Origin of the sequence: Inhella crocodyli, assembly GCF_004004565.1 — a bacterium.
In the GTDB taxonomy this organism is placed as follows: Bacteria; Pseudomonadota; Gammaproteobacteria; order Burkholderiales; family Burkholderiaceae_C; genus Inhella; species Inhella crocodyli.
On sequence record NZ_SACM01000002.1, the window covers coordinates 222,443 to 276,011 of the forward strand.

A 53,569-nucleotide genomic window follows, 5' to 3' on the forward strand; every position below is an offset into this window, starting at 1 on the left:
GTCCAGAGCTCGAGATTGAATTGAAGTACTACGCGGGTCGTCCGGTGATTGAGCGCATCGAGCGCGTCAGCCGCCCGGGCTTGCGTGTGTACAAGGGTCGCCACGACATCCCGAACGTCATGAACGGTTTGGGTGTGGCCATCATCACGACGCCGCAAGGCGTGATGACCGACCGCAAAGCGCGCCAAGCCGGTATCGGTGGCGAAGTGCTTTGCTACGTCGCCTAACCGCCGGAGGAATCGCAATGTCCCGCGTTGGAAAAATGCCGGTCGCGATCCCGCAAGGCGTGGATGTGACCCTGTCGAACGGCAACATCAGTGTCAAGGGCGCCCTGGGCACCTTGGTTCGCCCGCAGAGCGAGCTGGTGACCGTGGCCAACGATGCTGGCACGCTCAGCTTCGTTCCGACCAACGAGTCTGCCGAAGCCAATGCCATGAGCGGCACCATGCGTGCCCTGGTGGCGAACATGGTCCAGGGCGTTAGCAAGGGCTTTGAGCGCAAGCTCAACCTGGTGGGCGTGGGCTTCCGTGCCCAAGCCCAGGGCCAGAAGCTGAACCTGCAAATCGGTTTCTCCCACCCCGTGGTGAAGGACATGCCGGCCGGTATCAAGGTCGAGTGCCCGACGCAAACGGAAATCGTGATCAAGGGCGCTGACCGCCAGGTGGTGGGCCAGTTGGCCGCCGAAGTGCGCGCGATCCGTCCTCCCGAGCCTTACAAGGGCAAGGGCATCCGTTATTCGGATGAGAAGGTCACGATCAAAGAGACCAAGAAGAAGTAAGGAGCTGCGCCATGTTGAACAAGAAACAACAGCGACTGCGTCGTGCGCGTCAAACCCGCGTTCGCATCGCGCTGCAGCGCAAGGCCCGTCTGACGGTCTTCCGCTCCAACCTGCACATTTACGCCAGCCTGATCAGCGCCGACAACGCGAAGGTCTTGGCCACCGCCTCGACGGCCGAGAAGGCCGTGCGCGAAGCGGTGGGGGGCAAGGGCGGCAACGTCGCAGCGGCGCAAGCCGTTGGCAAGGCCATCGCCGAGAAGGCGAAGGCTGCTGGCGTCGAAGCCGTCGCCTTCGACCGTGCTGGTTACGCCTTCCACGGCCGCGTCAAGGCCTTGGCCGAAGCAGCCCGCGAAGCCGGTCTGAAGTTCTAAGCATTCGGAAGCAGAGCAAATGGCAAAGTTTCAACCCCGCGTGCAAGACGAAGGTCGTGACGACGGTCTGCGCGAGAAGATGATTGCGGTGAACCGCGTCACCAAAGTGGTGAAGGGCGGCCGCATCCTCGGCTTCGCTGCACTCACCGTGGTCGGTGATGGCGATGGCCGCATTGGCATGGGCAAGGGCAAGGCGCGTGAAGTGCCGGTCGCTGTTCAAAAGGCGATGGAAGCGGCCCGCCGCAACATGGTCAAGGTCAACCTCAAGAACGGCACCGTGCACCACAACGTGATCGGTGAGCACGGCGCTGCCCGCGTCATGCTGGCCCCGGCGCCGGTCGGTACCGGCGTGATCGCTGGCGGCCCGATGCGTGCTGTGTTCGAAGTCATGGGTGTCACCGACATCGTGAGCAAGAGCCACGGTTCGACCAACCCCTACAACATGGTCCGTGCCACGCTGGACGCGCTCAAGCGCACCAGCACGCCGGCGGCCGTTGCTGCCAAGCGCGGCAAGAGCGTCGAAGAGCTGTTCAGCTGATTCGCCGACGCAGGAGATTCTCATGTCTGACAAGAAAACCGTGACCGTGAAGCTGGTGCGCAGCATTGCTGGCACCCGTGAATCGCACCGTGCCACCGTGCGCGGCCTGGGTTTGCGCAAGCTGAACAGCACCAGCACCCTGGAAGACACCCCGGCGGTGCGCGGCATGATCACCAAGGTTCAGTACCTGGTGCAAGTGCTGTAACACCCGCCAAGGACAAGAACATGGAACTGAACACCATCAAGCCGGCCGACGGGGCCAAGAAAGCCAAGCGTCGCGTCGGTCGTGGCATTGGCTCGGGCCTGGGCAAGACCGCCGGTCGCGGCCACAAGGGTCAAAAGTCCCGCGCCGGTGGATTCCACAAGGTGGGCTTTGAAGGCGGTCAAATGCCGCTGCAGCGCCGCCTGCCCAAGCGCGGCTTCAAGTCGGCTTTGTTGAAGTTCAACGCCGAAATCAACCTGACCGACCTGCAGCGTTTGGGTGCTGACGAAGTGGATCTGGCCGTTCTCAAGGCGGCTGGCCTCGTGAGCGACCTGATCAAGAACGTCAAGGTCATCAAGTCGGGCGAGCTGACGCGCAAGGTGGTCCTGAAGGGCATCGGCGCGACGGCCGGCGCCAAGGCGGCTGTTGAGGCTGCCGGCGGCCAAGTTGCCTGATCGACTGAAGGCGATTCGTGGCTTCTAACGCGCAACAGCTGGTCCGCGGGGGGCGTTTCGGCGACCTCAAGCGCCGGCTTTGGTTCCTGTTGTTGGCCCTGGTGGTCTACCGGGTCGGCGCGCATATTCCTGTGCCGGGGATCGACCCGACTCAGTTGAAGCAGCTCTTCAGCAGCCAGCAAGGCGGCATCCTGAGCCTGTTCAACATGTTCTCGGGCGGCGCTTTGTCGCGCTTCACGGTCTTTGCATTGGGCATCATGCCGTACATCTCTGCGTCCATCGTGATGCAGTTGATGACCTACGTGGTTCCCAGTTTCGAAGCTTTGAAGAAGGAAGGCGAAGCCGGGCGGCGCAAGATCACGCAGTACACCCGTTATGGGACCCTGGGCTTGGCCTTGTTCCAGTCGTTCAGCATCGCTGTTGCGCTGGAAAGTTCGGCGGGCTTGGTGATTGCGCCGGGCTGGGGCTTCCGCATCACGGCCGTGGCCAGCTTGGTGGCCGGCACCATGTTCCTGATGTGGCTGGGTGAGCAGATCACCGAGCGCGGCTTGGGCAATGGCATCTCGATTTTGATCTTCGCCGGCATCGCTGCTGGACTGCCTGGCGCCATTGGTGGCTTGGGCAGCTTGGTGAGTTCCGGCGCCATGTCGATCATCGTCGCGCTATTCATCATTGCCCTGGTTGGCTTTGTGACGTGGGGCGTGGTGTTCGTCGAGCGTGGTCAGCGCAAGATCTTGGTGAATTACGCAAAGCGCCAAGTTGGCAACAAGGTGTATGGCGGCCAGTCGTCGCACTTGCCCTTCAAGCTGAACATGGCCGGGGTGATCCCTCCGATCTTCGCCTCGTCGATCATCCTGCTGCCTGCGACCTTGGCCAGTTGGTTCGGTGCTGGCGCTCAGGAAGGTCCGCTGCGTTGGTTGAAGAATGTGGGCGACGCATTGCATCCAGGTCAGCCGATCTACGTGATGCTGTATGCCGCTGCGATCGTGTTCTTCTGCTTCTTCTACACGGCGATGCAATACAACAGCCGTGAGACCGCAGACAACCTGAAAAAGGGCGGCGCATTCATTCCGGGCATTCGCCCGGGTGAGCAGACGGCCAAGTACTTGGACAAGATCTTGGGTCGCTTGACCTTGATCGGCTCCATCTACATCACGCTGGTGTGCTTGCTGCCCGAGTTCTTGACCCTGAAGTACAACGTCCCGTTCTACTTTGGTGGCACGTCGCTGTTGATCATCGTGGTCGTCACCATGGACTTCTGGGCCCAGGTTCAGAGCTATGTGATGAGCCAGCAATACGAATCGTTGTTGAAGAAGGCGAGCTTCAAGGCAAGCTGACGGAAGGCAAGACAATTTGATCTGAAGTGGCATGGCCAAGGACGACGTCATTCAGATGCAAGGTGAGATCCTTGAAAACCTGCCGAGCGCGACCTTTCGCGTAAAGCTGGACAACGGTCACACCGTCCTTGGCCACATCTCGGGGAAAATGCGGATGCACTACATCCGCATCTTGCCCGGGGACAAGGTCACCGTTGAGATGACCCCGTACGATTTGAGTCGTGCTCGCATCGTTTTCCGGGCGAAGTGAGCGAAACACAACCCCGGAAGACGACGCGTTCAGCGCAAAGCATTTAGGTCCAGGAGCAGAACATGAAAGTTTCGGCATCGGTCAAGAAGATGTGCCGCAATTGCAAGATCATCCGCCGCAAGGGTGTGGTGCGTGTGATCTGCACCGACCCGCGCCACAAGCAGCGCCAGGGCTGATCAGGCCGCCTGGACACGAGAGCAATAGAGGAAGACCATGGCACGTATCGCTGGTATCAACATCCCGCCGCAAAAGCACACCGAGATCGGGCTGACGTCCATCTACGGCATCGGCCGCACGACCGCGCAGAAGATCTGCGCTGCCTGTGGCGTTCCGTTCGACAAGAAGGTCAAGGACCTGTCTGACGCCGAACTGGAAAAGATCCGTGATGAGATCGGCAAGATGACCATCGAGGGCGACCTGCGCCGTGAGATGTCCATCAACATCAAGCGTTTGATGGACCTGGGTTGCTACCGTGGCTTCCGCCACCGCCGTGGCCTGCCGATGCGCGGCCAGCGCACCCGCACGAACGCCCGGACCCGCAAGGGCCCGCGTCGCTCGGCGGCGACCGGCAAGAAGTAATCAGCGGCTGGAACTGAAGAAAGATCAAGATGGCTAAGGCACCGAACAACTCCGCTGCTCAACGCGTCCGCAAGAAGGTTCGCAAGAACGTTGCCGATGGCGTTGCTCACGTTCACGCGTCGTTCAACAACACGATCATCACGATCACCGATCGCCAGGGCGGCGCCCTGAGCTGGGCTTCGTCGGGCGGTCAGGGCTTCAAGGGCTCGCGCAAGTCGACCCCGTTCGCGGCCCAGGTCGCGGCTGAAGTGGCCGGTCGTGCGGCGCAAGAACAGGGCATCAAGAACCTCGACGTCAAGATCAAGGGCCCGGGCCCGGGTCGCGAGTCGTCGGTCCGTGCGTTGGCTGCTCTGGGCATTCGCATCAACTCGATCGCTGACGTGACGCCGGTGCCGCACAACGGTTGCCGTCCGCAGAAGCGTCGTCGCATCTGACGCCCACGCATTCAGGATTTGGGAAGCTTGCGCGATAATCGCGGGCTTTCTAATGGCCGGCGGGCTCCTTGATGGGGCCGCCGGCGCTTTTCGTTGGTCGGGCCGCCTGTTGGCAGCTTGACCACTAAGACCACCGTCTGAGCGCATAAAAACACACCCGCCAGACTTGCGCCGAGCCATTCGCTGGGCGTCAGATTGAACCAGGACCAACAACGTGGCACGTTATCTCGGCCCCAAGGCCAAACTTTCCCGCCGTGAAGGCACCGACCTGTTCCTGAAGAGCGCCCGCCGCGCCATCAGCGACAAGGCCAAGTTCGACACCAAGCCCGGCCAGCATGGCCGCACCTCGGGTCAGCGCACGAGCGACTTCGGTCTGCAATTGCGCGAGAAGCAGAAGGTCAAGCGCATGTACGGCGTTTTGGAGCGTCAGTTCCGCCGCTACTTCGCAGAAGCCGAGCGCCGCAAGGGTTCGACCGGCGTCAACCTGCTGACGCTCTTGGAGTCCCGCCTGGACAACGTCGTGTACCGCATGGGCTTTGGCTCCACGCGTGCCGAAGCGCGCCAACTGGTGTCCCACAAGGGCATCCAAGTGAACGGTCAAACGGTCAACATCGCGTCTTACTCGGTCAAGGCCGGTGATGTGGTGGCCGTGCGCGAAGGCGCCAAGAAGCAGCTGCGCATCATCGACTCGCTCAAGTTGGCCGAGTCGCTGGGCTTCCCGGCCTGGGTGCAAGTGGACCTGACCAAAATGGAAGGCGTGTTCAAGAAGACGCCGGACCGCGACGAGTTCGGTGCCGAGATCAACGAATCGTTGATCGTCGAGTTGTACTCGCGCTGATCGATTGGCAAGGTGCGGCTGGCGCAGACGTGCGCCGATGGCCAAGCCTTGCCCCCAGTGCCGGAATCGTCGTTTGACGGTTCCGGTTGCTTCCTCAGCCTCCGGTGGTGCACCCGGGGGATTGATAGAAAGAGCCCATGCAAACGAATCTGCTCAAACCCAAGTCGATCAACGTCGAGCCGCTGGGCGGCCACCGTGCCAAGGTCACGTTGGAGCCTTTCGAGCGCGGCTACGGCCACACGCTGGGCAACGCCCTCCGCCGGGTCTTGTTGTCGTCGATGGTGGGTTATGCGCCGACCGAAGTCACGATCGCGGGCGTGCTCCATGAGTACTCGACGGTCGACGGTGTGCAGGAAGACGTGGTTGGCATCATGCTCAACCTCAAGGGCGTTACGTTCCGTCTGCACAACCGCGAAGAAGTCACCCTGATCCTGCGCAAGGAAGGCGAAGGCCCGGTGACCGCGGCTGACATCCAGACTCCGCATGACGTGGAAATCATCAACCCTGATCACGTGATTTGCCATCTGGCCCAAGGCGGCAAGATCGACATGCAGATCAAGGTGGAAAAGGGCCGCGGTTACGTGCCGGGCAACCTGCGTCGTTTCGGCGATGAGCCGACCAAAGCCATCGGTCGCATCGTGTTGGATGCGTCCTTCTCGCCCGTGCGTCGCGTCAGCTACGCCGTCGAGAACGCTCGCGTCGAGCAGCGCACGGACTTGGACAAGTTGGTCATGGAGATCGAAACCAACGGTGCCATTTCGCCCGAGGAAGCGATCCGTGCTTCGGCCAAGATCTTGGTCGAGCAACTGGCTGCCTTCGCCCAACTGCAAGGCACCGACCTGGTCGATGCCTTCGATGCGCCGGCCCAGCGTTCGGCCTCGTTCGATCCGATCTTGCTGCGTCCGGTCGACGAGTTGGAGTTGACCGTTCGCTCGGCCAACTGCCTCAAGGCCGAGAACATCTATTACATCGGCGACCTTATCCAGCGCACCGAGACCGAGCTGCTCAAGACCCCCAACCTGGGTCGCAAGTCGCTCAACGAAATCAAGGAAGTGCTCGCCTCGCGCGGCTTGACCTTGGGTTCTCGCCTGGAAAACTGGCCGCCCGTCGGCCTCGACAAGCGCTGATTTGTATTGAACAGGGCAAGGGGAGCCCCTGAAGACAAGCTCCTCATCGGTGCAACCGCCAGTACCTGATCCGGCTGGCGGCAAAACATAGGAAAGGAACAGCACCATGCGTCACCGTAACGGTCTCCGCAAACTCAATCGCACGAGCGAACACCGCGCAGCCATGTTGCGCAACATGGCGGTTTCGCTGCTGCAGCACGAAGCCATCAAGACGACCCTGCCCAAGGCCAAGGAACTCCGCCGCGTGGTCGAGCCCTTGATCACCCTGGCCAAGGAAGCCACCGTGGCGAACCGTCGCTTGGCGTTCAACCGCCTGCGCGATCGCGATGTGGTCACCAAGCTGTTCAACGAATTGGGCCCGCGTTTTGCGGCCCGTCCGGGCGGTTACACCCGCATCTTGAAGATGGGCTTCCGCGTTGGCGACAACGCGCCGATGGCTTATGTCGAATTGGTGGATCGTCCGGCGGCGCCGGCCGAAGCCGCTGCTGAGTAAGCCCATGCTGGCCGCCCGTTGAGGCGGTTTGCTCAAAAGGGTCGGCTTGCCGACCCTTTTTTCATGGCGTGGCTCAACGGGTGGGATGCGGCTGCCATGGGAATGCCATGCGCCCGCGCACTTCAGAAAACTTGAAAGAAGTCTTGCGTCACTGCCACCCTTCGTGCTAAAGTCTCAGGCTTCCCTGGCGCGGGGTGGAGCAGTCCGGTAGCTCGTTGGGCTCATAACCCAAAGGTCGTAGGTTCAAATCCTGCCCCCGCAACCATCGAAGATCGAGTCCCACAAAGACTCAGCCAAAGCCCGCATTAGCGGGCTTTTTGCTTTGCGGGCCCGTTCGAGGGTGAGCGGTCTCAGCCTCGGGTCACCAACTGGCGTGATGGCGCGCTGAGCGCAGTTCATTCAGTCCAGATGAACTCACCCAAGCGCTGCAGCCAACGACAACGCCACGCTGCGTCGCTTGAATGGCGATCCGTCGTTGTGGCAACGGTGGCGGCAAGCGTTCGCGACGCTGCAGGAACGCGTTCAGTCCCGCGCGTGGGCGACACAGCGCAGGGCACAGGCACCCTGCGGAAATGCCCCGCGCTCGGATGCCGGGGCGCTCAGTCTTCCAATTCGGCTTTGGCGAGCTCGATGTCGAAGCGCTCCATCGCGTCGAGGGGGCTCAATGCCGCGGCCTTGGCGTACAGGGCTTCCGCTTCGGCCATGCGCTTGTCGCCTTCGATCATCACGTAGCCGTTGGCGCATTCCATCAAGGTGATGGCGCTGGTCGGGTTGAGTTTGAGGGCGGCGTCGAACATCTGCAGTCCGGTGCGCGCATCGGCGCCTTGACCGCGGGCCAACAAACGGCCGACCTTGTCGATCACCTCGGCGTGGAACGCGCCCAGCGCCACGTGGGCGTCGGCATGGCGCGGCGCCAGGGCGATCGCACGCTCCAAGGCCGTCTTGATCTTCACGCCGAGGCCCTGCACCAGGGCCTCGGCGATGCTGATGCCTTGGCTGTAGCGCCCCAAGGCGTAGGCCTGCAGGTAGAAGGCGTTGGCGTTGTCGGGCTGGGCGTCTTGCTGCGCCTCCGCCCGGGCGGCCACGGCCAGGAAGGCGTCGAGTTTGGCCTGCTCGTTCTTCTCCACGTAGTTCGCATGGATGGCCTGCGCCTTGTTGGCCACGGTGATGCCGTCGCCGCCGGCCTTCAGCCCGGCCGCCAATGCCGCTTTGAAATCGCCCGCGTGAAACAGGCGCCAGGCCTCAACCACCGCGGCCGACTTGGGCCAAGGCTCGGCGTCCCCGCGGTGCAACTGCGGCCACAGCGACTTGAGGCTGGCGGCATCGTGATCGAAGCCTGCGGCGGCCTTGGGGGTCACCGACTTTGCTGAGGGCGCCTTGGACTTGCCGGGCGCCTTGGTGGCGACTTTGGTGGGCGCTTTGTCGACCACCTTGGCCGGGGCTTTGGCGGCCACCTTGCTGGGGGCCTTGGGCGTGACCTTGGCCGTGACCTTGGGCGCGGCTTTGGGCGCTGCAGTCGTCTTGCCAGCGGACTTGCCCGGGGCCTTGGCCGGCGCCTTGCTGGCAACTTTCGCCGAGGCTTTGGAGGCTGCTTTGGGCGTTGCCTTGGCGGCCGCCTTGGGCGCCGCCTTGGAGGCCGCCTTGACGGCAGCCTTGGGGGCACTGGCCTTGGCCGCCGGGCCCGGCGCTGGGGTCTTCTTGGCGGGCGTCTTCTTGGCGGTCGTGGCCATGGGCAGGTCTCCTCAGGATTGGTAATTGCCGGCGAGCTTGAACAGGTGCTCGCGAGACTGGGGTTCGAGGTAGGGCATCAACAAGCTCAGCACGTGGAAGGCGCCGCGTAGCAGCGCGGCGCCGGCCCGTTCGGGCTCGAGGGCATGGCGCGGGTCCTTCACGTACTCGAAGCTCAACCAGTAACTTTGCAGCACCACCATGGAGGCGGCCACGGGCGCGGCTTCCCGCGGGTCCATCTTCAAGGCGCCGCCAATCTTCAGCCCCGCCAGCACGCCCCGCATGGCTTCTTGCTTGCGGGCGAGCACGGTCTGGAAATGGGTTTCGAGCTTGCGGTTCTTGCTCAGCAGGTCGTTGAGGTCGCGGTACAGGAAACGGTGCTTCCAAATCAGCTCGTACAGGGTGTGGAAGAAAAACCAGGCGTCCTCCACGTTCCTGACGTTGTCGGCCGCGAGCAGCAGGTCGGCCAACTCGGCGTCGAAGCGCAAGAACAAGGCATTGATGAGCTCGTCCTTGGCGGGGTAGTGGTAGTACAGGTTGCCGGGGCTGATGTTCAGCTCGGCGCTGATCAGCGTGGTGCTGACGTTGGGCTCGCCGAAGCGGTTAAACAGGTCGAGCGTCACTTCCAGGATGCGCTCGGCGGTGCGTCGGGGCTTTTTGGGCGGGGCCATGTTCTTCTGTTCGTGGCGGGGCGTGGCAACGATACCCGCTGAAGAAGGGCGCCTCCTAGGGATTTGGTGCGGCCTTCCTACAATCTGGCGCATGACCGCGACACCCGCCATCCGCTTCGAGCGGGTGCACAAGACCTACCGCGGCGCCTCCACCCCTGCGTTGACCGATGTTTCCTTCGACATCGCCCCTGGGGACTTCTTTGGGCTGCTCGGGCCCAACGGCGCCGGCAAAACCAGCCTGATCAGCATCCTGGCCGGCCTGTCCCAGGCCAACCAGGGCCGCGTGGCCGTGATGGGCCACGACGTGGTCAGCGACTACGCCAGCGCCCGCCGCGCCCTGGGCGTGGTGCCGCAAGAGCTGGTGTTCGACCCGTTTTTCAGCGTGCGCGAAACCCTGCGCTTCCAAGCCGGCTACTTTGGCGTGACGGCCACCGACGCCTGGATCGACGAGCTGCTGGGCGAGCTGGGCCTGGCCGCCAAGGCCGACGCCAACATGCGGCAGCTCAGCGGTGGCATGAAGCGCCGCGTGCTGGTGGCGCAGGCCCTGGTCCACAAGCCGCCGGTCATCGTGCTGGACGAGCCGACCGCAGGCGTGGACGTGGAACTGCGCCAAACCCTGTGGCAGTTCATCGCCCGCCTGAACAAGGCGCAAGGCACCACCGTGCTGCTGACCACGCACTACCTGGAAGAGGCCGAGGCCCTGTGCGGCCGCATCGGCATGCTCAAGGCCGGCCAGCTGGTGGCCTTGGACCGCACCAGCGCGCTGCTGAGCCACCGCAGCCACCAGGTGCTGCGCTTCAAGACCGACGCCGCCCTGCCCGAAGGGCTCGATGCGCGTGTGACCGGGCGCATCGCGCAGATCAAGGCGCACGACGCCGCCGAGGTCGAGCAGATCTTGGGCCGCCTGCGCCAGGCCCAGGTGCCGGTGGAGGACTTGGAGATCGGGCGCGCCGACCTGGAGGACGTGTTCCTCGAAATCATGCAAGGAGAGGCGCGATGAAGCCCGGTGCGTCGACCCTGTTCAAGAAAGAGCTGCTGCGCTTCTGGAAGGTCAGCTTCCAGACCATCGCCGCGCCGGTGCTCACCTCGGTGCTGTACCTGATGATCTTTGGCCACGTGCTGGAAGACCACGTGCAGGTGCACGGTGTGCCTTACGGCGCCTTCCTCTTGCCGGGTCTGGTGATGATGAGCGTGCTGCAAAACAGCTTCGCCAACAGCAGCTCCAGCCTCATCCAAAGCAAGGTCACGGGCAACCTCGTGTTCTTGCTGCTCACGCCCCTGAGCCCGCGGGCGTGGTTCTTGGCCTACGTGGGCGCGGCCATGGTGCGCGGCCTGGCCGTGGGCCTGGGCGTGGCGCTGGCCACGCTGTGGTTCGTGCCCTGGCAGGGCTGGGCCCTGCAGCACCTGCCCTGGGCCTTGGCCTTCGGCCTGCTGGGCGCGGGCCTGATGGGCTCGCTGGGCCTGATCGCCGGCCTGTGGGCCGACAAGTTCGACCAACTGGCCGCGTTCCAAAACTTCATCGTCATGCCCATGACCTTCTTGGCGGGCGTGTTCTATTCCGTGGATTCGCTGCCGCCTTTTTGGCGCGCAGCCTCGCACCTCAACCCCTTCTTCTACATGGTGGACGGCTTCCGCCACGGCTTCTTTGGCGTCAGCGACACGAATCCCTGGATCAGCCTGGGCATCGTGGCGCTGGCCTTTGCCGTTGTTGCCACCCTGGCGCTGCAGTTGCTGCAGCGCGGCTACAAAGTGAGACATTGACATGGCCGACCCCACGCCCGACGAGGTGCGTTCCTACATCGCCGCCGGCTTGCCCTGCGCGCACCTCGAGGTGAACGGCGACGGCCGGCACTTCTTCGCCACCATCGTGAGCGCGGAGTTCGAGGGCCTGAGTCGCGTGCGCCGCCACCAGCGCGTGTACGCCGCGCTGGGCGAGCGCATGAAAGAGCAGATCCACGCCCTCTCGATGAAGACCCTGACCCCCACCGAACACGCTGAAGGCGCCTGAGCCATGGACAAACTCCTCATCCGCGGCGGCAAGCCCTTGCACGGCACCGTCACCATCTCCGGCGCCAAGAACGCCGCCCTGCCCGAGCTGTGCGCCGCGCTGCTGACGGCCGAGCCGGTGGTGCTGGACAACGTGCCGCGCCTGCAAGACGTCCACACCATGATCAAGCTGCTGCGCAACATGGGCGCCAGCGTGGAATGGGACAGCGACACCGGCCACCGCCTGACGCTGAACGCCGGCCCGGTCAGCAACCCCGAGGCACCCTACGAGCTGGTGAAGACCATGCGCGCCAGCATCTTGGCGCTGGGCCCGCTGCTGGCCCGCTTCGGCGAGGCCACGGTCAGCCTGCCCGGCGGCTGCGCCATCGGCTCGCGTCCGGTGGATCAGCACATCAAGGGCCTGCAGTTGATGGGCGCCGAGATCGTCGTCGAGCACGGCTACATCCTGGCCAAGTGCCCGGCGGGTGGGCGCTTGAAGGGCGCGCGCATCACCACCGACATGATCACGGTGACCGGCACCGAAAACTTCCTGATGGCCGCCGCGCTGGCCGAGGGCGAGACCGTGCTGGAAAACGCCGCGCAAGAGCCCGAGGTGGTGGACCTGGCCGAGCTGCTCATCAAGATGGGCGCGCAGATCGAAGGCCATGGCACCAGCCGCATCGTGATCCGCGGCGTCGACCAACTGCACGCCCCGCGCGAGCCGCACGCCATCGTGCCCGACCGCATCGAAGCCGGCACCTTCCTGTGCGCCGTGGCCGCCACCGGTGGCGACGTGGCCCTGGTGGGCTCGCGCGCCGACCATTTGGACGCCGTCATCGACAAGCTGCGCGAGGCCGGGGCCAGCGTCAACGCCATCAACGGCCAGCTGCGCGTCACCATGGGCACGCGGCCCATCGCGGTGGGCTTTCGCACCAGCGAGTACCCCGCCTTCCCGACCGACATGCAGGCCCAGCTGATGGCCGTGAACTGCGTGGCCCAGGGCTCGGCCAAGATCAGCGAGACCATCTTTGAAAACCGCTTCATGCACGTCAACGAGCTGGTGCGCCTGGGCGCCCGCATCGAGGTCGACGGCAAGACGGCGGTCGTCACCGGCGTGGAGCGCTTGAGCGGCGCCACCGTGATGGCCACTGACCTGCGCGCCAGCGCCAGCCTGGTCATCGCCGGCCTGGTGGCCGAGGGGCAGACCGTGGTGGACCGCATCTACCACCTGGACCGCGGCTACGAGCAAATGGAAGCCAAGCTGCGCGCCCTGGGTGCCGACATCGAGAGGGTGAAATGACCCACCCCCGAAGCGCTTCGCGCCTCCCCCTCAAGGGGGCGCCACTGGCGGCCCGGCCGAGCCGGTTCCGCGGTGGCCGCTTGGAGGCTGACTGCCTGGATTGCTGGTTCACCCCATGACTCAATTGACATTGGCCCTGAGCAAGGGCCGCATCTTTGACGACACGCTGCCGCTGCTGCGCGCGGCGGGCATCGAGGTCTTGGAAGACCCCGAGAAGACGCGCAAGCTCATCCTGCCCACCAACCAGCCCGACGTGCGCGTGGTGCTGGTCCGCGCCAGCGACGTGCCGACCTACGTGCAGTTCGGCGGCGCCGACGTGGGCGTGGCCGGCTTGGACGTGGTGCTGGAGCACGAACTGGGCCCTTACGGGGGCGGGGAGGGCGGCGCTTCGCTGCTGCGCCCCATCGACCTGGGCATCGCCCGCTGCCGCCTGAGCGTGGCCACCCGCGCCGACTTTGACTACGCCGCCGCCGTGCGCCAAGGCGCGCGCATCCGCGTGGCCACCAAGTACACCCAGCTGGCCCGCCAGCACTTCGCCGACAAGGGCGTGCACGTCGACCTCATCAAGCTCTACGGCTCGATGGAGCTCGCCCCGCTGACCGGCCTGGCCGACGCCATCGTCGACCTGGTCAGCACCGGCAGCACGCTCAAGGCCAACCACCTCGTCGAGGTCGAAGACATCCTCCCGGTGTCGGCCCACCTCGTCGTCAACCCCGGCGCCGCCAAGCTCAAGCGCGTGCGCCTGCAACCGCTGATGGACGCCTTCCGCCGCGCCCTCGCTGCCTCCACTGCCAACGCCTGAAGTCATGAAGATCCGCCGCCTCGCCACCACCGCCGCCACGTTCGACGCCGAGCTCGAGCAGCTGCTGCATTGGAGCGAGGAGACCGACGCCGGCATCGAGACCACGGTCGCGCAAATCATTGCCGACGTGCGCCGCGACGGTGACGCCACCGTGCTGGCGCTGACGCACAAGTTCGACGGCGTGCAGGCCGCCTCGGTGGCCGACTTGGCCATCCCTCCGGCCGAGCTGAAGGCCGCCTTCGACGGCCTGCCCGAGGTCCAGCGCCAGGCCCTGCAAGTGGCCGCCGAGCGCGTGCGCCGCTACCACCAGCGCCAGTTCGAGGTCACCTGCCAAGGCTTCGAGTTCGAGGACGAAGACGGTAACCGCCTGGGCCAGCAGGTCACCCCGCTGGACCGCGTGGGCCTGTACGTGCCCGGCGGCAAAGCGGCCTACCCCAGCTCGGTGCTGATGAACGCCATTCCCGCGCAGGTGGCCGGCGTGGGCCAGATCGTCATGGTCGTGCCCACGCCCCGCGGCGAGAAGAACGCCCTGGTGCTGGCCGCCGCCCACCTGGCCGGCGTGGCCCAGGTCTTCACGATTGGCGGCGCGCAGGCCGTGGCCGCCCTGGCCTACGGCACGGCCACCATCCCGCGCGTGGACAAGATCACCGGCCCCGGCAACGCCTACGTGGCCGCGGCCAAGCGCCGCGTGTTCGGGCAGGTGGGCATCGACATGATCGCCGGCCCCAGCGAAATCCTGGTGCTGGCCGACGGCAGCGCGCCGCCCGACTGGGTGGCCATGGACCTGTTCAGCCAGGCCGAACACGACGAGCTGGCGCAAAGCATCCTGCTGTGCCCCGACGCCGCCTACCTCGACGCCGTCGAGGCCGCGATGAACCGCCTGCTGCCCGACATGCCACGCGCCGCCGTCATCCGCGCCAGCCTGGAGGGCCGCGGCGGCCTGATCCACACGCGCAGCATGGAAGAGGCCTGCGCGGTGAGCAACCGCATCGCGCCCGAGCACCTGGAGGTGAGCAGCACGGCCCCGCGCCGATGGCTGCCGCACCTGAAGCACGCCGGCGCCATCTTCCTGGGCACCTACGCCAGCGAGAGCTTGGGCGACTACTGCGCCGGCCCCAACCATGTGCTGCCCACCAGTGGCACCGCCCGCTTCAGCTCGCCCCTGGGCGTGTACGACTTCGTCAAGCGCAGCAGCCTGATCGACATCAGCCACCGCGGCGCCCAGGTGCTGGGCCCGGTGGCCGACACGCTGGCGCAGGGCGAGGGCCTGCAGGCGCATGCGCGGTCGGCGGCGATGCGGGTGGACGCCAGCGGCGGATGAGTAGCCGCTGAGCGCAAGGCGACTCGCTTTGCTGGGGTGCTGATCGCAAGGGCTGAAGCCGTCCGGTCCGCACTCCATTCAAAGAGTCGGCTGTCGGCCAGGAGCTGACTTTGGGAAGCGATTGCCGATTGGCGCCAGTGATATGGCGGCCGTTAACGATCCGCCGATAAAGCTTTATGCAGCATTTGGACCGTGAGTACGAGGGCGTGCGCTACAGCACCCTGGTCGCCAGCGACGTAATGCGCGATGGAATTGCTCTTGAGCTGCATCGGCATTGGCAAAACCAAGACAACGTGGTCGCAGAGGTGTTCTTTTCAGACGAAGTCGGTAAATGGACCCTCAGCACCTTCGACTGCGATGTTCCGTTGGAGCTGATCGAACAGTTGATTTCCGAAGCAAAGGAAAGGCTGGGGCGTGGTGCTGAGTAGCCGTTCATTGCGGCTGACTCTGGCCGGCTGAATGCGTTTGCCGCCATGGGGAAAGTCTGTCGCAACTGGATTGAGCACGTGCGCGATTGGCGCGACGAGCCGATGGCCTATTGGGTTCACGTAGAGCGCGACGGCGCGCCATGGCGTTCGTCCAAGTCATACGATCCGCCTGCCCCGATGCCCGACGGACGCTGTGGTTTCCCGGTTCTTTGCATTGAGTCCCAGGGGTTTGTCTTTCGCTTCTCATCTGCTGCTCAGCTTGGTGAGTGCATCGAAGTACTTGGACGCAAACCTCTCCCTCCATCGCGGCGCCTTTGCGCAATTCGCGGTGGCCAAGTCGGGCCCAACGGTCATTGGCTTAGCAGGTTGCCTGCGCACATCAAGTCCCCGAAAACTAGGCTGCAAGCTGTCCAAGACCTTCGCTCAGTTGCATCTGCCATGCCAGTTCACAGTTCATTCAAGCCGACGCCGCTACTCGGCACGGCTTAGTTCAGGCGTTGAGTGACAACTTGCTGGTGCGGTGATTGGCTGGTTCGGATCGATAGCAGTCCTCAGAGGCCCGCGGCCTGTTGCAGGCAAATTGCCGCTTGTCTGGGGGCCTGCTGAAGAGTGTTCCTTGGATTGGGTTTCTCCCGCCCTTTGACGCGGCTTTGCCGCCGATCAGCGGATCAACCCGCCAGGGCATCGCGGCGCCTCCCCGCCGAGCCGAGCCCACGCTTCCCACAATCGCGGCATGGCCGCGTCCACCGCACTCGTTTGGCTGAAGCGCGACCTGCGCTTGCACGACCACGCCCCGTTGGCGCGGGCGGCGGCCTTCGAGCGCGCGGCGGCCGTGTTCTTCATCGAGCCCGACTGGTTGGCCTCGCCGGAGTTCGACCCCCAGCACCTGCGCTTCGTGCTGCAAAGCTTGCAGGGCCTGCGCTTGCGCCTGCATCGGCGCGCCCTGCCGTTGCACGTGCGCGTGGCGCCGGCGGTGGAGGGCCTGGCCGCGTTGCAGCGCGAGTTGGGGGTGACGCACCTGCTGAGCCACGAAGAGACCGGCCCGGGCTGGACCTACGCGCGCGACCTGGCCGTGGCGGCGTGGTGCCGGCAGGCCGGGGTCGCGTGGACTGAGCTGCCGCAGCACGGCGTGGTGCGCCGCCTGCGCAGCCGCAACGGCTGGGCCGGGCAGTGGCAGGCGCGCATGGACGCCGACGAGGCGCCGGTGCCTGTTGGTTGGTCGCCGGCCGGCGACTTCCCCACCGAGCCGCTGTCCACGCCCGAAGCCCTGGGCGTGGCACCGGACGCGCGAGCCGGCCAGGTGGGCGGCGAGCGCGCCGCGCTGGCCACGCTGGACGACTTCCTGATGCGCCGCGGCCACGACTACCGCCGCGCGATGAGCAGCCCGCTGAGCGCCGAAGCCGGCTGTAGCCGGCTGTCGCCCCATCTGGCCTGGGGCACCTTGAGCCTGCGCCGCGCGCACCAAGCCACCGAGGCGCGCATCGCCGAGGCGCAGCTTCTCGGCGAGCGCGGCTGGGCCTACGCGCTGCGCGGCTTTGCCGGGCGCCTGCGCTGGCACTGCCACTTCATGCAAAAGCTGGAGGACGAGCCGGCCATCGAGCACCGCGCCTTCGTGCCGGCCTTCGACGGCCTGCGCCCGGGCGACGCCGCGCCCTTCACCGAGTCCGACCAGGCCCGCTTTGAGGCCTGGGCCACCGGCCACACGGGTTGGCCGATGGTGGACGCCTGCATGCGCAGCCTCAACGCCACCGGCTGGCTGAACTTCCGCATGCGCGCCATGCTGGTCAGCGTGGCGAGCTACCCGCTGTGGCTGCACTGGCGGCCCACGGGCCTGCACCTGGCGCGGCAGTTCCTGGACTTCGAAGCCGGCATCCACTGGAGCCAGATGCAGATGCAATCGGGCACCACGGGCATCAACACCCTGCGCATTTACTCGCCCACCAAGCAGGCCTTGGACCAAGACCCCGACGGGGTGTTCATCCGCCGCTGGGTGCCCGAGCTGGCCGGCGTGCCGTTGCCTCACTTGGCCACGCCCTGGCGCATGGATGCGGCCACGCAGCGGGCCAGCGGCTGCGTCATCGGAACGCACTACCCGGCACCGCTGGTGGACGAGCGCAGCGCCATCCGCGCGGCCAAGGACGCGATGTGGACCGAGCGCCGCCGGCCCGAGGCCCGCGCGCAGGCCGATGGCGTGCAAGAGAAGCACGGCTCGCGCAAGAGCGGGCTGCCGAACACGACGAAGGCGCGGCGCGCCAAAGCGGCGCTGGCACCGGCGACCCCATCGACCCCTTCGCCCCAGGGAGAGTTGTTTTGAGCTTCAACCCAGAAACGGCAGTTGGACACGGCCGAGTGCGCCGTGATGCGGTGCGCTGGCAAGGCGCGAGGACGCCGCGGGCTCTTGCCCGCAAGGACGAGCAACGCCGCCAGCGTGCTGCAGCGCGGTGCAATCGGCTGTGTAGCGGTGTCGCCCAAGCGGTGAACAGCGCCGTGGGCTCAATCCGATGATGGAGCGAAAACTGGCAGGCGGAGGGAAGCGGTCAACTGCCGTTTCTGGGTTCCGGGGCAACAAGCAGGGGCTGCCCAGCAAGCCTTGCGCGCACTGCGGGCGTGAGATGACTTGGCGCAAGGCTTGGGCCAAGACCTGGAGCGAGGTGAAGTTCTGCAGCGAGCGCTGCCGCCGCGAAGCGAAGGCCGCCCGATGAGGAACTTGGTCATCGTGCTGGGCGACCAGCTCGACGAAGCCGCCAGCGCTTTCGACGGCTTCGACCCCGCGCAAGACGCCGTGTGGATGGCCGAGGTGGCCGAAGAGAGCACGCATGTCTGGAGCAGCCAGCCGCGCACGGCGCTGTTCCTGGCGGCCATGCGCGCCTTTGCGCAGGCCTTGCGCGAGCGCGGCTGGCCGCTGCACTACCAGCACCTGGACGACGCGCAGGCCGCGCCCAGCCTGGCCGAGGCCCTGGCGCGCGATGTGCGGGCGCTGCAGCCCCAAGCCTTGGTGATGACCGCCCCCGGCGACTGGCGTGTGCTGCAGGCCCTGCGCGGCCTGGCCAAGGCCTTGGGCCTGCCGCTGGACCTGCGCGACGACCGCCACTTCTTTGCCACCGTGCGCGAGTTCGCCGCCCACACGAAGGGCCGCAAGCAGCTGCGCATGGAGTACTTCTACCGGGAGCAACGCGCCAGGCACCGTGTGCTGCTGGACGACGCCGGACAGCCCCTCGGTGGGCAGTGGAATTTCGACGCCGAGAACCGCGAGGCCTTCGGGCCGCAAGGCCCGGGCCTGGTGCCCCCTGCGCCGCGCTTCGCGCCCGACGCGCGCACGGCCGGCGTGCTGGCCCTGGTCCGCAATCGCTTCGCCAGCCATCCCGGTCAGCTGGACGACTTCGCCTGGCCCGTCACCCGTGCGCAGGCCTTGCAGGCGTTGGACGACTTCATCGAGCACCGCCTGCCGCAGTTCGGCCTGTGGCAAGACGCGATGTGGCCGGGCGAGCCCTTCCTGTGGCACAGCCTGCTGGCCAGCAGCCTGAACCTCAAGCTCATCACGCCGCACGAGGTGGTGGCCAAGGCCGAAGCCGCGCACCGCGCCGGCCACGTGCCCCTGGCCGCGGCCGAAGGCTTCATCCGGCAGATCTTGGGCTGGCGCGAGTACGTGCGCGGCATCTACTGGACGCAGATGCCCGACTACGCCGAGCGCAACGCGCTCGACGCGCAGGCCGAGCTGCCGGCCTGGTACTGGACGGGCGAGGTGGGCATGGCCTGCCTGCGCGACGCCATCGGCCAGACCCTGCGCCACGGCTACGCCCATCACATCCAGCGCCTGATGGTGACCGGCCTGTACGCGCTGCTGCTGGGCGTGCGACCGCAACGGGTGCACGAGTGGTACCTGGCGGTGTACGTGGACGCCGTGGAGTGGGTGGAGCTGCCCAACACCCTGGGCATGAGCCAGTTCGCCGACGGCACGCTGCCCGACGGCCGGCCCGCGCCCTTCGGCGCCATGGCCAGCAAGCCCTACATCGCCAGCGGCCAGTACATCCAGCGCATGAGCGGCGGTGCGGCCTGCCAAGGCTGCCGATTCAAGCCCGCCCAGCGCACGGGGCCCGACGCCTGCCCGTACACCGCGCTGTACTGGGACTTCCTGCTGCGCCACGAGGCCCGCTTTGCCAAGCACCCGCGATTGGCGCTCCAGGTGAAGAACCTGGCTCGCGTGGATGAGGCGGAGCGCAAGGTCATTCGCCTGCAGGCCGAAGCCTGGAAGGCCGGGGGGAGTGGCCTGTGATGACGCTCGACCTGGACCTCGACCTGAGCCCCGCCACCGCCCGCGAACGCCTGGCCCGCGTGGACGCTGCCGCTTACGCCGCCACCCGCAACCACCTGCAAGGCGCGGTGTCGGGCCTGTCGCCCTGGATCGTGCACGGCGCCCTGAGCCTGCGCGAGGCCTTGGCCGCGGTGCACGCCCGCACGCCGCTGCCGCTGGACCACCGCTGGGTGCAGGAGCTGGCGTGGCGCGGCTTCTTCCAGCACCGCCTGATCCGCGAGCCCGACACGGTATGGCACAGCCGCCACGAAGGCCCGTCGCCCGAGGGCGAGTACGCAACCGAGTTGCCGGCCGACGTGCGCGAGGCCCGCACCGGCCTGGCCGTCGTCGACCAGGCCGTGCGCACCCTGGCCACCACCGGCTGGCTGCACAACCACGCCCGCCTGTGGCTGGCCAGCTACCTGGTGCACGGCCGCCGCGTGCATTGGCGCGCCGGGGCCGATTGGATGTTGAGCGGGCTGATGGACGGCGACGTGGGCCCCAACCATGGCTCTTGGCAGTGGGTGGCCGGCACGGGCAGCCACAAGCCCTACCTGTTCAACGCCGACAACGTGGCCCGCTTCGCGCCCAACGATTGGCAGGTGCCCGGGTCGGTGTTGGACGCCAGCTACGACGCGCACGAAGCCCGCGCTCGCGGGGCCTTGCCGGCGCTGCCGGCGGGGCAGGGCGGCGAACCCCTGGCCGGCCCCGAGTGGAGCCGCGTGCCACCCCTCGAACCCGCCTGGGGCCCGGACCTGCGGGGCCGCCGCGTGTGGTTGGCCCACCCCTGGAGCCTGGGCGGCCCGCCGCCCGGCTTTGACACCGTCGTCGCGTTGTGGCCGCTGGACGCGTGGACCAACATCACCTGGCGCCGCGAGCGCTGGGCGGCCGTGGCGCGGCGCCTGCAAGCCCTCACGCCCTGGCAGTGGGTGGGGCCGGCTGATGTCTTGGCGAGCAAGTTGGCGGGCGCTCACCCCTCGGGCATCGACCATCCTTGCATGCCTCCGCCCTTGCGCGCGCTGCTGGACCGCCCCGCCGACTCGCTGTTCCCGGTGCTGGATCGACCCGATGCGCCGGTGGCCAGCTCCTTCAGTGCCTATTGGCGCCTGGGCACCCGGCGCCTGCGCAGCGTGGACGAGTTGCTGGCTCAGTTTGATTGACACGAAGTTCGTGTTCCACGAAACTCGTGGTGCACGAACTTCGTGGAGCAGGGCATGCGCAACGTCACCGTCACCATGGAAGACGCCGTCGCCGACTGGGCGCGGATGGAAGCCGCGCGCCGCAACACCAGCGTGTCGCGCCTGATCGGCGAGATGCTGGCCGACAAGATGCGGCACGACGACGCCTACGAACGCGCCATGCGCGAGGCCTTGGAGTTCAAGAGCTTTGGCGAATCCAGCGGGCGCTACCTGAGCCGCGACGAGATCTACGACCGCAGCGCTCGCCGCGCCGAAGGATGAGCATGGCGCCCCTGGTGTTCGTCGACACGAACGTGCTGCTTTACGCCTTCGACGACCGCGAGCCGGTCAAGCGCGACGCCGCCCGCGCCTGGCTGCGCGCCTGCTGGGCCCGGCGCTGCGGCCGCGTCAGCAACCAGGTGCTGCACGAGTTCTACTGGAACGCGCGCAAGAAGTTTTCCAGCGCGCTGTCGGCCGGCGATGCGCGTGCCGAGGTGCGCCGCTACCAACTCTGGCAGCCCTGGCAGACGGACCACGCCACGGTCGAATCGGCCTGGGCCGTGGAAAGCCGCTGGGGCCTGAGCTATTGGGACGCCCTGATGGTGGCCGCCGCCCAGCAGCAGGCCTGCACCCACCTGCTGACCGAAGACCTCCAGCACGGCCAGACCATCGACAGCCTGCGCATCGTCAACCCCTTCCTGCAAGGCCCGGAGCTGCTCGATGAATTCGCCGCCTGAGTCGCCTACGTCCCCCTTGGCGGTCCTGCGCGACGACGTTCGCGCCCTCCACGCCTACGCCGTGCAGCCCGCCGCCGGCCTGGTGAAGCTGGACGTGATGGAGAACCCCTTCCCGCTGCCCGCGGCGCTGCAGGCCGAACTCGGCCAGCGCCTGGGTGCCGTGGCCCTGAACCGCTACCCGGCCGAGCGCACCGAGGGGCTGCGCACCGCGCTGGCCCGCCACGCCCGATTGCCGGCTGGGGGCGCGCTGATGCTGGGCAACGGCTCCGACGAGCTGATCAGCCTGCTCACGCAGGCCATCGCCAAGCCGGGCGCTTGCGTGATGAGCCCGCTGCCCAGCTTCGTCATGTACGCGATGAGCGCGCAGCTGCTGGGCGTGCGCTTCGTGGGCGTGCCCTGCCGGGCCGACGACTTCCAGCTCGACCGGGAGGCCATGCTCGCCGCCATCGCGGCCGAGAAGCCGGCGCTGCTGTGGCTGGCCTACCCCAACAACCCCACGGGCACGCTGTGGGACACGGCCACCCTCGACGCGCTGGTGGACGCCATGGCCCCGCATGGCCTGGTGGTGATGGACGAGGCCTACCAGCCCTTCGCCGCGAACGACTCGCTGCACCGCCTGCGCCAGCCCCACGTGCTGGTGATGCGCACGATGAGCAAGTTCGGCTTGGCCGGTGTGCGCATCGGCTACCTGATGGGCGACGCCGCCCTGGTGGCCGAGGTGGAGAAGCTGCGCCCGCCCTTCAACGTCAGCGTGCTCAACACCGAGGCCGCGCTGTTCGCGCTCGAGCACGAGGCCGAGTACGCCCGCCAAGCCGCCCAGATCCGCGCCCAGCGCGAGCGCTTGTTCACGGCGCTGCAAGCCCTGCCGGGGGTCACGCCCTTTCCCAGCCAAGCCAACATGGTGCTGGCCCGCTTCCCCGATGCCGCCGCCACCTTTGCCCTCCTGAAGGCCAAGGGCATCTTGGTGAAGAACGTGAGCGCGATGCACCCGATGCTGACAAACTGCCTGCGCCTGACCGTGGGCACGCCCGACGAAACTTCCCAGCTCATCCAGGCTTTGACATGACCCGCACCGCCACCGTCCAGCGCAACACCGCCGAGACGCAGATTCGCGTCGAACTGAACCTCGACGGCACCGGCCAGGCGCATTTCGCCACCGGCATCGGCTTCTTCGACCACATGCTCGACCAGATCGCCCGCCACGGCCTGATCGACCTGAGCATCGACGCCAAGGGCGACCTGCACATCGACGGCCACCACACGGTGGAAGACGTGGGCATCACGCTGGGCCAGGCCTTCGCGCAGGCCTTGGGCGACAAGCGCGGCATCACGCGCTACGGCCACGCCTACGTGCCGCTCGACGAAGCCCTGAGCCGCGTGGTGCTGGACTGCTCCGGCCGCCCGGGTCTGCACATGGACGTGACCTTCACGGCCGGCAGCATCGGCCAGCTCGACACGCAGCTGGTGTTCGAGTTCTTCCAAGGCTTCGTCAACCACGCCGGCGTGAGCCTGCACATCGACAACTTGAAGGGCCACAACGCGCACCACCAGTGCGAGACGATCTTCAAGGCCTTCGCCCGCGCGCTGCGCATGGCCGTCACGCCCGACCCGCGCGCGGCCGGCACCATTCCGAGTACCAAAGGCTCTCTATGACGAAGACCGTGCTCGTGCTCGACTACGGCATGGGCAACCTCCGCAGCGTGGCCCAAGCCGTTCAGGCGGCCTCGGCCGACACCGGCGTGAGCGTGGTCGTCGGGCACGACCCGCAGCAGGTGCGCGATGCCGATCGCATCGTGCTCCCCGGCCAAGGCGCCATGCGCGACTGCATGGCCCACTTTGCCGACAGCGGCGCCCAGCAGGCGGTGCTGGACGAAGTGGCGAACGGCAAGCCGCTGATGGGCGTGTGCGTGGGCATGCAGATGCTGCTGCAACACAGCGAGGAGCAAGACACCCCGGGCCTGGGCCTGTTCCCGGGCGAGGTGAAGCGCTTCCGGCTGGAGGGCCGTCTGCAGCCCGACGGCAGCCGCTTCAAGGTGCCCCAGATGGGCTGGAACCGCGTCGACATCGCCCGACCTCACCCCGTGTGGGCCGGGGTGGCCAGCGGCAGCCACTTCTACTTCGTGCACAGCTTCCACGCCGCGCCCGCCCACGAGGCGCACGTGGCGGCAACCACCGTCTATGGCGATGCGTTTGCGTGCGCCATCGCCCGCGATACCATTTTTGCCACGCAGTTCCACCCCGAGAAGAGCGCCGCCGACGGGCTGCGCCTGTACCGCAACTTCCTCACCTGGACTCCCTGAGCACCGCGCTCCCCACGATCATGCTGCTGATCCCTGCGATCGACCTCAAAGACGGCCACTGCGTGCGCCTGCAACAGGGCGATATGAACGCCTCCACCACCTTCGGGGAAGACCCGGCCGCCATGGCCCGCCGCTGGCTGGACGCCGGCGCGCGCCGCCTGCACCTGGTGGACCTGAATGGCGCCTTCGCGGGCAAGCCGGTCAACGAGGCCGCGGTGAAGGCCATCCTCAAGGAGGTGGGCGATGAGATCCCGGTTCAGTTGGGCGGCGGCATCCGCGACCTCGACACCATCGAGCGCTACCTCGACGACGGCATCAGCGCCGTCATCGTGGGCACGGCGGCGGTGAAGAACCCCGGCTTCATCCGCGACGCCTGCACCGCCTTCGGCGGTCACATCTGGGTGGGCCTGGACGCGAAAGACGGCAAGGTGGCCACCGACGGCTGGAGCAAGCTCTCCGGCCACGAGGTCGTGGACCTGGCCAAGAAGTTCGAGGATTACGGCATCGAGGGCGTGATCTACACCGACATCGGGCGCGACGGCATGCTCAGTGGCATCAACATCGAGGCCACGGTCAAGTTGGCCCAGGCCCTGACCATTCCCGTGGTCGCCAGCGGCGGCCTCAAAGGCTGGGCCGACATCGAGGCGCTTTGCAAGGTGGAAGACGAAGGCATCAGCGGCGTCATCTGCGGCAAGGCCATCTACACCGGCGCCTTGGACCTGGCCGACGCGCAAGCGCGGGCCGATGCCTTGCGCGCCTGAATTCACGCTCCGTTCTGCTTCTCTCCTGAAAGCCCCGCCATGATCCGCACCCTGCTCGCCAGCGTCGCCCTGACCCTGGGCCTGGCTGTCTTGGTCACCGCCCCTACCCCCGCGTTGGCCGCCAAGGCCGGTGCGCACGGCGCCAGCGCCGCCCATGCCGTGGGGGGCAAGAAGGCCCTGGGCGCCAGCAAGGCCAGCCCGACCAAGAAGAAGATGGGCAAGAAGGCCAAGGCGGCCAAGAAGAAGCTCAAGAAGGTCAAGAAGGCGCACTGAGCCCCCACCGTTGACCTGGAGCGGCGGTGAAGCGCTGGCTCAAGCCCTTCGTCACCCTCCTGGTGCTGCTGCTCCTCGCCGAGGAGTGGTTGTGGGACCACCTCAAGCGCTGCGTGGCCCGCCTGGGCGCGCTGCCCGGCGTGCGGGCGTTCGAGGCCCGGTTGCGCGCCCTGCCGCCTTGGGCCAGCCTAGCGGTGATGCTCTTGCCGGCCGCCGTGCTCTTGCCCTTCAAGCTGGCCGCCCTGTGGGCCTTGGGCCACGGGCATCGCGTGCTGGGCCTGTTGGTGTTTGTTGCCGCCAAGTTGGTGGGCACCGGCCTGGCGGCCTACCTGTTCGACCTCGTGCGCGACAGCGCGCGCCAAGTGAAGGCCTTCGATCGGTTCTATGGGGCTGTCATGCGCCTGCTGGCCCGGGCCCACGCCTGGTTGCACGCGCAGCCCCTGTACCGATCGATCCGCGCGCAAGCGCAGGCTTGGCGCCAAGCCTGGCGACAGCGGCGCGGCGCCGCGAGGTCGGTTTGGGCGCGCCGCAAGGTCGCTCTGAAGCGGCACAAACGGTAGTCGCGTAGGCCCTCGCGTCCCGCACTTTGGGGGGATGAATGCCGAGTTGGGCGTGCCCTGCATCGCCACAATCGGCCGCCGCACACGACCCCAGCCAGGCCTCGTGCCTGGCCCCCGCAGCCCATGCAATCCACATTGGACCTCGCCAAGCTTGCCCGCGCCGCCAGTGGAAAGTCCTGGTGGCGCCTAAGCCTGGAGGCACTGCGCGTGCGCCGGGCGCCACAGCAGGTGGGCCTTTCTGAGTACTTCGCCTATGGCCTGTGGTCGCCTGGCTTGGACGATGTGGCGCGGTCGCGATTCATCGGTTGGCGCAAGAGCGCTGCCCTTGACCAAGCCCTGAACGCGCCGTCGTCGCGCGTGCTCGCCAACGACAAGCTGGTTTCCTATTCCGTTTTGCAGCATCAAGGGCTGCCCATGCCCGAGCCGTTGGCGACGTACACGGCCAGCGGACGCACGGTGGGCCGGGAAAGGCCGCTGCGCACGCTGGACGAGGTGCGCGCCTACCTGCACGAGGCGGTGTACCCCTTCTACGTCAAGCCCATCTCGGCCGGGTACGGGCGCGGGGTGCTGGGCGTGTCGGATCGCGACGGTGCCGAACTGTGTCTGATGGACGGCAAGCGGCTGGCCATCGACGAGCTGCTGGCATCGTTCAGGTTCGCGCCCTTCGGCGGCATGCTGTTCCAGCGCCCGCTGCGAGCGCATCCCAGCATCCAGGCCTTGACCGGTACGGCCGCCGTCAGCTGTGTGCGCTTCATTTGCTTTGTTACCCCCAGCGGCACGCAGGTGCACACTGCCTTTTGGAAGGTGGCCACAGGCAAGAACATGCTCGACAACTTCTCGCACGGCGACTACGGCAATCTCCTGGCCGCGGTTGACTTGCACTCTGGTTGCATCGAGCGGGCCATCCGCCAGCTGGGTCCGGGGGGTGAGGTGCAGCGGCACCCCGACACGCGAGCCGAGGTCGTGGGCTTCCAGCTGCCCGACTGGGAAGCGGCCAAGGCCCTGGTGCTGCGCGCCAGCGCCCATTTCCCGGGCTTGCGATTGCAGAACTGGGACGTGGCCTTGTGTCCCGAAGGCCCGGTGCTGGTGGAAATCAACACCGAGTCGGAGCTCGCCGTGCCGCAGGCCATCTCGGGGCGCGGTCTGATGGACGAGCGCTTGAAGGCCATCTTGGGCGAGATCGAGGCGGAGGACCGCCGCCACCGAGAGGCGGTGGCCAGCCGAGGTTGAGCCGGCCACGCGACAATGGCACGATGCTTGCCAAACGCATCATTCCCTGCCTGGACGTCAAGGACGGCCGGGTCGTCAAAGGCGTCAACTTTGTCGGCCTGCGCGACGCGGGCGACCCCGTCGAAGCCGCCGCCCGCTACAACGAGCAGGGCGCCGACGAACTGACTTTTCTCGACATCACCGCCACGAGCGACGGCCGCGACCTGATCCTGCCCATCATCGAGGCCGTGGCCTCTCAGGTCTTCATCCCACTGACCGTGGGCGGTGGTGTGCGCGAGGTGGGCGACGTGCGCCGCCTGCTCAACGCGGGCGCCGACAAGGTCAGCTTCAACTCCGCGGCCGTGGCCCGCCCCGAGCTCATCCGCGAGTGCGCCGACAAGTACGGCTCGCAGTGCATCGTGGTGGCGATCGACGCCAAACAGAACCCGGATGGCGAAGGCTGGCACGTCTTCACCCACGGCGGCCGCAAAGACACGGGCCTGGACGCCGTCGAGTGGGCGCGCACCATGCAGGCCATGGGCGCGGGGGAGATCTTGCTGACCAGCATGGACCGCGACGGCACGCGCGCTGGCTTCAACTTGCCGCTGACCCGCGCCGTGAGCGATGCAGTGAGCGTGCCCGTCATCGCCAGCGGCGGCGTGGGCACCTTGCAGCACCTGGTGGACGGCATCCGCGAGGGTGGCGCCGACGCCGTGCTGGCGGCCAGCATCTTTCACGACGGCCAGCACACCGTGGGCGAGGCCAAGGCCTTCATGCGCGCGGCGGGCCTGGAAGTTCGGTTGTGAGCCCCCACGCTGCGCGGCTGCGCCTGCTCGCGACCCCCCACGGGGGCTGGATCGCCTTGGGGCGGCCCGGCGGCGATCCGTCATGACCAAGCCCGGCGAGGTGCGCATCATCGGCGGGGTGTGGCGCCGCTCCAAGCTGCCGGTGCTGGCCCTGCCTGGCCTGCGCCCGAGCGGCGACCGCCTGCGCGAGACCTTGTTCAACTGGCTGCCGCACGACTTGAGTGGCTGGCGCGTGCTGGACGCCTTTGCCGGCAGCGGCGCGCTGGGCCTGGAAGCCGCCTCGCGCGGAGCCACGGTGCAGCTCGTGGAGCGCGAACCGAAAGCCGCCGCCAGCCTGAAGCAGGTGGTGGCCAAGCTGCAGGGCGCGGCCGAGCGCGTGACCGTGAGCGCGGGCGACGGCTTTGCCGCGATGGCCGGCCGCTGGGACCTGGTGCTGCTCGATCCGCCTTTCGAGGCCCACTGGTTCGCCAAGGCTTTGGACGCCGCCGCGGGCGCGGGCTGGATCTACCTGGAGGCCCCCAGTGCCTTCGAGGCGCCGCCCGGCTACCGACTGCACCGCCACCTCAAGGCCGGCGCCGTGCACGCCCACCTGTTTGCCCGGGACAATTGAGGGCATGAAAGCCATCTACCCCGGCACCTTCGACCCGCTGACGCTCGGCCACGAGGACATCCTGCGTCGCGCGGCGCGCTTGTTCCCGCAGGTGGTGCTGGCCGTGGCCGTGGCGCACCACAAAAAGACCCTGTTCAACCTGGACGAACGCCTGGCCATGGCCCGCGAGGCCATGGCCGGTGTGCCCAACATCGAGGTCGTGGCCTTCGAGGGCCTGTTGAGCGAGTTCGTGCGGACTCAGCGGGCGGGCGTGGTGGTGCGCGGCATTCGTGCCGTGAGCGATTACGACTACGAGTTTCAGATGGCCGGCATGAACCGCCACCTGATGCCCGAGGTCGAGACGGTGTTCCTGACCCCGGGCAACGATTTCCAATTCGTCAGCGGCACCTTCGTGCGCGAGATCGCAATGCTGGGCGGTGACGTGAGCCAATTCGTCAGCGACGGCGTGCTGCAGCGCTTGGCGCAAAAACGGGGCGGGTGATGGCGCTGAAGATCACGGACACGGGAGCCGGAAACAGGGCGGGCCTGCCCGACCCCGGCGCGCGCGGCGCGCGCCTGCCAGCGCGTGCCGTGCTCGTCCGCTCCCAAGCAAGGAGCACGGTGTGGCGCTGAAGATCACGGACGAATGCATCAACTGCGACGTCTGCGAGCCGGCCTGCCCGAACCAGGCCATCTCGATGGGCCCGGAGTTCTACGTCATCGACCCAGCGCGTTGCACCGAGTGCGTGGGGCATTTCGACGAGCCGCAGTGCGCCATGCTGTGCCCCGTGGCCTGCATCCCCAAGGACCCGGCCCACGTCGAGGACCGCGAGACCCTGATGCAAAAGTACCTGCGGCTGTCGGCCGCCTGAGACTCAGAGGTCGGCCGGCGTGCTGAAGGTGCTGTCGGGGTAGGCGGTGTAGAGGTCGCGCACGGCGTCGATGCGGTTTTCCAGCAGGGTGACCAGGCGCGGGTCGAAGTGCAGGCCGCTTTGGCTGACGATGTAGTCGATGGCGGTGTCGAAGTCCCAGCGCTGCTTGTAGACGCGGTCGCTCACCAGGCTGTCCAGCACGTCGGCCAGGGCCACGATGCGACCGGCGAGCGAAATGGACTCGCCCTCCAGGCCTTGCGGGTAGCCTTGGCCGTCCCAGCGCTCGTGGTGCTCCAGCGCGATCTGCGCGCCCAGGCGCAGGATGGGGCGTTCGCTGCGCGACAGCAGTTCGTGCCCGATGGACGCGTGGCTTTGCATGCGCTCCCACTCGTCGGCGTCGAGCTTGCCGGGTTTGGCCAGGATGTGGTCGGGGATGCCGATCTTGCCCAGGTCGTGCAGGGGCGCGGCCTGGCGCAATTGCTCCACCGAGGCCGGGTCCAAGCCCCAAGCGTGGCCCAAGAGGGCGCTGAGCTCGGCGATGCGGCGCACGTGTGCCCCGCCTTCGCGGCTGCGGCGCTCGACGGCCTCGCTGAGCAGCAGCACGGTTTCGCGCTGCGTCTCCTGCAGCTCTTGGCGCAGCAGCAGGCTCTCGTAGGTGATGGCGACGTTGGCGCAGAAGATTTCCAGCAGCTCGCGGGCGTCGGCGTCCAGCGGGCTTTGCAAGGCCAGGTACAGCAGGCTCACGCTGCCGCGGCTGGTGCGGTAGAAGCCGACGAAGTTGTTGCCGTCGAACTGGCTGGTTTGCTCGCGCTCGGCGCGGTCGAAGGCGTACTGCACGGAGGGCGGCAGTTCGGCCAGGTGCTCGGCGTCCAGCAGGCCGACGTAGTCCTGCGTGGCGGCCAGCACGTGCAGGCGGCCCTCGACGTGCGCCGCGGCCCAGGCGTTGACGCGGTTGGCGTACAGGCCGCTGGCCTCCAGGCCGAGCAGGCGGCAGACCTGCTCCAGCACGGCCGAGGCGAAGGGCTGGATGCTGCCGGCGTCGTGGATGTTGTGGATGGCCTCGATGGAGCGGCGCAGCGCGGTCCGGCTTTGCTCGATGGCCAGGATGTCGCGGTAGCCGCGCAGGGCCGAGAAGAAGGTGGTGACCAGCTTGCGCTTGGTCAGCTCGGTCTTCTCCTTGTAGTCGTTGATGTCGTAGTCCTGGATCACGCGCTCTTCGGGCGCCTGGCCCGGCTGGCCCGTGCGCAGCACGATCCGCGAGCGGGTGTTGCGCATGTCCTCGCGGATCTCGCGGGCCAAGTCCAGGCCGGCGGTCTCGGTTTCCATGACCACGTCGAGCAGGATCAGGGCGATGTCGTCGTGGCCGCGCAGGATGGTGCGCGCCTCGGCCGCGCTGTAGGCGTGCAAGAAGCTCAGGCGCCGACCGGCGAAGCGGAAGTCGTTCATCACCAGGGCGGTGACTTCGTGCACCTGGGGCTCGTCGTCCACCACCAGGATGACCCAGGGCGCCAACTCGGCCGGCAGCTCGGCGGCGGTGGTCTCGGGGGCGAAATCGAAGTCGGCGTCGTCGGTCATGGGGTCGGCCCAAGGGCTTCACGGGACCGTTTCATGATGCCAGAGGGCCCCGGGGCGCCAGGGCCGGGATTCCCATCACGCGGGCAAGGCCAGCCACCCGTCTTCGTCCTGCACGAAGCGCAGGCGCTGGCCAAAGGCCGCCTGCAGCGCCTCGCGCGCGGCCGGCTGTTGCGCCGGGCCGTCGTAGCGCACCTGCCCGTCGTGCAGCACCCACAGGCGGTCGGCGCGCAGCGCGAGGTGCAGTTCGTGCAGCACGCTGCACACGGCCCGTCCCTGGTCGGCCTGGGCCCGCATCAGCCGCAGCCAGTCGGCTTGGTGCGGGCTGTCGAGGTGGGTCAGGGGCTCGTCCAGCAACAGCCGGGGGGCTTGCACGGCCAGCGCCCGGGCCAGCAGCACGCGTTGGCGTTCGCCGGCCGACAGGCTGTGCAGCGGTCGGTGCCGCCAGGGCAGGGCCTCGACCGCGGCCAGGGCCGCATCCACGGCCGCGCGGTCGGCGGCCGAAGCCAGGCCCATCCAGCCTTGGTGGGGCAGGCGGCCGAGCATCACGGCCTCTTCGGCGCGCAGCTCGGTGCCGGTGCCGTCGAGTTCGGCCGGCCCCAGCCAGGCCAGGGCTTGGGCCCGCTGGCGCCGCGGCAGCAGGGCCCAGGCCTGGTCGCCCACGCGCAGCGCACCCCCGGTGGGCAACAGGCCGGCCAGCGCCCGCAGCAGCGTGCTCTTGCCCGCGCCGTTGGGGCCCACCACCGCCACCCATTCGCCCGGGCGCAGGGTCAGGCGCAGGTCGCGCAGCACCTCGCGCTCGCCCAGGCGCAGCGAGGCCAGGTCCAGGTGCAAGGGCGCGACGGCGTTCAACGCAGGCCTCCCCGGGGCAGGCGGGTCAGCAGGTAGGTCCCACCCAGCAGGGCCGTGGGCAGGCCCACCGGCAACTCGATGGGCGCCCAGACCCAGCGGGCCACGATGTCGGCGGCCAGCAGCAGGCCGCCGCCGCTCAAGGCCGACAAGGGCAGCAGCCAGCGGTAGCGGCTCACGCCCAGGGCCCGCACCGTGTGCGGCGCCACCAGGCCGACGAAGGCCACCAGCCCACATTGCGCCACGGCCGCCCCGCTGCACAGGGCCAGCAGGGCCAGCAGCAAGGCGCGGCTGCCGTCCAGCGGCAGGCCCAGGCTGCGGGCCGTGGCCTCGCCCAGGCCCAGGGCATCCAACGTGCGGCTGCCCACCAGCGCCAGGGCCAGCGCCACCGCCAACAGCGGCAGGCTCAGGGCGACCTGGGACCAGCCCAGCAGGCTGGTGCTGCCCAGCATGAACTGCTGCATGGGGCGCAGGGTGCTCGGGTCGAGCAGGGTCAAGCCCTGCGTGGCCGCCGCCAGCACGACCCCAACGATCACCCCCGCCAGCAGCAGCCGTGGGGTGTGCGACACGCCGCGGCTGAGCAGCACCGTCAGCCCCAAGGCCCCCCAGGCGCCGACGAAGGCCGCCAGGTTCAGGCCCCAGCCGCTGCCGGCCAGCAGCGCCCCAGCGCCGCTGCCGGCCAGCACCAGGGCCAGGGCCACGCCCAGGCTGGCGCCGGCGCTGGCGCCCAGCAGGTAGGGGTCGGCCAGGGGGTTGCGGAACAGGCCCTGGGCGATGGCGCCCGCCAAACCCAGCAAGGCCCCACAGCCCCAGGCGGCAAGGCTGCGCGGCAGGCGCAGGTCGAGCACCAGCGACGGGTCGTGCCACAGCGCGGCGTCCAGCCCCGCCGCGCCCACCGAGGTGCCCAGGCCGAGCAAGGCGGCACTGACGGCGAGCAGCAGCAGGGTCAGGGCGAGGGGGCGCACGGACATGGCAGTGGGGGCGGGCCGGCGCTCAGGGCGCGGGCAGGGCGGCGATGCAGCGCACCAGGGCGCGGGCGGCCTCGCCAACGCGGGGTCCTGGGCGCCCAACCACCTCGCCGTCGGCGCGGGGCAGGGCGCACACGCGGGCGTGCTGCACGGCCGGCACGCGGGACCAGCCGGGCCGTTGCGCCAGCTGGGGGGATTCGCGCTCGCCGACGACGATCAAGGCCGGCTGCGCGCGCAGCACGAACTCGGGGTTGAGTTGGGGGAAGGTACCGAGCGCGGCCGGCACGATGTTGCGCAGTTGCAGGCGAGCGAGCACGGCGCCAATGTACGAGGCCTCGCCGGCGGCAAAGGGCGTCGGGTCGACTTCGAAGTACACCGAGCGGCCGTGCCAGGCGGCCGGCAGGCGCGCGGCCGCGTCGTCGATCTCGCGCTGCATCTGCGCCCACACCGCGTCGGCTCGCGCCGGCTCGCCGACCAAGGTGGCCATGTGGCGCAGCAGGCGCTGCACCTCGGGCAGGGACTGGGCGTCCAGCGCCAGCACCGGCACCCCCAGTTGGGCCAGGCGGTCGTGCAGGCGCGAGGCCGGCGTCAGCAGCACGAGGTCGGGCTTCAGGCGAAGCACCTGCTCCAGCGAGACCTCGCCCAGGCCGCCCAGCTTGGGCAAGGCTTGGACGCTGGCCGGGTGGTTGGAGAAGCGGTCCACGCCCACCAGCCGGTCGCAGCCGCCCACCGCACACAGGCTTTCGACCAGGGACGGGCCCAGCGCCACGATGCGCTGCGGGGCGCCCCGCAGCGTCACCTGCCGGCCCAGGTCGTCGGTGTGGGTCAGGGCCCCGGCGCTGCCGCTCAGCAGCACCAGGGCCAGGGCCAGCAGGCGGGCGATCACGGCGTCACCACGTGGCGCGCAGGCCCAGCAGCAGGCTGCGCGGCATCACGGCGTAGCCGCGGGCCAGGGCGTAGTGGCGGTTCCCGGCGTTGGCCACCTGGGCCTCCAGCGCCCAGCCCTTCGTCCACTGCCAGCGCGCGTCCAGGTCCAGCTGCGCGTAGCCGCCCAAGCGCTGGGCGTTGCCGGCATCGTCGTAGCGCTCGCCGCTGGCCACCACGTGGGCGCCCCAAGTCCAAGCCTCGTTCGGCGTCCAATTCAGGCCCAGGCGGGCCTGCTGCGCCGCGCGGCGCGCCAGGCGCTTGCCGGTGGCGGCGTTGACGGGGTCGCTGCGGTCCAGGCTGCCTTGCCAGCTCAGGCCCTGGGTCACGGTGCCCTCGGCCTTCAGGCTGATGCCGCGCAACAGCGCACGGCTGACGTTCTCGTAGCAGCCATACGGGCTGGCGCAAGGCCCCGCCGCACCGAAGCCGATCAAGTCCTTCACGGCGTTGCGGTACACGGTGATGGACGCCCGGCCGGCCTCGCCAGCCCACCGCAGCGCCAGCTCGGCATTGCGGCTGCGTTCTGGGCGCAGGGTGCGAACGCCGTAGGCGCTGGCCAGTTGGTAGACCGTGGGGGCGCGGAAGCCGGTGCCCAGGCTGCCGGCCAAGCGCCAGCCCTCGGGCAGCACCAGGGAGCCGCCCAACAAGCCGGTGCCGACGCTGCCGTACTCGCTGTCGCGGTCCTGGCGCAGGTTCAGCTGAAGGGTGTGCGCGGCGGTGGTGTGCGTCCAGCCCAAGCCTAGGCTGCTGAGGTGGCGCGCCGACTGGCCGTCGGTGCCCACGTCGGCGTTGGTCAGCCGGTCGTTGCGGCGCTCCAGCACGCCCTGCACCTGGTGCCCATTGAGGGGCGTCCAAAAGGCCAGCAGGCTGGCCTGGCGCACGCGGGTGTCGGTGTCGTAGCCGAAGTTCGGGATGGCGTAGCGGTCGCGGCTGTCGCCCAGCTGCGCCTCGGTGCGCAGGCTCGGGGCCCACTGGGCGCGCCACTGCACTTGGGCGCTGCCCTGGCGCTGGGTGTCGCGGTCGTCGGCGGCAGGGTCCCAACCGTCGAACTGCGATGCGGTGCGCGCCGCGGTGATGGAGGCGTCGAGCCGGTGGGCGTCGTTCAGGTCGGCGCTGAGGCGCGCATGCGCGCTGCGGCGCTGCCAGCCGTCTCGGTCGGGGCTCCAGGCGAAGCCGGTGGGGTCGGTGCTGGCGTTGAAGCCGTCGGCGCGCTCGTGCGCCGCACTCAGGCTGTAGCGCAGGGCCGGGCTGCCGCCGCGCAGCGAGGCCTCGGCCTTGCGCTGGCCCAGGTTGCCGGCGGCCACGAGGGCGTCACCGTGCAGGCCGGCTTCGCCCTGGCGGGTGAAGAGCTGCACCACGCCGCCGATGGCGTCGCTGCCGTAGAGCGCGCTGGCCGGGCCCGAGAGGATCTCGATGCGCTCGATGCTGGCCAGGGGCAGGCCTTGCCAGCTGGCCCCGCCGGTGGCCTGCGAGTCGATGCGAACCCCGTCCAGCAGCACGACGGTGTGGCGCGAGTCGGCGCCGCGCAGGAAGAGCGAGGTGCTGGCCGCCGGGCCGCCGTTGCGGCTGAGTTCCAGGCCGGCGTCGCGGCGCAGCAGGTCGGCCACGCCGCCCGGCCCCGGGCGTTCGATGGCCTCGCGTTCGATGACGCGGACTTCGGCCACGGTTTGGCTCAGGCGCTGGGGGGTCCGCGTGGCGGTGACGACCACGGGGTCCAGCGAGGCGCTCGAGGAGGTTTGGGCGAAGGACGGGCAGGCCGCGGCCACCGCCAGGGACAGGAGGGACAGACGCGCAGGGCGTCGCAGGGAGATCGACATGGAATGAATGGACACAAGGGCCACGCGCGAACATCCCCGTTCGCTGTGACGACACGGGCCCCACGCTGACGCGCTAGGCCCCCGTTGTTGGCCGGTCTCCGGGCTGGCGGCGCGAACCCGGTCGCCTTCCCAGCGCGAACGCCAGTGGCAGTGACCGGGCCGAAGGGCGCTTGCGAAGCACCCCTGGCCGCTTACCGTTGCGGGGACAGCTCAGGTTGGGCCGCCGGCGTGCTGCCGACCGGCCTCCCTGATTCCCGTTGAACTGCGACCCCCGGGCGGGCGTCGCGAGCACCAACGGGGTGCATTGTGCCTTTCAGCGGCTGGCGGCTGGGCTGGGGGCGCCGGCGGCGCGGGGCTTGGGGCCGCGTGCGTGGCGCACCCGAGGGTCCGGCGCGGGGCGCGAGGCCGCGGGGCCTGGTGCAGGGGGCGCGGGGGGAGGGCGGTTGGCGCGCAGCGCCGCCCGCTCGGCCGCTTCGCGCTCGCGCGCCTGTTGCGCCCCGCGTTGCTGCTCGGCGCGGGCGCGGGCCCGGGCGGCGCGCCGGTCGGCGTCGCTGGGTTCGTCGTAGGCGACGTCCGAGCCCGCCGCCTCGGGGCCACAGGGGCGGTCGCTCAGGGTGTTGCCGCAGCGGTACAGCGTGCGCTGCTCGCGCCGCGTTTGGGCCAGGGCGGGGGCGGCCAAGGCCGCCAGCGGCAGCAGCGACAGCCTCAGCACGCCCCGGCGTCTCATGGGGCGGGCTCGCCGGACGGGGGCGCCGGTGGTGAGGGCGCCGGTTTCGGCGGTTTGGGCCGTGGGGGCTTGGCGTGCAGGCGCTGCAGGGCCTTGTCCAGGTCGCCGGCCAGCAGCAGGGGCAGCACGGGCAGGGACTTGTGGATGCAGTCTTGCAGCAACTCGCGCTCGGGGGCGGGGGCGCGGCGCAGCACGTAACCGGCCACGGCGTCCTTCTGGCCCGGGTGGCCAATGCCCAAGCGCAGGCGCCAGAACTCGGCCGAGCCGAGTTGGGCCTGCATGTCCTTGAGGCCGTTGTGGCCGCCGGTGCCGCCGCCCTTTTTCAGCTTCATCTCGCCGGGCGGCAGGTCCAGCTCGTCGTGGGCGACCAAGATCTCTTCGGGTTGGATCTTGAAAAAGCGCGCCAGCGCGGCCACCGACTTGCCGCTCAGGTTCATGTAGGTTTGCGGCTCCAGCAGCCACACCGGCCCGTGCGCCGTGTTGGCCCGGGCCGCCAGGCCGAAATAGGTCCGTTCGGGCACCAGGGACACCTTGAGTTCGCGCGCCACGGCGTCCACCCACGCGAAGCCGGCGTTGTGCCGCGTGTCCTCGTACTCCGCCCCCGGATTGCCCAGGCCCACCAAAAGTCTCAGCATGCGCGGGATTATCCGGGGGGAGCCTCAGAAGGACGGGCTGGAATACTCGGCGCCCATCGCCTCGTTGGGAACTGTGTTGCTGTCTCTGTTTCGATCGTCGTCGCCGCTGGGCTGGACCGCGTTGGTGCCCCAGGGGCAACGCCTGCGCGCCGCCCAGGTGCTGCCGCAGGTCGGCCAGCGGCCGCGGGTGAGCTGGACCTGGGAGGGGGCTTGGCCCGACGCATGGTCGGCCAGGCGGGAGGCCTTGGCAGCGCTGCAGCGCGAACACGGCGCTGCCACGCGCCGCGTCTGGGTGCTCGAGCGCGAGCAGTACCGGGTGCTCACCAGCGAAGCGCCGGCCGAGTTGCCGCCCGAGGCCTGGCGCGATGCTTTGCGCTGGCAGCTCAAGGGGCAGGTCGACTTCGACGTCGCCGACGCGGCCTTGGATTTGTTGCGCGTGCCCAGCGACCGCAGCGTGCAGCGTCGCGAGCAACTGCTGGCCGTGCTCAGCCCGCGCGCCGGGCTGCGTCCGCTGGTGGCGGCCGCCGAGGCCGTGCGCAGCCCCTTGCAGGCCATGGACATTGCCGAAACGGCCCTGCGCAACCTGTGCGCCCGCGTGGCCCCCGAAGGCCGCGCGCAGGCCCTGCTGAGCTTTGGTGCGGGGCAGGGCAGTTTGGTCATCACGCACGGCGACGAGCTGGTCATGTTCCGGCAAATCGACGTGGCCGCCGAGGCCTTGAGCGCGGACGACGACACCCGGCGCGAGGCCGCACTCGACCGCACGGGCTTGGAGGTGCAGCGCACGCTGGACAGCTTCGACCGCGTGCACAGCCACCTGAGCTTGGCGCGCCTGCTGGTCGCGCCGGGGGCGGGCATGGCCGCGCTGACCGAGCACCTTCGCACCCTGACCTTCGTGCCGGTGGTGCCCTTCGACCTCGCGGAGGCCTTGGACTGCAGCGCCGTGCCCGCCTTGGCCGGCGCCCAGGCCTCGGCCTGGCTGCTGCCGCTGGGTGCGGCCCTGCGGGAGGGCTGACATGGCGCAACAACTGAACCTGTACGACCCGAGCCTGCGGCCGCCGCGCGTGTGGGTGACCCCTGGCCGGGTGCTGTTGGCCGCGCTGCTGGTGGCCGCCGCGGTGGCCGGCGCCGCCTGGCAGGTGCGCGGCCAGGCCCAGGCGGCCCTGGCGCGCAGCGCCGCCCTGCAAACCCAACTGCAGCAGCTGGGCGGCGCACCGAGCGCCAACGCCGAAGAAGAAACCGCACAACGGAAGGAGATCGAGGCCCTGCGTTGGCGCGTGCAAGCCCTGCAGGCCCTGGCGCAGGCCCAGGCCAAAGAGCCCGATGGCCGCGCGGCCGCGGCCGCCTGGCTGGAGGCCTTGGCCCAGGCCGCACCGGGCGACGTGTGGCTCACCGCCATGCAATGGCAGGCCCCGCATGGGGGTGAAGCGGCCACGATGGCACTGGAAGGCGAAATGCTCGACCCGCGGCGACTGCCTGCCTACTTGCGCCGCCTGGAGGCGCAGCCGGCCCTGCAGGGGCAGCGCCTGGCGCAAGTGCAGGTGGAGCCAGCGCCTGTGGTCGTCGGTCGCGAAGCCCAGCCGGCCAAGCCCGCGCAGTTCGTGCTGCGCAGCCAACCCAAGGCGAACGTGCGATGAGTGCACTGACCGCTGCCTGGGCCGCGCAACGCGCCCGTTGGAACGACGCCTGGGGGCGGTTTGCCGCCCGCTCCCTGCGCGAGCAGTTGTTGCTCGTGGGGGTGGTCTTGGTGTTGGTGTTTTGGGTCAGCGACGCGCTGTGGCTGACCCCGGCGCTGCAAGCCCGCAAGCAGGCGCTGGCGCGCGAGGCCAGCGAGCGCCAGGCCCTGCAGCAAGCCCAGTCGGCCCTGCTGGCCAGCGCCCAAGACATCGCCGCGCGCCGCAGCCAGCGCCAAGCCGAGTTGGAGGGACTGCGCCAGCAGCGCACGGCGCTCGAACAAAGCCAGCCCATGGCCGCCAAGGCCGATGCCGCCCACACGCTCGCCCTGATCGAATCCCTGGTGCAGCGCCAAGCCCAAGCAGCGCCGGGTGGGGGCTTGCAGTTGGTGGCCTTGCGCTCGCTGCCCGACCTGGGGCCGCCGGCCGCCCCGACGGCCGAGGCCAGCGCCCCCGGCGGCGCCGGCGTGCCGCACCTCTACCGCCACGGCGTGCAGGTGGTGCTGTCGGGGCGCTACGAGGCCTTGCAGGCCTACGTGCAAGCCCTGGCGCGCGTCCAAGACACGCCCTTGCGGCTGCGCAGCCTGTCTCTGGTGGTGCAGTCGCACCCCACCCTGGAGCTGACCGTGGACCTCGAAACCCTCAGCCCCGATCCCGCGTGGTTGGCCCTATGACGCGCCGGCACTGCGTTCAGTGGGCGGCGATCGCGGCCCTGACGGCTGCCGGGCTGGGGTCCCCGGCCTGGGGCCTTGACCCCACCCAGCCGCCACCGGCCTGGCGGGCCGCGGCGCCGGCGGCCAGCGCCGCCTCGGCCGCGCCCTTGGTCCGACCCCGTTTGCAAGGGGTTCGGCTCGGTGCCGAGCCCAGCGCCCTCATCAATGGGCGCGTGCTGCGCCCGGGTCAAACGTGGCAGGGGCACACCCTGCTGCGCATCGAGGTCGACGGCGCCGTGTTGCGCGACCCCGAAGGCCGCAGCCTGCGCCTGCACCTGTTGACGCCCCCATCACCTGCCATGCTCCCTGCGAGCGGGGTACGCCCATGACGACGTTGCGACTTTCCTTCCTGGCCCTGGCCTTGGCGCCCTGGCTCACCTCTGTGGCCTTGGCGCAAAGCCCGCGCGTGCCGCGGGCCAGCACGCCCCCGCCGCCGCAAGCGGCCGCGGCGCGCAGCGATCGCTTCGACATCGCCCTGGTCGACGCTCCCGCCAGCCAGGTGTTCCTGCAGATCGTGCAAGGCAGCCCCTACCAGGTGCTGGTGGCGCCCGACGTGCAGGGCAACATCAGCTTGAACCTGCGCAACACCACGGTGATGGAAGCGCTCGACGCGGTCAAGGAGCTGTACGGCTACGACTACCGCGTGCAGGGCGACAAGGTGTTCGTGTACTCCAACGCCGTGCAAACGCGCATCTTCCGCATCAACTACCTGCCGGGCCGCCGCCAAGGCGAGAGCGACCTGCGCGTCAGCTCGGGCGCGTTTTCTGGTGGCGGCAACGGCAGCGGGGGCAACGCCAGCAACGCGAGCAATGCCGCCAACAACAACGGCAATGGCGGCGGTGGCAGCACGCAGCTGCGCGTGATCGACAGCGCCAAGGTGCGCACCACCTCTGACGCCGACTTCTGGGCCGAGGTCAGCGCCTCCTTGCAACTGCTGGTGGGGGCTGACAAAGGGCGTTCGGTGGTGCTCAACCCGGCCGCTGGCGTCATCGTCGTGCGGGCTCCCGGCCCCGAGCTGCGCCAGGTCGAGGAGTACCTGCAGGCCATCCAAGTCAGCATCGAGCGACAGGTCATGCTGGAGGCCAAGATCCTCGAGGTGAGCCTGACCGACGATGCCAAGACGGGCATCAACTGGGGTGCCTTCGGGCAACTGCTGGGCGGGGCCCGCGGCGGCCAGCTGAGCATCGGCATCGGCCAGCCCGGCGCGGTCATCGGCCGCACCGGCGCGATCACCGACGGCACCAACATCAGCGTGCCCGGTGCCAGCATCGACAGCGGCAGCCTCGGGCGCGGCTTTTACGGGCTGGCGTTCCAGGCCACGAACTTCGCCGCGATGCTGAACTTCCTGGAGACGCAGGGCGACGTGCACGTGCTGTCCAGCCCGCGCATCGCCACCTTGAACAACCAGAAGGCGCTGCTCAAGGTGGGCTCGGACGACCTGTACGTGACCGGCGTCACCACCAACCAATCCACCAACACCACCGGGGGCGGCACCACCAACTCGCCCACGCTGACGGTGACGCCCTTCTTCAGTGGCATCGTGTTGGACGTGACGCCACAGATTGACGCCGAGGGCCAGGTCATGCTGCACGTGCACCCGTCCATCAGCCTGGTCAGCGAGCGCGAAAAAATCCTGAACCTGGGCACGCTGGGCAACTTCCGCCTGCCCTTGGCCAGCACCGCCATCAGCGAAACCGACGCCATCGTGCGCGTCAAGGACGGCCAGATCGTCGCCATCGGGGGCTTGATGACGCAAGAGTTGCGCGGCGATCGCACCGGCTTGCCCGTGCTGGCCAGCCTGCCCGTGGTCGGCAACCTGTTCGGCCAGAAAAGCAAGGTCAACCGCAAGCGCGAGCTGGTCATCCTGATCAAGCCCACCGTCATCCAAGACGCCGGCCGTTGGCCCGAGAGCCCCATGCCCGTGCCGCCCGAGGTGCCCGCGCGCCAGCCGCAATGAACCAGCCCACGCGCATTCGACTGGGCGACCTGCTGACGCAGGAAGGGCTGCTGCAGCCGGCGCAGTTGCAAGAGGCGCTGGCCGAGCAGAAGGCCACCGGCCGCAAGCTGGGCCGCATCTTCGTGGAGCGCGGTTGGGTCACCGAGGTCCAGATCGCCAAGACGGTGGCCCGGCAACTGCGCGTGCCCTTCCAGGACGTCAGCAACCTGTCGGTGCGCGCCGACATCGCCCGCCTCTTGCCCGAAGGGCAGGCCCGTCGCCTGCGCGCGATGGTGATCGAGTCGGCGGCCGACAGCCTGCGCGTGGGCATGGCCGACCCCACGGACATGGCGGGCTTCGACGAGATCGCCCGCATCCTGAAGCGCGAGTTCCAGCTCGTGGCCGTGGCCGAAAGCCAGCTGATGGCGCTGATCGACCGCAGCTACAGCGGCGCCAGCGAGATCGCCGGCCTGGCCGAGCAACTGACCAGCGACCTGGCCAGCGTCGACGACGCGTTGGGCGACCTGCTGGGCCTGAGCTCGGTGGGCGCCGACGAAGCCCCCGTGGTGCGCCTGCTGCAAACGGTGTTCGAAGAGGCGCTGCGCCGCCGCGCCAGTGACATCCACATCGAGCCGCAGCAGGGCAGCCTGCGCATCCGCTTTCGCGTCGACGGGGTCTTGCACATCCAAACCGAAGCCGACGCCAAGATCAGCGCCGCGGTGGCCCTGCGCCTGAAGCTGATGAGCGGGCTCGACATTTCCGAGCGCCGCCTGCCGCAAGACGGTCGCTTCCACGTCAAGCTCAAAGGCGGGGGCGTGGACGTGCGCATCTCCACCATGCCGACGCAGTTTGGCGAGTCGGTGGTGATGCGCTTGCTGAACCAAAGCACGGGCCTGCTGAGCCTGCCCGGCTTGAGCCTGCCGGAGCACGTGCACGGCGCCATCCAGCGCGCGATCGACCGCCCGAGCGGCATGTTCTTGGTCACCGGCCCCACGGGCAGCGGCAAGACGACCACGCTGTACGCAACGCTCAATGCGCTGAACAACAGCGAGCGCAAGATCATCACGGTGGAGGACCCGGTCGAGTACCGCTTGCCCGGGCTGAACCAGGTGCAGGTGCACGAGAAGATCGAGCTCGGGTTCGAGCGCGTGCTGCGCGCCGCTTTGCGCCAAGACCCGGACGTCGTGCTGGTGGGCGAGATGCGCGACCAGACGACGGCCGAAGTGGGCATGCGCGCGGCCATGACCGGCCACCTGGTGCTGAGCACTTTGCACACCAACGACGCCCTCTCGACCCCCATCCGGCTCTTGGACATGGGCGTGCCCCGCTACATGGTGGCGCTGTCCTTGCACCTCGTGCTCGCGCAGCGCTTGGTGCGCACCGTTTGCAAGCACTGTGCCGAGCCGCACGCGCCCGATGCCCGCGAGGTGGCGTTGGTGGAGGGCTTGGGCCTGAGCCTGGAGGGTGCGCGCTTCATGCGCGGCCGCGGCTGCGTGCACTGCAACGACACCGGCTACGCCGGCCGCACCGGCGTCTACGAGTTCTTGGAAATGGACGGCGACCTGGTCACCCTGATGAACCGGGGCGACAGCGAGGGCTTCACGCAACTGGGCCGCCAACGCATGCGCGGCAACACCCTGCGGCACGACGCCACGCGCCGTGTGCTGCAGGGCGTGACCACCCTGGACGAAGCCTTGCGCGTGTCGGTGCACGTCGACGAGGACGACTGAACGTGCCCCGGTTCAGCTACACCGGCTACAACGCACAAGGCCAGCAGCAGGGGCACTTGGACGCCGCCAGCGCGGGCGAGGCGGCCGATGCCTTGCAGGCCATGGGCATTTCGCCCCTGCGCATCGAGCCCGAGGGCAGCGCTGCCGCCGGTGACGCCGGGCCGGCGTGGATGGAGCGCCTGCAGCAATGGCTGCGCCGCGGCATCCAGCCGGTGGACATGCTGCTCTTCGCCCGGCAACTGCACACCCTGTTGAAGGCCGGCGTGCCGATCTTGCGCGCGCTGGCGGGCCTGACCGAGTCGGCCACCAGCCAGCGCCTGCGCGAAACCTTGCAGGCGGTGCGCGCCAGCCTCGAATCGGGCGTGGAGCTGAGCCGTGGCTTTGCGCAGCACCCCAAGGTGTTCGACGCCTTCTTCGTCAGCATGGTCCGCGTGGGCGAGATGACCGGCCGGCTCGACGAAATCTTCCTGCGGCTCTACCACCACATGAGCTTCGAGCAGTTCATGCGTCAGCAGGTCAAGTCGGCGCTGCGCTACCCGATGTTCGTCATCATCGCCATGGTGGTGGCCATCGGCGTCATCAACGTGATGGTGATCCCGGCGTTCGCGGGGGTGTTCAAAACCCTGGGCGCCGAACTGCCCCTCGCCACGCGCATTTTGCTGGCCACGTCGAACTTCACCATCACCTACGGCTGGGCCCTGGTGGCCGCCGCGGTGGCGGCGTTCCTGGTGTTCCGGCAATGGGTGGCCACCGAGCCCGGCCGGTTGGCCTTTGACCGCTTCAAGCTGCGCATCCCCATCGCCGGGCCGATCGTGCTCAAGGCGCAGTTGGCACGCTTGGCGCGCAGCCTGGCGCTCGCGCTGCGCAGCGGCGTGTCCATCGAGCAGGCCTTGGTGGTGGTGGCGCAAACCTGCGACAACCAGCACATCGCCCGCAAGGTGGAGGGCATGCGAAGCGCCATCGAGCGCGGCGAGTCCCTGCTGCGTGCCGCGATCCAGGCGCAGGTGTTCACGCCCGTGGTGCTGCAGATGATCGCCGTGGGCGAAGAGACCGGCGCGGTCGACGAGCTCATGCAAGAGGTGGCCGACCTGTACAGCAACGACGTCGAGTACGAGCTCAAGACCTTGGGTCAGCAGATCGAGCCCATCTTGATCGTCTTCCTTGGCATCCTGGTCCTCATCCTGGCCTTGGGCGTGTTCCTGCCCATCTGGGACCTGGGACGCGCCTCGCTGCGTGGCAAATGACATGCGCCGCTCGCACCGCCACCGCGGCTGGTCGCGCCTGGAGGCGGTGGCCATGTTGATCGTGCTGGCCGTGTTGGCCACCTTGCTCCTGCACCGCTTGGCAGGGGTGGGGCAAGAGGCCCGGCGCGTGCAGCTGCGCATGGCGGCCGAGAACGCCCGCATCAATGCCCAGTTGATCGCGCTGCGTTGCCCGGTGGAGCTCGACTTGCCCTGCTGGCAGCGGGTGCTTCAGGACCTGCAGCGCGTGAACCTGCGCGCGCCGCAAGGCCCCCTGGCGCCCGACCCGGAGGCCCAAATGCCGGTGCATGCCGATGTGCAAGCCTTGCTGCAAACGGTTGCGCTTGCGGCGGGCTTGCGACAGCATGGCGGCGCTGGGCAGTCGTGGCAGCTGTTGCCCGATGGCCGCGACACCTTGCACGTGGCACTGCAAGGTGTGGCGCATTGCCGATTTTCTTTGCGCTGGGAGGGCCCCAACCGTCCCGTCAGCGTGCAGGATGCCGAAGACCTTTGTTGACCCGTATTCCATCTTTCAGGAGCCAGACCATGAAGCGCATCGCCCCCACCGCCCAAGCCGGTTTCACCATCATCGAGCTGATCGTCGTGATCGTCATCTTGGGCATCTTGGCCGCCACGGCCCTGCCCAAGTTCGTCGACCTGAGTTCGGACGCCAAGACCGCCGCGATCCAAGGTGTGGCGGGCGCTGCGGCATCGGCCCACACCCTGAACTACAGCGGTTGCGTGGTGACCAACCACACGGTGACGGCCAACAAGTGCGTCAAGGTCGACAATTGCAGCCAAACGGCCAGCCTGCTGCAAGGCGGCCTGCCCACCGGCTACGAGGTCGTGGCCGCCGCCGCGGGCAGCACGGTCAAGGGCACGGCTTTCAGTTGCACCGTGCGCTTGACGGCCGAAACCACGGTCAACGCCACCTTCAACGCCATCGTGGCGGGCAACTGATCGCCCGCATCCGGGCTCCGCTGGAATGAGCCGCACCCGCGTGGGGCGTTGGTGGAGAGCCGCCACCGCGTGCGGCCTCCTGTTGCTGACATGCGCTCCGGTGGTGGCCCAGACCTACCTGAACGCCTCCACGCCGTACGCGTTCATCGACTCCAGCACGCACACCAAGATCGGGGCCAACACTGCGCCCTACAAGTTCGTGCAAGCCAGCGGCTGTGGCACGACGCCGCCGGTCATCGACGACACCCTGGCCGGTCCGATCCCCATCGGCTTCAATTTCGTTTACGGCACGACCACGTGGACGCAGCTCTACGTGATGACCAACGGGCGGGTGCAGTTCGGCAACACGACCTGCGGCTCAGGCACCCAGAGCGTCGGGCCGCCGCAAACCTACCCGTACCCGTATCCGAACACGTCGATGAACAACACCATGAAGGTGTTTGGCGTCGACCTGGACCCGACCAACTTGGTTGAGCGGCCGAACTACCCCAGTTCGACGAACCGCACGCCCTGCACGGACCTGAACAACTGCTACGTGAGCGTGGCCACGATCGGTACCGCACCGTCGCGCCAGTTCGTGGTGACCTGGAAAAACGTGCCGGAGTGGGTCACCAGCACGAACACCAGCGGCAATTTCGACCTGCAGGTGATCCTCAACGAGGACGGTACCTTCGTCTACCAGTATGGCGACATCATCCACGGCGGCACCGGCACGGCCCAAATTGGTTGGCAGCTGAGCAGCACCGATTTCCAAGTGATCAGCTTCGGCGCCTCTCAGGAGCCACCGCCGAACACCGCGATCAAGTTCTTCCGACCCCTGCCCATCGCGCAGTTCTACTTTGACGAGGCTGCATGGGCACGCGGCTTGGGCGGGCAGGTCAAGGACTCGGGCAGCACCCTGTTGCATGGCACGGCACTGGGGCGGGCCCAAACCACGGCGAATGGCAGGGTATGTCGGGCCGCCGACATCCCTGCCAACACCTCGGCCTCGGTGGTGGATGCGGTTCAGACTGGCTTGTCGCTCAACAACAGTTCCTTGAACTTGCAGGGCACCGGCACCATCGCTTTTTGGTACCGCAGCAACCTGGCTTGGAGCGGTGCGGGGGCCACCGACGTGCAGTTGATGGATGCTTCCGGGCCCAGTGGTGCATGGTTCTACTTGAGCAAACGTGCCAATGGCAGCTTGGTCTTCACTGTGCGCGACAGCACGGGCACCGCGCGCTCAGTCACCTCACCCGCTCAATCCATCGCGGCCAACACCTGGACGCATGTCGCCGTGACTTGGAACTTCAACGGGCTGTCCGGCAGCAACCAAGACCAGTTGCAGGTGTTCATCAACGCCGCAACGCCCACCACCGCCTCGTTCACGTCGTCGGGCACGTTGAATGCCGCGATCGGACTGCTCAGCTTTGGCGACAACCCCCTTGGCGTGGCCGACACCAATGGCAGCGTCAACTCGGCCAATGGGCTCATCGACGAAGCCTATGTGTACAACTACGTGCTCAGCACGGCGCAGATGAGCACGGTGTTGAACCTGACCCACGCCTGCCAGAGCTACGCCATCGATCACCTCGAGATCCTGTACAGCGGAGGCTCCGCGCTGACCTGCGAGCCGGTCACGGTGACTCTGCGGGCCTGCGCCAACGCCGCGTGCTCCAGCCTCTACACAGGCGGACTGACCGGGGCGTTTTCTTCGACGGGCAGCGTGACGCCGGTGTGGGACAGCGCCACGGGGTATGCCGACGGCAATGCCTTCGTGATTCCCAACGGGCTGAGTGCCGTGACCAAGACGCTCCAGCTTGTCACCGCCGGCAATGCGCGCCTGGGCGCTAGCGCGTCGTTCCCCGCGCCCACCGGCGCCACAACGTGCAATTTCGGCAGCCCGAGTTGCACGCTCACCTCGCAAGCGGCCGCCCTGACGCTGAGCGTGCCAGCGCACGTGGCCGAGACGGCGCAGACCTTGCGCATCAGCGCCGGTGCTGGCACCGCCTGCAGCGCCGGCTGGGGCGCGCGCACGCGAAACGTGCAACTGCGCTGTTCCTACCTCAACCCCGCCAGTGGCAGCTTGCCCGTTCGCTTGAACGGTCGAGCCCTCAACGCGGGCAACAACGCCGCACTGGCGTGCGATGGCACTGGACAAAGCCTGGCGCTGACTTTTGACGCCGCGGGTCAAGCCACGCTGCCGCTGCTGTACGCCGACGCCGGCCAGGTGCGCCTGGACGCGACCTACACCGGGAGCGACGCGACGGCCGACACCGGGCTGACCTTGGTCGGTGCCACTTCCTTTGTGGCCGCGCCCGCCGATTTCGCGTTCGACCAACTGTCTGCTGGCGCTCAGGTGGCTGGCGTGGCCTTCCAGGCGCGGGCCACCGCGCGCAATGCGGTTGGCGCGCGCACGGCGAACTTCGGCAATGAAAGCAGCACGGCGCCGCTGAGCTGGTCGGTGCTGCGTCGACAGCCGCTTGGGGCGGGAACCTCCGATGGCGTGCTGACCGGGGGCGCAGTGGCCAGCAACGGGCTGGCTCTGGCCACCAACCTCGTCTGGAGCGAAGTGGGGCAGATGGACCTGCAAGTCAGCACCAGCAACTACCTCGCCAGTGGGCTCAACGTGGTGGGCAGCACGGGCACGGCTGGCGCCCTGGGGCCCTTCCGCCCCCACCACCTTTGGGTTCAGGCGCAGGCCGGCTGTGGCACGACTTTCACGTACGGTGGTCAGCCTTTTGCCAGTGCCACGGTCACGGCACGCAATGCGCTGGCCATCACGACGCTGAATTACACCGGCGCCTTCGCCAAAGCCGTCAGCTTCTCCGACGCCAATGCGGCGGTCGGCTTGAGCTTCACGAATGGAAGTTGGCCGGCCAGCCAGTTCAGCAACGGCGTGGGCTCTGCCACCAACCTGACGCCCGCCTTGGCCAACAAAGAGTCGGGGCCCTTCGCGTCGGTGCGGCTGCGTGCCACGGACGCCGACGGGGTCAGCTCGGCCGCCGCGCCGAGCGAGCCGGTCTTGTCGGTCAAGAGTGGGCGTCTTGCGCTGCAATCGGCGGTTGGTTCCTCGTCGCGCACCTTGGACCTGCCCGTCCGCCTGGAAACCTGGTCCGGCAAGGCCTGGGTGCTGGAAACCGGCGACACCTGCACCAGCCTCAGCTCGGCCCAAGTGGCCTTGAGCGGCTACGCCAACTTGAACCCCAGCGCGGCCGCTTGGACTACCAGCGTCGTCAGCGCGTCGCTCACGCCCAGCAACGGCACGGGTCTCGTGCGACTGGCCGCCCCCACGCCAACCGGCAGCGCCGGCACGGTGGCGGTTGCCCTGAACCTGGGCAGTGCGAGCACCGACCAGGCTTGCCTGGCCACGCCGCGCCCGAGCAGCACGGGCGCCAACCGGGCTTGGCTGCGCAGCCGTTGGGGCGGCGCCGGGGCGGGCATCGCCTGCTCGGGCGCCTGGGTCAGCGACCCCAGCGCCAAGGCCAGCTTCGGCGCGGCCACGCTCGAAAGCCAAAAACGTGTCCATGAACGCCAGTTGTACTGAGCGCCAACGCGGCTTCACGGCGGTGGAACTGGTGGCCGTGTTGATTCTCATCGGCATCCTGGCCGCCGTGGCCTTGCCGCGCCTGGGCGTGGTGGACGCCTTCCGCAGCGAGGGCTGGCGCGAGCAAGTGGTCGCCGGCCTGCGCCTGGCCCAGGCCACGGCGGGTGGCCACCGCCGCCTCGTGTGCGCCCAGTTCAGCGGCAGCAGCCTGAGCCTCACGATGGCCACGGCCAACCCGGCGAGCGCCTGCACGGCGCCCCTGCCGGGGCCCGATGGCAGTGCCAGCTATGGCACCACGGCGCCGAGCCTGGGCACCAGCGTCGGCGTGACGCCTGCCTCTGTCCTGTACTTCCAGCCCAATGGGCAGGTCACCAGCGATGGGGCCGGCAGCACGGTCAGCAGCTTCACCATCACCGCCACCGACCTGGCGCCCATCACCGTGCATGGAGCCAGCGGCCATGTCGAGTGAAGCGCGGCGCCAAGGCGGCTTCACCTTGGTCGAGATGATCGTGGCCATTGTCATCATCGGCGTCGGACTGGCCGGCGTGCTGGTGGCCTTCAACACCACCACCCGGGGGTCGGGCGACGGCCTGGTGCGCCGTCAGCTCTTGGGCATCGCCGAGGGCTTGATGGAGGAGGTGCTCAGCCGGCCCTACGCGGCCGTGGCCGGCGGGGGCAGCGCCAACTGCGAGCGCAGCGCCTTCAACGACCTCGACGACTACAACGGCTATGCCACCACCGGCCGCATCTGCAGCATTGACGGGAGCGAGATCGGCAACCTCGCCGGCTACAGCGTCAGCATCAGCGTGCAAGCCGCCTCGCTGGCGGGCGTGGCGCAGGCCAAGCGCATCGTCATCACCGCCTCGGCGGGTGCCGAAACCCTCAGCCTCAGCGGCTGGCGCACCGGGTACGCCGCGCCATGAGTCCGCGCCTGCAGCGAGGCTTCAGCCTGGTCGAGTTGGTGCTGGTGATCGTGATCACCGGTGTGCTGGCGGGCGTGATCACGGTCTTCGTCCGCCCCGCGCTCGACAGCTACCTGGCCCAGCGCAGCCGGGCCGAGTTGCAGACCGCCGCGCAGGCCGCCTTGCAGGTCATGGCCCGCGACGTGCGCCTGGCCTTGCCCAACTCCGTGCGCACCCCGGGCGACCAATGTTTTGAACTGCTGCCCACGATCGGCGGGGGCCGCTACCGCATGGCGGGCGAGCCCACGCAGAGCCCGGACCTGTCGGCCGTGCTGGACACCAGCACCGTGACCACGGCCTTCGATGTGCTGGGCGACTTGAATGGCAGTGCCGCCGTGGGCGATTGGGTGGTGGTGGGCAACCAGAACAGCAACGAGGCGTACCAAGCGACGGTGAACCGCAGTGCCATCACGGCCATCGGCGCGAGCCCGGCGGCGGTCTACGGCACGCAGCGCATCAGCATCGGCGCCCGCCAGTTCCCCACGGGCTACAGCGGCGGGCGCTTCTTCGTCGTCCCCAACAGCCAGCAGGCGGTGTTCTACCGCTGCAGTGGCACCGGCGTGGTCGATGGCGAAGGCACCGGCACGCTCACGCGGCTCAGCGCGTACGGCTTCAACGCCGCCTACCCGTCGAGTTGCCCCACGGGCGCGGGGCAGACCGTGGCCACGCGGGTCGCGGCGTGCAGCTTCGTGTACGACCAGCGCTCCTTGAGTGAGTTTGGCGTCATGGCCCTGCGCTTGGAGTTGGTGCGCAACGGCGAGCGCGTGGTTTTGCAGCAAAGCGCCATGACGAGCAACGTGCCATGAACGCCGCCCGCATTCCTCGCGGTTTGGGCGCCATCGGCGCCGTGGTGGTGCTGGTGATGCTCGCGGTGCTGGCGGCCACCGTGGTGCGGCTCAGCAGCGGCAGTCAGGCGAGCCTGGCCCAAGACCTGCAGGCGGCCCGTGCGCAAGCGGCGGTCCGCGCTGGCATCGACTGGGGGCTGTTTCAGGTGCTCAAGGGCGGGTGGATCGGCTGCAGCGCGACGCAGACCCAGACCCTGGACCTCGTCGCCGACACGGGCATGCGGGTCACGGTGAGTTGCAGCGGGCGCAGCTACAACGAGGGCGAGAGCAGCCCGGGCGTGGCCCGCGTGGTGCGGGTTTACCGCGTGCAGGCCGTGGCCTGCAATGGCAGCGCGGCCTGCCCCGACAACACGGCCGCGGCCGGCGCGCAGTACGTCGAGCGGGCGCGCGAGGTGTCGGTCACCGATTGACGCGCTGGGGGTCGGGCGAGCGCCCATGAAAAAGCCCCGCCAGGGCGGGGCTCGGTGAGGGAGGCAGCGACCGACCGGCCGCGCCGGCTCACTTCTTCTTCTTGGCGTCCTTGCCCTTGGCCGGGGCCGGGGCGGCGGCGACGACGATCTCTTCGACCTTCGGCTCCACCGGCGTAGCGATCACGGGGTTCGGCTTGCCATGGGTCACGACCTTCACGCCAGCGGGCAGCTTGATGTCGTTGACGTGGACGCTGTGGCCCTTGGTCAGGCCGCTCAGGTCCACTTCGATGAACTCGGGCAGGGCCACGGCCAAGCAGGTGATTTCCAGCTCGGTGACGATGTGGCTGACGGTGCACTTGTCGGTCTTGACGGCCGGCGATTCGGCTTCGCCCACGAAGTGCAGGGGCACCTTCTTGGTGATCTTGGTCGTGTTGTCGACGCGCTGGAAGTCCACGTGCAGGACTTGCGGCTTCCAGGGGTGGTACTGCACGTCGCGCAGCAGCACTTGGGCGGTCTTGCCGGCCAGTTCCATTTCGAGGATGGAGCTGTGGAAGGCTTCCTTCTTCAGCGCGAAGAACAGAGCGTTGTGATCGATTTCGATCATGGTGGGCTCGCCCGCACCGAACACGATGCCGGGGACCTTGCCCGAAATGCGCAGGCGGCGGCTCGCACCAGTGCCTTGCAATTTGCGCTCAAAAGCGACGAATTTCATGTTTTCACTCCAAGTGAGTCGGCGGATCGCGACCAAACCGCCGGTGAGAAAAAGGGCTGGCTCTGGTGCCAGCCCCGGTACAACGCCTTGCGGCGTCGATGCTTAGAAATTGTTGTTTTGTTCCGAGAACAAGCTGGTGACCGACTCGCCGTCGCTGATGCGGCGGATGGTCTCGGCGAACAGGAAGGCCACCGACAACTGGCGGATCTTCGGGTTGGCCTTGGCGGCTTCGTTCAAGGGGATGGTGTTGGTGATCACCACCTCGTCGAGTTGGGAGTTGGCGATGCGCTCGATCGCCGGGCCCGACAGGATGGGGTGCGTGCAGTAGGCGAACACGCGCTTGGCGCCACGGTCTTTGAGCACCTCGGCCGCCTTCACCAGCGTGCCAGCGGTGTCGATCATGTCGTCCATGATCACGCAGTTGCGGCCTTCGATTTCGCCGATGACGTGCATCACTTCGGAGACGTTCGCGGCAGGACGGCGCTTGTCGATGATGGCCAGGTCGCAGCCGAGTTGCTTGGCCAGGGCGCGGGCGCGGACCACGCCGCCGACGTCGGGGCTCACCACCACCAGGTCGGGGTAGCTCTTGCTCTTGAGGTCGGACAGCAGCACCGGGCTGGCGTAGATGTTGTCGACGGGGATGTCGAAGAAGCCCTGGATTTGGTCGGCGTGCAAATCCATGGTCAGCACGCGGCCCACGCCAACGGTTTCGAACAGGTCGGCGACGACCTTGGCGCTGATGGCCACCCGGGTCGAGCGCGGGCGGCGGTCTTGGCGGGCGTAACCGAAGTAGGGCACCACCGCGGTGACGCGCCGGGCGCTAGCGCGCTTGAGGGCGTCCACCATGATGAGCAGTTCCATCAGGTTTTCGTTCGTCGGCGCGCAGGTCGGCTGGATGACGAACACGTCGCGGGCGCGGACGTTTTGCTGGATCTCGACGGCGACCTCGCCGTCCGAGAAGCGACCCACGCTGGCACGGCCCAATTCGGCCCCGAGGTGGGTGGCGATTTCCTGCGACAGCGCCGGGTTGGCGTTGCCGGTGAACAGCACGGTGTTGTTGAGCACGGGGCGTTCCTTCGTCGGCTTAAACGTCAACTGCTGAGCAGCGTGGGCGCTGCAGGGCCCGGTCAAGGGCGGTAGGTTTGGCAGGGGAGGAAGGACTCGAACCCTCGCATGTCGGAATCAAAATCCGATGCCTTAACCAACTTGGCGACTCCCCTACACAGGACGCTGGCCGCGAGGCCAACGCCCTTCAATTCTGTCTCAGCCGGGTATCCAATCTGCCAGGGGCAGGGACTCCAAACTGCGGCAAATTCGACCCTTCCAGCCGCTGGGCAAAGCACCTGGGCTTTGCACCAACGATGTCGCCGCTGAAAGCGCGTCATCCGCCACCTCCGCAAACACCGCGCTGCCCGAGCCGGTCATGCGGCTGTTGCCACACGATCGCTGCAAAAGCCGCAAGGCCTCTTCGATTTGCGGGCTCTGCGCCTGGGCGCTGGCTTGCAAGTCGTTTCGGCCCTCGATCCAACCCAAGGGGTTGAAACAAGTGTTTGCGAAAGAGCCCGCGACTATAGCCTGCGATTCGGAGAACTGCAAGAGGGGGCTGCGAAAGATGGCCGCCGTGGGCAGGCTGTCGGTGGGCTTGAGCACGGCCAGGCGCAGGCTCGGTTGCGACACGGGGTGCAGGCGCTCGCCGATGCCCGACACCCAGGCAGGGCCCGTGCCGAGGAAGAAAGGCACGTCGGCGCCCAGGCGCAGTCCCAAGGCCATGAGCTGGGGGCGGTCGAGTCCCAGGTCCCACAGTCGGTTCAGGCCGATCAGCACGGTGGCGGCGTCGGACGAACCACCGCCCATGCCGGCCCCCGACGGCACTTGCTTGTCGATGTGAATGTCAGCCCCCCAGCGACAGCCGGTGGCCGCTTGCAGGGCGCGCGCCGCCCGCAGGCACAGGTCGTCGTCCGGCAGGGGCTCGCCCAGGTCGTGGCGGTGCAAGGCGCCGTCGTCGCGCCGGCTCAGGTGCAAGGTGTCGGCCCAGTCGATGGGCACGAACAGGCTCTCGAGCAGGTGGTAGCCGTCGGCCCGACGTCCCACCACGTGCAGGTAGAGGTTGAGCTTTGCCGGAGCGGGCAGGTCGTAGAGGGCGCGCATGGGGTCCGGG

64 protein-coding genes, 2 tRNA genes and 1 riboswitch (1 of these 67 only partly in view) are annotated in these 53,569 nt (G+C 68.4%); of the genes, 53 read left to right on the plus strand and 13 right to left on the minus strand.

Features of this window, described 5'->3' with window-relative positions; genetic code table 11:
• The 15 genes from rpsH to EOD73_RS09070 form a co-directional block, all read left to right on the plus strand.
• A protein-coding gene (gene rpsH / locus EOD73_RS09000) for a 30S ribosomal protein S8 (protein WP_127682660.1) crosses the window boundary here: on the plus strand, positions 1-227 show its 3' portion. The gene continues 169 nt to the left of window position 1, outside the view; the window shows 227 of its 396 coding nt (coding positions 170-396); its start codon lies beyond the left edge, outside the window; its stop codon occupies positions 225-227.
• Between the two features lie 17 nt (positions 228-244).
• Positions 245-778, plus strand: a complete 534-nt coding sequence (gene rplF, locus EOD73_RS09005) for a 50S ribosomal protein L6 (RefSeq protein ID WP_127682661.1) — start codon at positions 245-247, stop codon at positions 776-778.
• Positions 779-789: 11 nt separating this feature from the next.
• Positions 790-1,149: a 50S ribosomal protein L18 gene (gene rplR / locus EOD73_RS09010; RefSeq protein ID WP_127682662.1), complete on the plus strand. Its 360-nt coding sequence runs from the start codon at positions 790-792 to the stop codon at positions 1,147-1,149.
• A 19-nt stretch (positions 1,150-1,168) separates the two neighbouring features.
• Positions 1,169-1,687, plus strand: a complete 519-nt coding sequence (gene rpsE, locus EOD73_RS09015; protein ID WP_127682663.1) for a 30S ribosomal protein S5 — start codon at positions 1,169-1,171, stop codon at positions 1,685-1,687.
• A 22-nt stretch (positions 1,688-1,709) separates the two neighbouring features.
• Positions 1,710-1,892 carry a 50S ribosomal protein L30 gene (rpmD, locus tag EOD73_RS09020; protein WP_127682664.1) on the plus strand — a complete coding sequence of 61 codons (183 nt, stop codon included), beginning with the start codon at positions 1,710-1,712 and terminating at the stop codon, positions 1,890-1,892.
• Between the two features lie 20 nt (positions 1,893-1,912).
• Positions 1,913-2,344 (plus strand): 50S ribosomal protein L15, encoded by a 432-nt coding sequence (gene rplO, locus EOD73_RS09025; RefSeq protein ID WP_127682665.1) that lies wholly within the window; start codon positions 1,913-1,915, stop codon positions 2,342-2,344.
• Between the two features lie 17 nt (positions 2,345-2,361).
• Positions 2,362-3,681, plus strand: coding sequence for a preprotein translocase subunit SecY (secY, locus tag EOD73_RS09030; protein WP_127682666.1), 1,320 nt, complete (start codon positions 2,362-2,364; stop codon positions 3,679-3,681).
• Positions 3,682-3,712: 31 nt separating this feature from the next.
• Entirely contained in the window at positions 3,713-3,931 is a 219-nt protein-coding gene (gene infA, locus EOD73_RS09035) for a translation initiation factor IF-1 (protein ID WP_127682667.1), read from the plus strand.
• A gap of 62 nt (positions 3,932-3,993) precedes the next feature.
• Positions 3,994-4,107 carry a 50S ribosomal protein L36 gene (rpmJ, locus tag EOD73_RS09040; RefSeq protein ID WP_035036301.1) on the plus strand — a complete coding sequence of 38 codons (114 nt, stop codon included), beginning with the start codon at positions 3,994-3,996 and terminating at the stop codon, positions 4,105-4,107.
• 37 nt (positions 4,108-4,144) lie between these two features.
• Positions 4,145-4,510: a 30S ribosomal protein S13 gene (gene rpsM, locus EOD73_RS09045; protein WP_127682668.1), complete on the plus strand. Its 366-nt coding sequence runs from the start codon at positions 4,145-4,147 to the stop codon at positions 4,508-4,510.
• Between the two features lie 29 nt (positions 4,511-4,539).
• On the plus strand, positions 4,540-4,944 hold the full coding sequence (rpsK, locus tag EOD73_RS09050) for a 30S ribosomal protein S11 (protein ID WP_127682669.1): 405 nt from the start codon (positions 4,540-4,542) through the stop codon (positions 4,942-4,944).
• Positions 4,945-5,158: 214 nt separating this feature from the next.
• A complete protein-coding gene (gene rpsD / locus EOD73_RS09055) occupies positions 5,159-5,782 on the plus strand; it encodes a 30S ribosomal protein S4 (RefSeq protein ID WP_127682670.1) in 624 nt (207 codons plus the stop codon).
• 137 nt (positions 5,783-5,919) lie between these two features.
• Positions 5,920-6,909 carry a DNA-directed RNA polymerase subunit alpha gene (locus EOD73_RS09060; protein ID WP_127682671.1) on the plus strand — a complete coding sequence of 330 codons (990 nt, stop codon included), beginning with the start codon at positions 5,920-5,922 and terminating at the stop codon, positions 6,907-6,909.
• A gap of 106 nt (positions 6,910-7,015) precedes the next feature.
• Positions 7,016-7,402: a 50S ribosomal protein L17 gene (gene rplQ, locus EOD73_RS09065; protein WP_127682672.1), complete on the plus strand. Its 387-nt coding sequence runs from the start codon at positions 7,016-7,018 to the stop codon at positions 7,400-7,402.
• A 188-nt stretch (positions 7,403-7,590) separates the two neighbouring features.
• A tRNA-Met gene (locus EOD73_RS09070) sits at positions 7,591-7,667 on the plus strand.
• Positions 7,668-8,001: 334 nt separating this feature from the next.
• On the opposite strand, the gene EOD73_RS09075 is transcribed toward EOD73_RS09070, so the two are convergent.
• Together EOD73_RS09075 and EOD73_RS09080 are read right to left on the minus strand one after the other, a co-directional pair.
• Positions 8,002-8,760, minus strand: a complete 759-nt coding sequence (locus EOD73_RS09075; protein ID WP_127682984.1) for a hypothetical protein — start codon at positions 8,758-8,760, stop codon at positions 8,002-8,004.
• A gap of 384 nt (positions 8,761-9,144) precedes the next feature.
• Positions 9,145-9,801, minus strand: a complete 657-nt coding sequence (locus tag EOD73_RS09080) for a TetR/AcrR family transcriptional regulator (RefSeq protein ID WP_127682673.1) — start codon at positions 9,799-9,801, stop codon at positions 9,145-9,147.
• 91 nt (positions 9,802-9,892) lie between these two features.
• On the opposite strand from EOD73_RS09080, the gene EOD73_RS09085 reads away from it, so the two are divergent.
• The 24 genes from EOD73_RS09085 to EOD73_RS09200 all read left to right on the plus strand — a co-directional run bounded on the left by EOD73_RS09085 (position 9,893) and on the right by EOD73_RS09200 (position 29,214).
• A complete protein-coding gene (locus EOD73_RS09085; protein WP_127682674.1) occupies positions 9,893-10,801 on the plus strand; it encodes an ABC transporter ATP-binding protein in 909 nt (302 codons plus the stop codon).
• Entirely contained in the window at positions 10,798-11,562 is a 765-nt protein-coding gene (locus EOD73_RS09090; protein WP_127682675.1) for an ABC transporter permease, read from the plus strand. Before EOD73_RS09085 ends, EOD73_RS09090 begins: the two co-directional genes overlap by 4 nt.
• A 1-nt stretch (position 11,563) precedes the next feature.
• A complete protein-coding gene (locus EOD73_RS09095) occupies positions 11,564-11,809 on the plus strand; it encodes a BolA family protein (protein ID WP_127682676.1) in 246 nt (81 codons plus the stop codon).
• 3 nt (positions 11,810-11,812) lie between these two features.
• The gene (gene murA, locus EOD73_RS09100; RefSeq protein ID WP_127682677.1) at positions 11,813-13,087 is read left to right on the plus strand and encodes a UDP-N-acetylglucosamine 1-carboxyvinyltransferase; all 1,275 of its coding nucleotides are present in this window, start codon (positions 11,813-11,815) and stop codon (positions 13,085-13,087) included.
• A 115-nt stretch (positions 13,088-13,202) separates the two neighbouring features.
• Positions 13,203-13,889: an ATP phosphoribosyltransferase gene (gene hisG / locus EOD73_RS09105; RefSeq protein WP_127682678.1), complete on the plus strand. Its 687-nt coding sequence runs from the start codon at positions 13,203-13,205 to the stop codon at positions 13,887-13,889.
• A gap of 4 nt (positions 13,890-13,893) precedes the next feature.
• Complete coding sequence (gene hisD, locus EOD73_RS09110) at positions 13,894-15,210, plus strand: histidinol dehydrogenase (protein ID WP_127682679.1); 1,317 nt, start codon at positions 13,894-13,896, stop codon at positions 15,208-15,210.
• A 176-nt stretch (positions 15,211-15,386) separates the two neighbouring features.
• Positions 15,387-15,638 carry a hypothetical protein gene (locus EOD73_RS09115; RefSeq protein WP_127682680.1) on the plus strand — a complete coding sequence of 84 codons (252 nt, stop codon included), beginning with the start codon at positions 15,387-15,389 and terminating at the stop codon, positions 15,636-15,638.
• A 733-nt stretch (positions 15,639-16,371) separates the two neighbouring features.
• Positions 16,372-17,952: a cryptochrome/deoxyribodipyrimidine photo-lyase family protein gene (locus EOD73_RS09120; RefSeq protein ID WP_127682681.1), complete on the plus strand. Its 1,581-nt coding sequence runs from the start codon at positions 16,372-16,374 to the stop codon at positions 17,950-17,952.
• A gap of 298 nt (positions 17,953-18,250) precedes the next feature.
• Entirely contained in the window at positions 18,251-18,340 is a 90-nt protein-coding gene (locus tag EOD73_RS18000; protein WP_375137437.1) for a DUF2256 domain-containing protein, read from the plus strand.
• A complete protein-coding gene (locus tag EOD73_RS09130) occupies positions 18,337-19,911 on the plus strand; it encodes a cryptochrome/photolyase family protein (protein WP_127682683.1) in 1,575 nt (524 codons plus the stop codon). Before EOD73_RS18000 ends, EOD73_RS09130 begins: the two co-directional genes overlap by 4 nt.
• A complete protein-coding gene (locus EOD73_RS09135; protein WP_127682684.1) occupies positions 19,911-21,089 on the plus strand; it encodes an FAD-binding domain-containing protein in 1,179 nt (392 codons plus the stop codon). Before EOD73_RS09130 ends, EOD73_RS09135 begins: the two co-directional genes overlap by 1 nt.
• A 54-nt stretch (positions 21,090-21,143) precedes the next feature.
• Positions 21,144-21,389, plus strand: coding sequence for a CopG family transcriptional regulator (locus EOD73_RS09140; RefSeq protein WP_127682685.1), 246 nt, complete (start codon positions 21,144-21,146; stop codon positions 21,387-21,389).
• Between the two features lie 2 nt (positions 21,390-21,391).
• On the plus strand, positions 21,392-21,844 hold the full coding sequence (locus tag EOD73_RS09145; protein ID WP_240660655.1) for a PIN domain-containing protein: 453 nt from the start codon (positions 21,392-21,394) through the stop codon (positions 21,842-21,844).
• Positions 21,828-22,910, plus strand: coding sequence for a histidinol-phosphate transaminase (gene hisC, locus EOD73_RS09150; protein WP_127682687.1), 1,083 nt, complete (start codon positions 21,828-21,830; stop codon positions 22,908-22,910). The genes EOD73_RS09145 and hisC overlap by 17 nt, the downstream gene beginning before the upstream one ends.
• The gene (gene hisB, locus EOD73_RS09155; RefSeq protein ID WP_127682688.1) at positions 22,907-23,497 is read left to right on the plus strand and encodes an imidazoleglycerol-phosphate dehydratase HisB; all 591 of its coding nucleotides are present in this window, start codon (positions 22,907-22,909) and stop codon (positions 23,495-23,497) included. The genes hisC and hisB overlap by 4 nt, the downstream gene beginning before the upstream one ends.
• Complete coding sequence (hisH, locus tag EOD73_RS09160; RefSeq protein ID WP_127682689.1) at positions 23,494-24,144, plus strand: imidazole glycerol phosphate synthase subunit HisH; 651 nt, start codon at positions 23,494-23,496, stop codon at positions 24,142-24,144. The genes hisB and hisH overlap by 4 nt, the downstream gene beginning before the upstream one ends.
• A 20-nt stretch (positions 24,145-24,164) precedes the next feature.
• A complete protein-coding gene (hisA, locus tag EOD73_RS09165) occupies positions 24,165-24,905 on the plus strand; it encodes a 1-(5-phosphoribosyl)-5-[(5-phosphoribosylamino)methylideneamino]imidazole-4-carboxamide isomerase (RefSeq protein ID WP_127682690.1) in 741 nt (246 codons plus the stop codon).
• Between the two features lie 39 nt (positions 24,906-24,944).
• Positions 24,945-25,178, plus strand: a complete 234-nt coding sequence (locus EOD73_RS09170; protein ID WP_127682691.1) for a hypothetical protein — start codon at positions 24,945-24,947, stop codon at positions 25,176-25,178.
• A gap of 26 nt (positions 25,179-25,204) precedes the next feature.
• Entirely contained in the window at positions 25,205-25,738 is a 534-nt protein-coding gene (locus tag EOD73_RS09175) for a hypothetical protein (RefSeq protein WP_127682692.1), read from the plus strand.
• A 123-nt stretch (positions 25,739-25,861) separates the two neighbouring features.
• Positions 25,862-26,968: a sugar-transfer associated ATP-grasp domain-containing protein gene (locus tag EOD73_RS09180; RefSeq protein WP_127682693.1), complete on the plus strand. Its 1,107-nt coding sequence runs from the start codon at positions 25,862-25,864 to the stop codon at positions 26,966-26,968.
• A 23-nt stretch (positions 26,969-26,991) separates the two neighbouring features.
• Positions 26,992-27,753: an imidazole glycerol phosphate synthase subunit HisF gene (gene hisF, locus EOD73_RS09185; RefSeq protein ID WP_127682694.1), complete on the plus strand. Its 762-nt coding sequence runs from the start codon at positions 26,992-26,994 to the stop codon at positions 27,751-27,753.
• 82 nt (positions 27,754-27,835) lie between these two features.
• Positions 27,836-28,363: an RsmD family RNA methyltransferase gene (locus EOD73_RS09190; protein ID WP_127682695.1), complete on the plus strand. Its 528-nt coding sequence runs from the start codon at positions 27,836-27,838 to the stop codon at positions 28,361-28,363.
• A gap of 4 nt (positions 28,364-28,367) precedes the next feature.
• Positions 28,368-28,844 (plus strand): pantetheine-phosphate adenylyltransferase, encoded by a 477-nt coding sequence (gene coaD, locus EOD73_RS09195; protein WP_127682696.1) that lies wholly within the window; start codon positions 28,368-28,370, stop codon positions 28,842-28,844.
• Positions 28,845-28,965: 121 nt separating this feature from the next.
• A complete protein-coding gene (locus EOD73_RS09200) occupies positions 28,966-29,214 on the plus strand; it encodes a YfhL family 4Fe-4S dicluster ferredoxin (RefSeq protein ID WP_127682697.1) in 249 nt (82 codons plus the stop codon).
• 3 nt (positions 29,215-29,217) lie between these two features.
• Here EOD73_RS09200 and EOD73_RS09205 read toward each other — a convergent pair whose 3' ends face one another.
• The 7 genes from EOD73_RS09205 to pth form a co-directional block, all read right to left on the minus strand.
• Complete coding sequence (locus EOD73_RS09205; RefSeq protein ID WP_127682698.1) at positions 29,218-30,789, minus strand: DUF3369 domain-containing protein; 1,572 nt, start codon at positions 30,787-30,789, stop codon at positions 29,218-29,220.
• Between the two features lie 75 nt (positions 30,790-30,864).
• Positions 30,865-31,638: an ABC transporter ATP-binding protein gene (locus EOD73_RS09210; protein WP_240660656.1), complete on the minus strand. Its 774-nt coding sequence runs from the start codon at positions 31,636-31,638 to the stop codon at positions 30,865-30,867.
• Entirely contained in the window at positions 31,635-32,606 is a 972-nt protein-coding gene (locus EOD73_RS09215) for a FecCD family ABC transporter permease (protein WP_240660657.1), read from the minus strand. The genes EOD73_RS09210 and EOD73_RS09215 overlap by 4 nt, the downstream gene beginning before the upstream one ends.
• Positions 32,607-32,628: 22 nt before the next feature.
• Positions 32,629-33,489, minus strand: coding sequence for an ABC transporter substrate-binding protein (locus EOD73_RS09220; RefSeq protein ID WP_127682699.1), 861 nt, complete (start codon positions 33,487-33,489; stop codon positions 32,629-32,631).
• 4 nt (positions 33,490-33,493) lie between these two features.
• The gene (locus tag EOD73_RS09225) at positions 33,494-35,344 is read right to left on the minus strand and encodes a TonB-dependent receptor domain-containing protein (protein WP_127682700.1); all 1,851 of its coding nucleotides are present in this window, start codon (positions 35,342-35,344) and stop codon (positions 33,494-33,496) included.
• Between the two features lie 72 nt (positions 35,345-35,416).
• Positions 35,417-35,652, minus strand: a riboswitch (cobalamin riboswitch).
• A 5-nt stretch (positions 35,653-35,657) separates the two neighbouring features.
• Positions 35,658-36,071, minus strand: coding sequence for a hypothetical protein (locus EOD73_RS09230; RefSeq protein WP_127682701.1), 414 nt, complete (start codon positions 36,069-36,071; stop codon positions 35,658-35,660).
• Complete coding sequence (gene pth, locus EOD73_RS09235) at positions 36,068-36,706, minus strand: aminoacyl-tRNA hydrolase (protein WP_127682702.1); 639 nt, start codon at positions 36,704-36,706, stop codon at positions 36,068-36,070. Before pth ends, EOD73_RS09230 begins: the two co-directional genes overlap by 4 nt.
• Before the next feature lie 76 nt (positions 36,707-36,782).
• Between pth and pilM the strand changes: the two genes are divergently transcribed.
• The 14 genes from pilM to EOD73_RS09305 are packed head-to-tail and all read left to right on the plus strand — an operon-like array spanning position 36,783 to position 50,699.
• On the plus strand, positions 36,783-37,718 hold the full coding sequence (pilM, locus tag EOD73_RS09240; RefSeq protein WP_127682703.1) for a type IV pilus biogenesis protein PilM: 936 nt from the start codon (positions 36,783-36,785) through the stop codon (positions 37,716-37,718).
• A gap of 1 nt (position 37,719) precedes the next feature.
• The gene (locus EOD73_RS09245) at positions 37,720-38,340 is read left to right on the plus strand and encodes a PilN domain-containing protein (protein WP_127682704.1); all 621 of its coding nucleotides are present in this window, start codon (positions 37,720-37,722) and stop codon (positions 38,338-38,340) included.
• Positions 38,337-39,050, plus strand: coding sequence for a hypothetical protein (locus tag EOD73_RS09250; RefSeq protein ID WP_127682705.1), 714 nt, complete (start codon positions 38,337-38,339; stop codon positions 39,048-39,050). The genes EOD73_RS09245 and EOD73_RS09250 overlap by 4 nt, the downstream gene beginning before the upstream one ends.
• A complete protein-coding gene (locus tag EOD73_RS09255) occupies positions 39,047-39,418 on the plus strand; it encodes a hypothetical protein (RefSeq protein ID WP_127682706.1) in 372 nt (123 codons plus the stop codon). The genes EOD73_RS09250 and EOD73_RS09255 overlap by 4 nt, the downstream gene beginning before the upstream one ends.
• A complete protein-coding gene (gene mshL / locus EOD73_RS09260) occupies positions 39,415-41,046 on the plus strand; it encodes a pilus (MSHA type) biogenesis protein MshL (RefSeq protein ID WP_127682707.1) in 1,632 nt (543 codons plus the stop codon). The genes EOD73_RS09255 and mshL overlap by 4 nt, the downstream gene beginning before the upstream one ends.
• Positions 41,043-42,755 carry a GspE/PulE family protein gene (locus tag EOD73_RS09265; protein WP_127682708.1) on the plus strand — a complete coding sequence of 571 codons (1,713 nt, stop codon included), beginning with the start codon at positions 41,043-41,045 and terminating at the stop codon, positions 42,753-42,755. The genes mshL and EOD73_RS09265 overlap by 4 nt, the downstream gene beginning before the upstream one ends.
• Positions 42,756-42,757: 2 nt before the next feature.
• Positions 42,758-43,999, plus strand: coding sequence for a type II secretion system F family protein (locus tag EOD73_RS09270; protein ID WP_127682709.1), 1,242 nt, complete (start codon positions 42,758-42,760; stop codon positions 43,997-43,999).
• 1 nt (position 44,000) lies between these two features.
• Positions 44,001-44,513, plus strand: coding sequence for a hypothetical protein (locus tag EOD73_RS09275; RefSeq protein ID WP_127682710.1), 513 nt, complete (start codon positions 44,001-44,003; stop codon positions 44,511-44,513).
• Positions 44,514-44,542: 29 nt separating this feature from the next.
• Positions 44,543-44,956 (plus strand): prepilin-type N-terminal cleavage/methylation domain-containing protein, encoded by a 414-nt coding sequence (locus tag EOD73_RS17940; protein WP_127682711.1) that lies wholly within the window; start codon positions 44,543-44,545, stop codon positions 44,954-44,956.
• Positions 44,957-44,981: 25 nt separating this feature from the next.
• Positions 44,982-48,482 carry a LamG domain-containing protein gene (locus EOD73_RS09285; RefSeq protein ID WP_127682712.1) on the plus strand — a complete coding sequence of 1,167 codons (3,501 nt, stop codon included), beginning with the start codon at positions 44,982-44,984 and terminating at the stop codon, positions 48,480-48,482.
• Positions 48,463-48,951, plus strand: coding sequence for a pilus assembly FimT family protein (locus EOD73_RS09290; RefSeq protein WP_127682713.1), 489 nt, complete (start codon positions 48,463-48,465; stop codon positions 48,949-48,951). The genes EOD73_RS09285 and EOD73_RS09290 overlap by 20 nt, the downstream gene beginning before the upstream one ends.
• Entirely contained in the window at positions 48,941-49,405 is a 465-nt protein-coding gene (locus tag EOD73_RS09295) for a type IV pilus modification PilV family protein (protein WP_127682714.1), read from the plus strand. Before EOD73_RS09290 ends, EOD73_RS09295 begins: the two co-directional genes overlap by 11 nt.
• Positions 49,402-50,250, plus strand: a complete 849-nt coding sequence (locus EOD73_RS09300) for a prepilin-type N-terminal cleavage/methylation domain-containing protein (RefSeq protein ID WP_127682715.1) — start codon at positions 49,402-49,404, stop codon at positions 50,248-50,250. The genes EOD73_RS09295 and EOD73_RS09300 overlap by 4 nt, the downstream gene beginning before the upstream one ends.
• Complete coding sequence (locus EOD73_RS09305) at positions 50,247-50,699, plus strand: MSHA biogenesis protein MshP (protein ID WP_127682716.1); 453 nt, start codon at positions 50,247-50,249, stop codon at positions 50,697-50,699. Before EOD73_RS09300 ends, EOD73_RS09305 begins: the two co-directional genes overlap by 4 nt.
• An 88-nt stretch (positions 50,700-50,787) precedes the next feature.
• Here EOD73_RS09305 and EOD73_RS09310 read toward each other — a convergent pair whose 3' ends face one another.
• From EOD73_RS09310 to ispE, 4 genes are all read right to left on the minus strand, one after another.
• Complete coding sequence (locus EOD73_RS09310; RefSeq protein WP_127682717.1) at positions 50,788-51,411, minus strand: 50S ribosomal protein L25/general stress protein Ctc; 624 nt, start codon at positions 51,409-51,411, stop codon at positions 50,788-50,790.
• A 102-nt stretch (positions 51,412-51,513) separates the two neighbouring features.
• Positions 51,514-52,476, minus strand: a complete 963-nt coding sequence (locus tag EOD73_RS09315) for a ribose-phosphate pyrophosphokinase (protein WP_127682718.1) — start codon at positions 52,474-52,476, stop codon at positions 51,514-51,516.
• Positions 52,477-52,554: 78 nt separating this feature from the next.
• Positions 52,555-52,631: transfer RNA gene (locus tag EOD73_RS09320), tRNA-Gln, on the minus strand.
• A 43-nt stretch (positions 52,632-52,674) separates the two neighbouring features.
• The gene (gene ispE / locus EOD73_RS09325; protein ID WP_127682719.1) at positions 52,675-53,559 is read right to left on the minus strand and encodes a 4-(cytidine 5'-diphospho)-2-C-methyl-D-erythritol kinase; all 885 of its coding nucleotides are present in this window, start codon (positions 53,557-53,559) and stop codon (positions 52,675-52,677) included.
• Positions 53,560-53,569 lie beyond the last annotated feature (10 nt).

Bases quoted from the DNA above. Each gene is read 5' to 3' on its own strand.
- rplO (WP_127682665.1), top strand. From the start codon at position 1,913: ATGGAACTGAACACCATCAAGCCGGCCGACGGGGCCAAGAAAGCCAAG.
- infA (WP_127682667.1), top strand. From the start codon at position 3,713: ATGGCCAAGGACGACGTCATTCAGATGCAAGGTGAGATCCTTGAAAAC.
- EOD73_RS09115 (WP_127682680.1), top strand. From the start codon at position 15,387: ATGCAGCATTTGGACCGTGAGTACGAGGGCGTGCGCTACAGCACCCTG.
- EOD73_RS09135 (WP_127682684.1), top strand. From the start codon at position 19,911: ATGACGCTCGACCTGGACCTCGACCTGAGCCCCGCCACCGCCCGCGAA.
- pth (WP_127682702.1), bottom strand. From the start codon at position 36,706: ATGCTGAGACTTTTGGTGGGCCTGGGCAATCCGGGGGCGGAGTACGAG.
- rpmD (WP_127682664.1), top strand. From the start codon at position 1,710: ATGTCTGACAAGAAAACCGTGACCGTGAAGCTGGTGCGCAGCATTGCT.
- rpsE (WP_127682663.1), top strand. From the start codon at position 1,169: ATGGCAAAGTTTCAACCCCGCGTGCAAGACGAAGGTCGTGACGACGGT.
- EOD73_RS09095 (WP_127682676.1), top strand. From the start codon at position 11,564: ATGGCCGACCCCACGCCCGACGAGGTGCGTTCCTACATCGCCGCCGGC.
- hisC (WP_127682687.1), top strand. From the start codon at position 21,828: ATGAATTCGCCGCCTGAGTCGCCTACGTCCCCCTTGGCGGTCCTGCGC.
- EOD73_RS09190 (WP_127682695.1), top strand. From the start codon at position 27,836: ATGACCAAGCCCGGCGAGGTGCGCATCATCGGCGGGGTGTGGCGCCGC.
- EOD73_RS17940 (WP_127682711.1), top strand. From the start codon at position 44,543: ATGAAGCGCATCGCCCCCACCGCCCAAGCCGGTTTCACCATCATCGAG.
- EOD73_RS09170 (WP_127682691.1), top strand. From the start codon at position 24,945: ATGATCCGCACCCTGCTCGCCAGCGTCGCCCTGACCCTGGGCCTGGCT.
- EOD73_RS09080 (WP_127682673.1), bottom strand. From the start codon at position 9,801: ATGGCCCCGCCCAAAAAGCCCCGACGCACCGCCGAGCGCATCCTGGAA.
- hisF (WP_127682694.1), top strand. From the start codon at position 26,992: ATGCTTGCCAAACGCATCATTCCCTGCCTGGACGTCAAGGACGGCCGG.
- EOD73_RS09300 (WP_127682715.1), top strand. From the start codon at position 49,402: ATGAGTCCGCGCCTGCAGCGAGGCTTCAGCCTGGTCGAGTTGGTGCTG.
- rplQ (WP_127682672.1), top strand. From the start codon at position 7,016: ATGCGTCACCGTAACGGTCTCCGCAAACTCAATCGCACGAGCGAACAC.
- murA (WP_127682677.1), top strand. From the start codon at position 11,813: ATGGACAAACTCCTCATCCGCGGCGGCAAGCCCTTGCACGGCACCGTC.
- EOD73_RS09285 (WP_127682712.1), top strand. From the start codon at position 44,982: ATGAGCCGCACCCGCGTGGGGCGTTGGTGGAGAGCCGCCACCGCGTGC.
- hisH (WP_127682689.1), top strand. From the start codon at position 23,494: ATGACGAAGACCGTGCTCGTGCTCGACTACGGCATGGGCAACCTCCGC.
- EOD73_RS09205 (WP_127682698.1), bottom strand. From the start codon at position 30,789: ATGACCGACGACGCCGACTTCGATTTCGCCCCCGAGACCACCGCCGCC.
- EOD73_RS09245 (WP_127682704.1), top strand. From the start codon at position 37,720: ATGGCGCAACAACTGAACCTGTACGACCCGAGCCTGCGGCCGCCGCGC.
- EOD73_RS09090 (WP_127682675.1), top strand. From the start codon at position 10,798: ATGAAGCCCGGTGCGTCGACCCTGTTCAAGAAAGAGCTGCTGCGCTTC.
- EOD73_RS09275 (WP_127682710.1), top strand. From the start codon at position 44,001: ATGCGCCGCTCGCACCGCCACCGCGGCTGGTCGCGCCTGGAGGCGGTG.
- hisA (WP_127682690.1), top strand. From the start codon at position 24,165: ATGCTGCTGATCCCTGCGATCGACCTCAAAGACGGCCACTGCGTGCGC.
- coaD (WP_127682696.1), top strand. From the start codon at position 28,368: ATGAAAGCCATCTACCCCGGCACCTTCGACCCGCTGACGCTCGGCCAC.
- EOD73_RS09130 (WP_127682683.1), top strand. From the start codon at position 18,337: ATGAGGAACTTGGTCATCGTGCTGGGCGACCAGCTCGACGAAGCCGCC.
- EOD73_RS09255 (WP_127682706.1), top strand. From the start codon at position 39,047: ATGACGCGCCGGCACTGCGTTCAGTGGGCGGCGATCGCGGCCCTGACG.
- EOD73_RS09295 (WP_127682714.1), top strand. From the start codon at position 48,941: ATGTCGAGTGAAGCGCGGCGCCAAGGCGGCTTCACCTTGGTCGAGATG.
- hisG (WP_127682678.1), top strand. From the start codon at position 13,203: ATGACTCAATTGACATTGGCCCTGAGCAAGGGCCGCATCTTTGACGAC.
- EOD73_RS09290 (WP_127682713.1), top strand. From the start codon at position 48,463: ATGAACGCCAGTTGTACTGAGCGCCAACGCGGCTTCACGGCGGTGGAA.
- EOD73_RS09250 (WP_127682705.1), top strand. From the start codon at position 38,337: ATGAGTGCACTGACCGCTGCCTGGGCCGCGCAACGCGCCCGTTGGAAC.
- ispE (WP_127682719.1), bottom strand. From the start codon at position 53,559: ATGCGCGCCCTCTACGACCTGCCCGCTCCGGCAAAGCTCAACCTCTAC.
- rpsM (WP_127682668.1), top strand. From the start codon at position 4,145: ATGGCACGTATCGCTGGTATCAACATCCCGCCGCAAAAGCACACCGAG.
- EOD73_RS09145 (WP_240660655.1), top strand. From the start codon at position 21,392: ATGGCGCCCCTGGTGTTCGTCGACACGAACGTGCTGCTTTACGCCTTC.
- mshL (WP_127682707.1), top strand. From the start codon at position 39,415: ATGACGACGTTGCGACTTTCCTTCCTGGCCCTGGCCTTGGCGCCCTGG.
- EOD73_RS09140 (WP_127682685.1), top strand. From the start codon at position 21,144: ATGCGCAACGTCACCGTCACCATGGAAGACGCCGTCGCCGACTGGGCG.
- EOD73_RS09180 (WP_127682693.1), top strand. From the start codon at position 25,862: ATGCAATCCACATTGGACCTCGCCAAGCTTGCCCGCGCCGCCAGTGGA.
- EOD73_RS09265 (WP_127682708.1), top strand. From the start codon at position 41,043: ATGAACCAGCCCACGCGCATTCGACTGGGCGACCTGCTGACGCAGGAA.
- EOD73_RS09215 (WP_240660657.1), bottom strand. From the start codon at position 32,606: ATGTCCGTGCGCCCCCTCGCCCTGACCCTGCTGCTGCTCGCCGTCAGT.
- EOD73_RS09060 (WP_127682671.1), top strand. From the start codon at position 5,920: ATGCAAACGAATCTGCTCAAACCCAAGTCGATCAACGTCGAGCCGCTG.
- rpsK (WP_127682669.1), top strand. From the start codon at position 4,540: ATGGCTAAGGCACCGAACAACTCCGCTGCTCAACGCGTCCGCAAGAAG.
- hisD (WP_127682679.1), top strand. From the start codon at position 13,894: ATGAAGATCCGCCGCCTCGCCACCACCGCCGCCACGTTCGACGCCGAG.
- EOD73_RS09305 (WP_127682716.1), top strand. From the start codon at position 50,247: ATGAACGCCGCCCGCATTCCTCGCGGTTTGGGCGCCATCGGCGCCGTG.
- hisB (WP_127682688.1), top strand. From the start codon at position 22,907: ATGACCCGCACCGCCACCGTCCAGCGCAACACCGCCGAGACGCAGATT.
- EOD73_RS18000 (WP_375137437.1), top strand. From the start codon at position 18,251: ATGACTTGGCGCAAGGCTTGGGCCAAGACCTGGAGCGAGGTGAAGTTC.
- rpmJ (WP_035036301.1), top strand. From the start codon at position 3,994: ATGAAAGTTTCGGCATCGGTCAAGAAGATGTGCCGCAATTGCAAGATC.
- EOD73_RS09120 (WP_127682681.1), top strand. From the start codon at position 16,372: ATGGCCGCGTCCACCGCACTCGTTTGGCTGAAGCGCGACCTGCGCTTG.
- EOD73_RS09310 (WP_127682717.1), bottom strand. From the start codon at position 51,411: ATGAAATTCGTCGCTTTTGAGCGCAAATTGCAAGGCACTGGTGCGAGC.
- rplF (WP_127682661.1), top strand. From the start codon at position 245: ATGTCCCGCGTTGGAAAAATGCCGGTCGCGATCCCGCAAGGCGTGGAT.
- EOD73_RS09085 (WP_127682674.1), top strand. From the start codon at position 9,893: ATGACCGCGACACCCGCCATCCGCTTCGAGCGGGTGCACAAGACCTAC.
- EOD73_RS09225 (WP_127682700.1), bottom strand. From the start codon at position 35,344: ATGTCGATCTCCCTGCGACGCCCTGCGCGTCTGTCCCTCCTGTCCCTG.
- EOD73_RS09230 (WP_127682701.1), bottom strand. From the start codon at position 36,071: ATGAGACGCCGGGGCGTGCTGAGGCTGTCGCTGCTGCCGCTGGCGGCC.
- rplR (WP_127682662.1), top strand. From the start codon at position 790: ATGTTGAACAAGAAACAACAGCGACTGCGTCGTGCGCGTCAAACCCGC.